This is a genomic window from Tabrizicola sp., assembly GCF_016793705.1.
In the GTDB taxonomy this organism is placed as follows: Bacteria; Pseudomonadota; Alphaproteobacteria; order Rhodobacterales; family Rhodobacteraceae; genus Tabrizicola.
On record NZ_JAEULO010000002.1, the window covers coordinates 1 to 43,583 of the forward strand.

Genomic DNA, 43,583 nt, shown 5'->3' on the forward strand with positions numbered 1-43,583 from the left:
CTCTGGGCGCTGATCGACCGGAAATCCTTCTACCGGCTGATCGATCTGGGTTGCCATGAAGACCACGACGGGCATAAGTGGTTCGGACTCTGGTCCTCGGGGCAGTTCTTCCCGGTGATCCCCTCGTCGGAATTGCCCTGATCCGAAATGCCCCGCTTCGCCGCCAACCTCACCTATCTCTTCACCGAGGTTCCGACGCTTGACCGCCCCGACTGGGCCGCGCGCTGCGGCTTCGACGGGGTCGAGGTGCTGTTTCCCTATGACCAGCCGATGGCGGACTGGGAACGCGCGCTGAACGGCCTGCCGCTCGCCCTGATCAACACGCCGCCCGGCGACTGGGCCAGTGGCGACCGGGGCTTTGCCGCCGTCCCCGGCATGGAACTCCGCTTCCGCGACAGCTTCCTGCGCGCCGCCGAATATGCCACCCGGCTGGGTGCTGCGCGGGTGCATGTGATGGCAGGGGTGGCCAAGGGGCCGCAGGCGGAACAATGCTATGCCGAGAACCTCGCCTGGGCGCTGGCCGAGGCGCCCGACCTGACGCTCACGGTCGAGCCGCTGAACCCCGACGACATGCCGGGCTATTTCCTGAACGACTACGACCAGGCCGCCCGCATCCTGGACGACCTCGCCAGCGCCCGGATCGGCCTGCAGTTCGACATCTGGCACGCCGCCCGCCTGCATGGCGACGCCGGTCTGGTGTGGCAGGACCACCGCCACCGGATCAACCACGTCCAGATCGCGGGCTTCCCGGCGCGGAACGAACCCGGCGGCGGCGGCTTCTCACTGCCCGACCTCTGCGACGCCATCGACGCCGAAGGGCCGGAGGTCTGGATTTCCGGCGAATACCGCCCGGCGAAGGGCACGGCGCAGGGGCTGGGCTGGCTGACCGCGCTCAAATCCCGCGGGGCGCTGATCGGGGGGTAGAGTGGGCAAGTCTCGCCCAGGCCACTGTCGTTGTCGCCAATTTGCCCACCCGGCTTCCGGCTGCGTGCAATCCCCTTGTGCCGCCTCGACCTCCCCCGTTAAATGGCGCTGAAGCCAGCACAGGACTCTCAGCCATGCCGATCGAAGCGCCGGAAACCCAGACCGTCACCCGCTGGAAAGTGGCTTGCGACGGCGGCGAGGGCGCGCTTGGCCACCCCCGCGTCTGGCTTTCGATCCCGCTGGAGACCGGCTGGGTCGAATGCGGCTATTGCGACAAGCGCTACGTGATCGACCGCGACCACGCCCACGACGACCACTAGTCTCGCGCCGTTCGATCACTCCGCCGCAAAGCGCGGCTCGCGGTCAGGCCCCAGCGCCCGCCAGACCAGCGCGGCACCGTCCGTCTCGGGCCGGGTGCTGATCGTCAACCCCTCGCAGCCCGCATCCGCCGCCGCTGCCCGCGCCGCCGCCAGAAGCGCCCGCCCGATGCCGCGCCCGCGGTCGGGTTCCTGCACGTAAAGCTCTTCGACCACGCCCCAGTCCGCCCCCGCGACCATATTGCGGCCGAGGATGAGCAGCACGAAGCCCACCGGATGCCGCTGCGGGCTGTCGGCGCGCAGCGCGACCAGCAGGCGCGCCGCGCGCCCCTCCAGCGCGATCCGCGCCAGCACGCGCGGCGTGATCGTTGCGGGCATCCCGTGCCGCGCGGCCAGCGCGATCAGCATGCGATGCACTTCGGGCAGGTCCCCGGCCGTGGCAGGCCGGGTCGTGACGGGGGAGGTCGGGATCATCTTCGGTTTCCTTCGCTTGGGGGGCCCGGCGAGGGGGAACCTGTTCAATCATCCGGCCTGACCCTCGCGGGGCGGCTTTCTGGGTTTGCTTTTCGGTGTGAAACGCTGCCCGGCCGCCTATGTGGCGTCGGTCCAATAAAACGAGACAGGGATCATCGGGTGCAGCATGGCCAGACCATGCGCCGGGCGGTGCGGGCCGTCAAGCCCCTCCGCACCCGGCCTTACGCCCCGGCGGATCGCCCCTGCGCGGCATCACGCCATTGTTGGCCATGGCGGGGAACATACTTCCCCTGATTCCGTTCTTCCCCCGAGACCCTTGGCCCCATCTGCCTTCCGGCATGCGGCGACCCGGGTCGTTTGAACGTGAACCCTCATACCGGAGATCCCAGATGAAACTCTACGCCCCCCTCTTCGCCGTCCTCCTGGCGACCCCTGCGCTGGCGCAGACCGAAGCCGACGGAAATGCCGGCAACGCGATCGACACCGAAGGCCTCTCCACCCGCTCGGGAGCGGCGTTCTACAGCGATGACGGCATGGTCACGCTGCGCACCGCCGAGGAAGCCAGGGTCGGGTGGTCTTCGCTGACCCCCGAGGACCAGCAGGCGCTGCGCGACCAATGCGCCAACCTGCCGACCGAGGGCGCCGAGACGGCCGAGAACACCGCCCCGGCGGATACCACATCGGCCCCGGCTCTGCCCGAAAGCGAAGGTGCGCAGACCGAGGACACCAGCGCTCCGGCCGACATCACCTCCGAACCCTCGCCGCAGCCGACCGAAGGCGCGGAGACCGCAGAGAACTCGACCCCGATGGCGACCAACTTCGTCGCCGACCCGGTCCGTCTGCGCGCCGTCTGCGACATGATCGGCGGGTTCTAGGCTCCGACCGTCCTGCCTGACAGCGGGCGGCATCGAAAGGTGCCGTCCGTTTTCCTTTGCGCAAACGCCGCGCCCCTGCCCCGTCGCATCGGGTTCCGCCCAGCTTGCAGGCCAGCCGCAGCGCGCGCCAGGATCGGGATCGACCTGACCTCGGGACCCCGCATGCGCCGCGCCCTTCGCCTTCTTGCCGCCGTCCTTGCCCTTCCCCTCTGCTATCTCGCCGCCTCGATCCTCCTGCCCCTGATCCCCGGCCCGGGACCCGACCTCTCCGGCCCGCCCGCCCGGACCATCGGCCTCCTGCAAGGCCCGATCCATACCGACATCCTCTTTCCCCTCAGCCCCGATATCCGCGCCCGCTTCGCCTTCGCCGAACCCGCCGGGGTGCCGCTGACCCACCCGGACGCGGAATGGCTGGTCTTCGGCTGGGGCTCCGCCGCCTTCTACACCACGGCGGGCACCTATGCCGACGTCAGCGCCGGGGCGATCCTGACCGCCGCCACCGGCGACGGGGCGGTGATCCGTCTCGACGTGCTCGGCCCGCTGCCGCCGCTGGAGAACCTGCGCTTCCTCCAGCTTTCCGAAGCGCAGTTCCAGGCGCTCCTCACCCGGGCCACCGCCGCCTTGGCGAGCGAGACGAAGCTCGATCACCCCGGCTTCACCGGACGCGACGCCTTCTTCCCCGCCCATGGCCATTTCAGCCTGTTCCGCACCTGCAACGTCTGGCTGGGCGAAACCTTCCGCGCCGTGGGCATCCCTTTCGGCCTCTGGACCCCGGCCAACTGGTCCGTAACCCTGTCGCTCGACCGGCACCTTGCGGCCCAAACCGGGTAGCCCCCGCCCGACCTTTCTGCCAATACTCCCCTGATGCGACGGGAGACGACCATGACCTTCGGCAAGGGCCACCACCTGCACCTCATCGACGGCTCGGCCTATATCTTCCGCGCCTACCATGCGCTGCCGCCGCTCACCCGCAAGTCCGACGGCCTGCCGGTCGGCGCCGTCGCCGGCTTCTGCAACATCCTGTGGAACGAGCTGTCGCGCGCCGCCTCGAACGGCAAGGCCGCGACGCACCTGGCCGTGGTCTTCGACCATTCCGCCACCACCTTCCGCAACGCGCTCTACCCCGCCTACAAGGCCAACCGCCCCGACCTGCCCGAGGATCTGGTCCCGCAGTTCCCCCTCACCCGCGAAGCGACCCGCGCCTTCAACGTCGCCTGCCTTGAAACCGAGGGTTATGAGGCGGACGACATCATCGCCGCCCTCTCCTGCCGCGCGGTCGAGGCGGGCGGGTCCTGCACGATCATCTCCTCGGACAAGGACCTGATGCAGCTGATCCGGCCGGGCGTCGACATGTTCGACCCGATGAAATCCCGCGCCATCGGCCCGGACGAGGTGATGGAGAAATTCGGCGTCGGCCCCGAACGGGTGATCGACGTGCAGTCGCTGGCGGGCGATTCTGTCGACAACGTCCCCGGCGCACCCGGCATCGGATTGAAGACCGCCGCGCTCCTGATCCAGGAATATGGTGACCTCGACACGCTTCTCGCCCGCGCGCACGAGATCAAGCAGCCCAAGCGCCGCGAGAGCCTGATCGACAACGCCGACCAGATCCGGATCTCGCGCCAGCTGGTGACGCTGGACTGCGACACCCCGCTGGACGTGACGCTGGACGATCTGGAAATCCGCCTGCCGGAGGCCCCGGCGATCATGGACTTCCTCACGAAGATGGAATTCCGGACGCTGACAAAACGTGTCGCCGACAAGCTGGGTATCGCCCCCCCTGCTCTGCCCGAGACATCGCAACTGCACGTCACCCCCCGCGCCGAGGAGAAACCGCAGGAGGAAGAGCGCCTGCCCTTCGACCCCTCCACCTACGTCTGCATCCGCGACCTTCCCACCCTCGCCCGCTGGCTCGACCGCGCGCGCGAAATGGGCCTGCTCGCCATCGACACCGAGACCACCAGCCTGGACGAGATGCGCGCCGAACTGGTGGGCATCTCGCTGGCGGTCGACCCCGGCAAGGCCGCCTACATCCCCTTGGGCCACACCACCGGCGGCGGCGACCTCTTCGGCGCGACCGCGCTGGCGGAAGACCAGCTGACCCTGCCCGAGACCCTCGCCGCGCTGAAACCCGTCCTCGAAGACCCGTCGATCCTCAAGATCGGCCAGAACATGAAATACGACTGGAAGATCTTCGCCCGCCTCGGGGTTCGCATCGCGCCTTTCGACGACACCATGCTCATGTCCTATGCCATGCACGCGGGCCTCCACAACCACGGCATGGACGAGCTTTCCGACCGCTACCTCGGCCATACGCCGATCCCGATCAAGTCGCTCCTCGGCTCCGGCAAGTCCCAGATCACCTTCGACAAGGTCGCCATCTCCGACGCCACCTGCTACGCCGCCGAGGATGCCGACGTAACCCTCCGCCTCTGGCAGCGATTCAAACCGCAGCTGCACCGGGCGAAGGTGACCACCGTCTACGAAACGCTGGAGCGCCCGCTGGTCCCGGTGCTCGCCGACATGGAAATGGCGGGCATCCAGGTCGACCGCGACACCCTCAACCGCATGTCCAACGCCTTCGCGCAGAAGCTGGTGCAGCTGGAAGAGGAAATCCAGTCCATCGCGGGCGAGAAGTTCAACGTCGGCTCGCCGAAGCAGCTGGGCGAAATCCTCTTCGACCGGCTGCAAATCCCCGGCGGCGAGAAGGGCAAGACCGGGGCCTACGGCACCGGCGCCGACATCCTGGAAGACATCACCACGCTCGAGGACAGCCACCCGCAGGGCGCGCGTCTCGCCGCCCGCATCCTGGACTGGCGGCAGATCGCCAAGTTGAAGAGTACCTACACCGACGCGCTGCAACTGGCGATCAACCCCGATACGGGGCGCGTCCACACCTCCTATTCCATCGCCGGGGCCAACACCGGGCGGCTCGCCTCCACCGACCCGAACCTGCAGAACATCCCCGTCCGCACCGAGGAAGGCCGCCGCATCCGCGAGGCCTTCGTCGCCCCGCCGGGCCGCATCCTCGTCTCGCTGGACTACAGCCAGATCGAGCTGCGTATCCTCGCCCATATGGCCGACATCCCCGAACTCAGGAAAGCCTTCGAGGACGGCATCGACATCCACGCCCTCACCGCGTCCGAGATGTTCAACGTCCCCCTCGACCAGATGACCCCCGACATCCGCCGCAAGGCCAAGGCGATCAACTTCGGCGTGATCTACGGCATCTCGGGCTTCGGCCTCGCCCGCAACCTGCGCATCCCCCGCGCCGAGGCGCAGGGCTTCATCGACCGCTATTTCGAGCGCTTCCCGGGCATCCGGGGCTACATGACCGACACGGTGAAGTTCGCGCAATCGAACGGCTTCGTGCAGACGCTCTTCGGCCGCCGGATCAACACGCCCGAGATCAACGCCAAGGGCCCCGGCGCAGGCTTCGCCAAACGCGCCGCGATCAACGCCCCGATCCAGGGCACCGCCGCCGACGTGATCCGCCGTGCGATGATCCGCATGCCCAAGGCCATCGCCGGGATCGACGCCAGGATGCTGCTGCAAGTCCACGACGAACTGCTGTTCGAGGTCGCCGAGGCCGACGCCGACCGGCTGGTCGCTGCTGCGAAAGAGATCATGGAAGGTGCCGCCCACCCCGCCATCAGCCTCAAAGTCCACCTCGCGGTCGATGCCGGGAAGGGCCGGAACTGGGCAGAAGCGCATTGATCCGCGACTGGCCCGAGCTCAAGGCCCTCGCCCTGTCCCTCAACCTCCCCGAGGTCAAGACCGCCCACCCCTGGGGCCACGAAGTCCTCAAGGCCCATGGCAGGATGTGGTGCTACTGGGCCGCGCTGGCCGACGGCGCCCCGTTCAAGGCCGGACCCGAGGAACGCGAGATGCTCATCGCCGCCGACCCCGACACTTTCTTCCTCCACCCCCACTACACCCCGCACGGACTGATCCTGGTCCGCGCGGGACGCATCGACACAGGCTGGGCCAAAGCCCGTCTGACCCGGCAATGGCGCGACGCCGCCGCGAAGCGCTGGCTGAAGGCCTGGGACGCCGCCCACCCGCAAGCCTGATCATTTTCTGTCTGCAAGTATCCCAGGGTTTGGGGCAGAGCCCCATCAGCCTTTTCTTCGCGCCCTTCCGCGCGAAGAAAAGAGAAAGACTCTGCGGCGACCAGCCGCTCGATTTGAAAACCGCCCCGACCTAGCGGTCGATCCGGCATTGATAGCAGTTGTTCCGCGCCGAGCGCACATGGACATAGGCCACCCGCGGATCGGCCAGAAGCGTCGCGGCCAGTGCCGGGATCAGGGGCGTGGGGGCGACCTCTCCGGTGCCATAGACGATGCGGTCATCCGGCCCGTAGCCCCGGACGATGTAGTCAGGCGAGGCCAGAATCTCCGGCAGAGCCTCGCCGCCCCCTGCCTTGCAGGGATCGGCACACAGGAAGATCGGCCCGGTTTCCGCATAGGGCTGAAGTGCGGGAAAGGGCCGATGCGCCAGCACCAGCATCCCCGCACCCTCCGGGATCATCTTCAGACAGTGCCGACAGGGATTGCCCGCGCCTTCCGCAATCTTCCGCTCCGGCAGCTGGCCGTTCGCGTCCCGCCCGCCCGCCTGCAAGGCCCGAACCACCGGGGTCGGGATCGCCACATATCGCATGTCATCCTCCACTTTTCCCGGAAGATGGCCCCCGACCGGCGTCAAGACGACCCGAAGCTTGCGGGATCACGCCCGCTCCAGCATCCGGCCCAGAACCCGGCCACCCAGGATATGCAGGTGGTAATGCGGCACTTCCTGCATCCCGTGCATGCCCGCATTGGTGATCGCGCGGAACCCCTCGTCCCCGGTCAGCCCCAGGATGGCGCAGACCTTCGCGACCGTGCGGTGGAAATCCACCAGCTCTTCCTCAGACGCCTCGGCGGCGAAATGGTCGAAGGACACATAGGCCCCCTTCGGCACCGCCAGCACATGCACCGGAGCCTGCGGATGGATGTCGTGGAACACCAGCGTATGCGGCGTCTCCATCACCGTCTTGTTCGGGATCTCGCCGCGCAGGATGCGGGCGAAGATGTTGGTCGGGTCATAGGTCCAGCTCATGATACTCAATCCACGAATAGATAATCGGTTGCGGCGATCTCGCGGGCCGTCGCCAGCGGGATCTCCAGGAACTCCGCCAGCGCCAGCGCATTCTCCTCCGGGCTCGCGCCCTCGCGCAGGCAGAAGTGCCCGGCAAGGTTCAGGTCGCGCAGGCGGTCGCTCTCGAACTTCACGTCATAACGGATCGTCGGCAACAGTTTTTCCATCGCCGCCACCGGCGTTTCCGCCCCCGCCAGACCCACCCGGCGGGCATGGCCGACCAGGTAGTCGTCGCTGAAGGCGCAGTCGATTTCCAGAAGCCGCATTCGCGCGCGGTCCTGCCGGAAATCCTGAATCAGCTCCACGCTGCCCGGATCGACGCAGAGCACCAGCCGGTCGGTGCCCCAGTGCTCGAACAGCATCCGCACCAGCGCTCGGCGATGTCGCATCCGCTTTGCGATAGAGCCCTGGATGCCGCCCAGGTCCGGCAGCGCCGTCGCCTCCTCGTTGAACAGATAGTCCACCGCCGGAATCTGCGCCAGGTTCCGCACCCGGTCGACCAGGCGCTTGGCGACATGCCATTTCTTGCAGGCCACCACCATCAGCGTCCGATCGCGGCCAAGGCTCGTCTCCGCCTCCCAGAAGCGCTGCGCGAAGCGCCGCCCCTCGCGCCCGCGCGCGGCGAGGTAGGCGAACTGCCGCCGCCCCTCGTCCGCGATCACGAACTCCCGTCCGGTCTCGGAATAAAGCGCGCCCAGCCGTTCCTTCAGTTGGCTGGCATCGGGGCTGATCTTGCGGGCAAAGAGGAAGCCCTGCGACAGGAGCAGGTCATAGTGATCGTCGTAGAAGGTCGCCGGCATCCCGTAGTCGGTGAACATCAGGAAGGTCAGCGTCCGCGACCGGATCTCGCGCTCGGGCACCAGATGGCCGACGAGGGTCTGGAAGAAGGTCTCGTCCGGGATCCAGGTCGTCGAGAAGAACCGCACCACATCCCGGCGGCGGGAAACGAAATCCAGCACCGCCTCGACCGTCCGCCGCCGCAGGCACCACCACTGGCTGCCTATGCGGATGGCCATGTCCTCGGGCACCTTCCGTGCCAGGCCCAGACGCTTTTGCAGTTCCATCGACCGGTAGAACAGCCCCTTGCGCTTGCGCTCGTTGAACCAGTGCCGGTAGATCAGCCGTTCCTCCTTGATCCCGGTCTTGATCCAGTCCGAGCCGAAGAAGTCGAAGCTTTCGATATAGTCGACGTCCTCGCGCTCCAGTCGGTCGCGGATGTACTCCGCTGTCTTGATCGGCATGCAGTCGCCCGACAGCATGTAGAAATGCGTCGCCCCCGGGAACGCCGCCACCGCCGCCTTCAACCCCTCCAGCGTTGCGGCGACCAGGCTCCACTCGCCCCAGCCGCATCTGACGCGGCGGCGCGCGAAGCTCACCTGCGGATTCGCCGCCAGCGCCGCACGGATGCGGGCAAAGTCGTCCCGATTCGAGCGCGCGTCGAAATGGATCGCCACGCAATCCCCCGCCGCCGTCAGCCGCAGGGTCTGGGCGATGACGCCGTCGGGGTCCTTGTGGCAGAGCAGGATGAAGGCGATCTGCGTCATTGGGTCGGCATCGGGCAATCCCAGGGGAACAGTGCTTCCCTAAACCGGGCCAAGGTTCCTTGAAAAGCCCGATTGTGTCTGCTTGACTGCCGCAATCCGAATTCACACATATCGTTCCAGTATTTGGTCACAGGAGGCTTTGCATAATGGGTTTTCCCGGAACCTGGATGACGGAAAGCGAAAGCGTCGTCTACCGGGTGGTGCCGAAATGTGCCTGCTCCACCATCGGGCAGATCATGTATTACTCCGACCACGGCCGGTTCTACGACGGCGACATCCACGACGCTACCAGCGGGCTGCACAAATGGGCGCTTGATGCCAGCCAGCCGGTGATCGACCGCACCGTCCGGGCGCGCAAGACCTATGCCTTCACCTGCGTGCGCAATCCCTACACCCGGATCCTGTCGTCCTTCTTCGACAAGATCTGCGGCATCCAGCGCAACGGCAAGCGCTACCGCGGCAACCTCGTCCCGCTTTTGATCCAGAAATACGGGATCGAGGTCGGGGGCGAGGACGGCAAGCAGGAGTTCGACCAGATCGCCAGCTTCCGCCGCTTCCTGCTCTTCACCCGCGACACCATCCGCTGGAAGAAGCCGATGGAGCCCGACATCCACTGGTCGGCGATGGCGGGCCATGTCTCGACCTTCATCGTCAACGGCGGGCGCTACAACCAGATCTTCTTCACCGAGGATTTCAATCCCGGGATGCAGGTGGTCCTGGACAATATCCAGGTGAAACACCCGGTCGACCTGACGCAGATTCCGCGTTTCAACGAAAGCGAAGGCCACGGGCCGAAGCGCGCCCATCCGGTCGAGGCCTATTTCGATGACCTGTCGATGCATCTGATGTGGGAAATCTACAAACGCGACTTCCAGCTCTTCCGCTATGATTTCGACAATCCGGCCAACAAGATGCCGAAGGGCCCGGTCGATCTTGACGAGGTTCACGCCAAGCTGGGGGATTAGCAGGGGAGACCATGATGGACACCGTAGCTGGCGGCTGTGTCTGCGGAGCTGTGCGGATTGCTGCTACGGGCAAGCCCTACAGGGTCGGGGTCTGCCACTGTCTTGACTGCCGAAAGCGGCACGGCGCTGTGTTCCACGCCTCGGCGATATTCCCCGAAACCGCTGTCACCGTGACCGGCGAAACCCGCACCTATCGGAGCAACCACTTCTGCGTGACCTGCGGCTCACAAGTATTTGCCCATTTCGACGACGAGATCGGCATCAACCTCGGCGCGCTTGACGAGCCCTCCCGGTTCCGACCGACATATGAGCTTTGGACCATCCGGCGCGAGGACTGGCTGCCCGACTTCCCAGGGATGCGGCGTTACGAAAAGGACCGCGGCGAGGGTCGTGAGGAGCCCCAAGATCCTTAAGCAAGGAATTTGACAAGTTTCTTACTTAAGAAACTTGGCCCCTCACACCGGGTCTTCTGCCCCCGCCCCCCGGAACCACTTCACGATCGCCGCCCGCTCCTCCGGCTCGATGAAGCTCAGGTTGCCCGGCGGCATGGCATGGGTCACGCCCGCCTGAAGATAGATGCGCCGCGCCTCATGCGCGATCTCGGCTTCCGTCTCCAGCACCACGCCCTTGGGTGGCCAGTGCAGCCCCTCCCAGCCCGGTTCCGCCGCATGGCACATGCTGCACCGGCCCTGCACGATCCCCACCACCTCCTCGAACCCGTCGGCCGAGGCATAGACCAGCGCTTCGCCCTTCAGCGCGGCCTCGCCTTGCACCATGCGCATCGGCGCCGTGGAAAGCCAGGCGATCGCCAGGAACAAGAGCACCGTCACCAGCCATGTCCAGTGCGGGTTGCCCGCCCGGGCGTGCTTGGTGTTGAACCAGTGCCGGATCGTCACCCCCATCAGGAAGACGAGGCTGGCGATCACCCAGTTCCACTCCGTCGCGAACACGAGCGGATAGTGGTTCGACAGCATCAGGAAGACGACTGGCAGCGTCAGGTAGTTGTTGTGCGTCGACCGCTGCTTGGCGATCTTGCCGTATTTCGGGTCCGGCTTCCGCCCCGCTTTCAGGTCAGCCACCACGACGCGCTGGTTCGGCATGATCACGAAGAACACGTTCCCCGACATGATGCTGGCGGTGAAGGCCCCCAGATGCAGCATCGCCGCCCGGCCGGAAAACACCTGGGCATAGAACCAGCTCATCGCCACCAGCACGCCGAAGAGCGCGACCATCAGCACCGTCTGGTTCGCGTTCACGAAGACCTTGCACAGCGTGTTGTAGGCGATCCAGCCGAAGGCCAGCGATGCCAGCGAAATCCCCACCGCCTGCCAGACCTGCAACTCCATCACCGTCGGGTCGATCAGGAACAGCTCGGCCCCGAGGTAATAGACCAGCACCAGCATGGCGAAGCCAGACAACCAGGTCGCATAGCTTTCCCATTTGAACCAGACCAGATGATCCGGCATCGAGGCCGGGGCAACCAGGTATTTCTGGATATGGTAGAACCCGCCGCCGTGGACCTGCCATTCCTCGCCATCCGCCCCGCTGGTCAGGTTGCGGTCGCGGTGCAGCCCAAGGTCCAGCGCGATGAAATAGAAGCTCGACCCGATCCAGGCGATTGCGGTGATCACATGCAGCCAGCGCACCGCGATCTCGACCCATTCCCCCAAGACGACCCAGTCATACATAGCCATCCCTCCCCGGCTTGTCGGCAAACGCTATCCTGCCGGGCACCTTTCTGTTAATCCATAGAAAGCCCGCATCACTTTCAAGCCCACGCGAAGAATGACCCTGCATGTCCTATGTGAACAACATCCGCATGTTCGTCCGCGTCTACGAACTGGGCAGCATGTCCGCCGCCGCCCGCGACCAGCGCACTTCGCCCGCCGTCGCCTCGGCCCGGATTTCCGAGCTGGAGAAGCATCTGGGCGTGCGCCTCTTCTCCCGCACCACCCGCAGCCTGCAACCGACCGAGAATGGCCGCATCTTCTATGACGGGGCCCGCCGCGTGCTGGAAGCCATCGACGACGCCGAAGCCGCCGTGATGGACGTGACACAGAACCCGCGCGGGACGATCTTCGTCGCCGCCCCCCTTGGCATCGGTCGCCGCCTGATCGCGCCCCGCGTTCCCGCCTTCAAGGACCTCTACCCCCAGATCGACGTGCGTCTGCGGCTGTCCGACCGGGGCATCGACGTGGTGGCCGAAGGCATCGACGTGGCCTTCCACCTCGGCCTTCTCGACGATTCCACCCTCAAGGTCCGCACCATCGCCGACTGCCCGCGCCTTCTCTGCGCCGCCCCCGGCTATGTCGCCCGGCGCGGGATGCCCGAGGATGGGGCCGCGCTGGTCAACGACCGGCACGACTGCCTGAACCTCCGCTTCCCCGGCGCCAAGGAGTTCCAGTGGACCTTGCAAACCCCCGAAGGTCCGCGCCGCTTCGAGATCTCCGGCCCGTTCGAAAGCGACGACGGCGACGTCCTGACCGGCTGGGCGCTCGACGGGCGCGGGATCGTGCTGAAACCGCTGTTCGAGGTCGCCGACCACCTGCGTGAAGGCCACCTCGTCCCCGTCGCCACCGCCACCCCACCCCTGCCGATCCAGCTTTCCGCGCTCAGCCAGCACCGCAGGCTGAAGGACCCTAAGGTCCAGCTCTTCACCGACTACATGGCTGCGCAAATCCGCGACGACCTGAGAAAAGCCGCCGTCCCGTAGGGTGCGCAATCGTGGCGCACCAATGAATAGGGCGGGACCGAAGCCCCGCCCCCTTGCAACCCGAAGGCCGGATTACATCGGCAGCGGCTGGCCGTTCACCAGAATCTGCATGCCTTCCTTGGCCTCGATCTTCGAGGTCAGTTCGTCGGCATTGGCGCCCGGCACGAAGAACATGCCCATCATCATCCGCGCGCCCATCGCGTCGTCTTCCGACAGGAGGCCGGTCTTGATCAGCCCGTCGATCAGCGCGTTGGCGCCGGTGATCGACACGTTCGCCTCGCCCAGCGGCATCGGAATGCCCATCGAGTTGTCGAAGGTGAAGGCCCCGGTCCCGGCCAGCGCCGCCCCAGCGACCTTCAGGCCCAGCTCGGTGATGTTCAGGCTTTCCGGCGCCGGGATCGGCGGCTGCATGCCGCTTTCCTCGGCGGTGATCAGGCCCGGCAGGTCGATCTTGGTCTTGCCCGAGATATCGATGGCGATCTGTGCCGCATCGCGCGGCAACGCCGCCTGCGGGTCGAACATGGCCCAGGCTTCCTCGTTCAGGCTGAAGTCGGTGAGCTTCAGCAGGAACGAGTAGTCTCCCGCCGTTTCCGTCGCGATCACCGGCGAGGTCATGTCGAACTCCATCGGTCCCGACGTCACCTTGACCGGAACCGGCAGCATGCCCGCGCCGGATTCGATGTTCAGCCCCGCCGCCATCGACTTGATCGAGAAGGTGTCCTTGTTGAACAGCGCCGAGCCTTCGCCGCCGCCCGCGCTCATCATCAGGTCCATCGGCATGAAGGCGCTTTCCTGCTTCATCGTGCCCTTCGACTCGCCCTGCTTGGTCGTCAGGCTGATGCTCAGCCCTTCATTCAGCGCCGTGGTGAAATCGGCGGGCGAGGCGATGGCGGTCAGCGCGATGGTCGAGGGCAGCGCGAAGTCCAACGACATCTCGACGCCAGCGGTCTCGCTGGTCGAGGTCTGCTTCATCTCCATCCCCGGATCGTCCGAGTTGGTGGTATAGGCCAGTGTATCGGCCTTGATGTCGAAGCCGAAGGTCCGGTTGGTGCCGGGTGTGTCGGAATAGGTGCCCGACAGGTTGGTGAAGCCGACATTGCCCGACGCCGTCACCTTCGGCGCTTCCGACCCGTCGAAGGACATGCCCGGATAGGTGGTGTCATAGACCACGTCCAGCTTGGCCGCCGCATAGTCATAAGCCATGCCGCCATCGGCTTCGCGCGCGGTGATCGTCAGCCTGTCATGCGTCAGCTTCACCGAACCTTCCGCGTCGCCCGACATCGCCACGCCGATATCGGCGCCCGGTGCGATCGCCACCGACCCGTCCGACTGTTCGGTCAGCGTCATGTCGGAAATCGTCACGCCGGGCATCCCTTCCGGCGCGATCGTGACGCCGTTCAGCGTCAGGACGCCGCCAGAGTTGTTCTCGGTCGCCGCCGACACGGTCAGCCCGACCAGCCCGCCTGCATCCTTCCACGATTGCCAGACCTGATCCGCGGTCAGCGCGGCATGGGCGGTGCCCGACATCAAAAGCGCGAGGGCCGGCGCGGCCAAATAGTTCTTCATCCGAAACATGCGGTTCTCCTTGAAGCCGAAAAAATTGCCCCGCCACATAAGACCTGTCGCGGCAAATGCGCAAGTGACGGTTTCACCACCTTTTCGGGGCCGGAACGCCGCCGCTTACGACCCCCGATAGGTCGAATAGGCGAAGGGCGAGATCAGCAGCGGCACATGATAGTGCTGGCCCGCATCCGGCACCCCGAAGCGGATCGGGATTTCGTCAAGGAAAAGAACGCCTTCACCTGCCTGGCCCGTGGCCCGAAGATAGTCGCCCGCGCAGAAGACCAGCTCATAGACCCCCTCGGTCAGTTTCGCGCCTTCCAGCAGCGGCGCATCGGTCCGCCCGTCGGCATTGGTGACAACTTCCGTCACCTTGCGATGGCTCTGCCCGGAAATCCGGTACAGCATGATCCTTACCCCCGCCGCGGGCTTGCCCTTCGCGGTGTCCAGTACATGCGTCGACAGCCGTCCCATCGTGATCCTCCCTTGCTTTCCACCATCAGACCACGAATTAACGCCCCAGGCGACCCGGCCTTGCCCGCATATGACTTTCCGTGAAATCCTGAAAATACTCTTCTGATTTCTGCCCTAGTCTTGCCCGTGAAGGAGACCTCCCGTGACCGAACCGGCAAACCGCTATCCCCGAGATTTCCGTGGCTACGGCCCCAATCCTCCCGATGCCCGCTGGCCGGGCGGCGCGAAGATCGCCGTCTCCATCGTCCTCAACTACGAAGAGGGCGGCGAGAACAACATCCTGCACGGCGACGCCCAGTGCGAGGCCTTCCTCTCCGACATCGCAGGGGCCGCCCCCTGGCCGGGGCAGCGCCACTGGAACATGGAATCGATCTACGACTACGGCGCGCGGGCGGGCTTCTGGCGGCTGCACCGGCTGTTCACCGGCATGAAGATCCCCGTCACCATCTACGGCGTGACCTCCGCGCTCGCCCGCAACCCCGAACAGGTTGCCGCGATGAAGGCCGCCGGGTGGGAAATCGCCTCGCACGGCCTCAAATGGGTCGACCACCGCGACATGCCCCCCGAGGAAGAGGCCCGCCAGATCGCGGAGAGCTTCCGCCTGCACGAGGAGGTGGTGGGCGAGGCCCCGCAGGGCTGGTACACTGGCCGCTGCTCGATCAACACAGTGCGACTGACCGCCGAGACCCGCCGCCTCGCCTGGATTTCCGACACCTACGACGACGACCTGCCCTATTGGCGCGAATATGGCGACCACGACCAGCTGGTGATCCCCTATACGCTGGAAGCCAATGACATGCGCTTCGCCACCGCGCCTGGCTACATCACCGGCGAGCAGTTCTATCAATATCTGAAGGACAGCTTCGACACGCTTTATGTCGAAGGGTCAGAGGGTTCGGCGAAGATGTTCTCGATCGGCCTGCACTGCCGCCTGATCGGTCGTCCCGGCAAGATCGCCGGACTGAAGCGCTTTCTCGACTATGCCAAATCGCACGACGGCGTCTGGTTTCCGCGTCGGATCGAGATTGCAGAACATTGGAAAAAGACCCATCCGCACAAGCGGTTCGAGCGCCCCTCGCAGATGCCGCGCGACCGCTTCGTGAACCGCTTCGGTGGCATTTTCGAACACTCGCCCTGGATCGCCGAACGCGCCTTCGACCTGGAGCTCGGCCCGGCGCATGACAGCGCCGCGGGTCTGCACAACGCGCTGACCCGGATCTTCCGCTCGGCCTCGCCCGAGGAACGGCTCGGCGTCCTCAAGGCCCACCCCGACCTCGCCGGGAAACTGGCGGCGGCGAAGCGCCTGACACCGGAGTCCACCGCCGAACAGGCCTCCGCCGCGCTGGATGCGCTCACCGACGAGGAGCGCGGCCGGTTCCAGCGGCTGAACGACGAGTATGTGCAGAAGCACGGCTTCCCCTTCATCATCGCCGTCCGCGACAATACCAAAGCCTCGATCCTCAAGGCCTTCCAGACCCGGCTGGCCAACGACACCGCGACCGAATTCGCCACCGCCTGCAAACAGGTGGAACGCATTGCCGAACTTCGCCTGAAGGACCAGCTGCCATGACCAGGACCCAATCCACCTACTACGCCCCGCCCGGCGGCCTGCCGCCGCAGACCGCGCTGATGACCCAGCGCGCGGTCTTCACCACGGCCTATGCCTTCATCCCGAAAGGCTGTTTCTCCGATATCGTGACCAGCTGCCTGCCCGGCTGGACGAAAACCCGCCTCTGGCTCATCGCCCGGCCCATGTCGGGCTTCGCCGAGACCTTCAGCCAGTATGTAATGGAGGTCGCCCCCGGCGGTGGGTCCGATGCGCCCGACCCGGACATGGGGGCCGAGCACTGGCTCTTCTTCACCGAGGGCCTCGCCACCCTGACCCTCGACGGCACCGGCACCGAGATGGAGGCAGGCTCCTACGCCTATATCCCCGCCGGGTCGCGCTGGACGCTTCTTGCCGAGGGCAAGTCCCCCGCGCGCTTCCACTGGCTGCGCAAGATCTACGAACCCGCCCCCGGCGTGCCCGCACCCGAGCCGCTGATCATCAATGAACGCGACGTCCCCGTCCGCTGGATGCCGGACACGCAAGACCGCTGGGGCACGACCCGCTTCGTCGAACCCGACGACATCCGCCACGACGCGCATGTCAACATCGTCACCTTCCAGCCCGGAGGCGTCATACCGTTCGAGGAGACGCATGTCATGGAGCACGGCCTCTATGTCCTGGAAGGCAAGGCCGTCTACAAGCTGAACCAGGACTGGGTCGAGGTCGAGGCGGGAGATTTCATGTGGCTCCGCGCCTACTGCCCGCAGGCCTGCTACGCCGCCGGACCGGGGCGCTTCCGCTATCTGCTCTACAAGGACGTGAACCGCCACGCCAGGCTGCGCGGCCCCGGCGCCTTCGGGCCCCTGCGCTGATGCTTTCATACTGGTCCAAATATCCCACGGAGATCGCGAGGGGTGTGAAACCCCTCGCTCCGACGCCAGCCACCGGAAGTCGCGCATGAGAACCCTGCACCCCGCCCCCCTCACGCCGGAAGCCTTCGCTCCGTTCGGCGATGTGCTGGATGCCACCGGCGACTTCCGCCTGATCAACGAAGGCATGTGCCAGCGCCACCACGATCGCGCGACGCTCGACTTCGGCCCCGAAGGCCGGGCGGGCATCTCCATCTTCCAAGCCAAGCCCCGCGCGTTGCCCTACAGCTTCGACCTGATCGAACGCCACCCCGAAGGGTCACAGGCCTTCCTGCCGATGAGCGAGCATCCCTTCCTCGTCATCGTCTCGACCGGCCCCGAGGCGACCCCGCTGGCTTTCCTCACCAACGGCGCCCAGGGCATCAACCTGCACCGCGGCACCTGGCATGGCGTGCTGGCACCCTTGTCCGCCCCGGGTCTCTTTGCGGTCGTGGACCGCATCGGTCCGACACCGAACCTTGAAGAATACCGCTACGCAACGCCGTGGACGGTCCTCGCGCCCTGACGGCGCGCCTCTAACCGGATCGCACCCATGGGGCAGTGCGAAGACGGCGCGAAGATAAACGCCCCAAGGGAAAAGGAAACCACCATGAGCACCACGCACCCCGTGGACGAGATACTGCCACCGCCGAACCTGTTCGCGCTTGGCCTGCAGCACGTCCTCGTCATGTATGCCGGCGCCGTGGCCGTTCCGCTGATCATCGGCCGCGCGCTGAAGCTGGAACCGGCGGATGTCGCCTTCCTGATCTCGGCCGACCTCTTCGTCTGCGGCCTGGCCACGCTGATCCAGTCCTTCGGCGCGACGCAATGGTTCGGCATCCGCCTGCCCGTCATGATGGGCGTCACCTTCGCCGCCGTCGGCCCGATGGTCGCGATGGCCAACGCCAATCCCGGCCCCGAGGGCGCGCGCGCCATCTTCGGCGCGATCATCGCCGCCGGGATCATCTCGATCCTCATCGCCCCCCTCGTCAGCCGGATGCTGCGCTTCTTCCCGCCGGTCGTCACCGGCACGATCATCCTCGTCATCGGCGTCTCGCTCATGCGGATCGGCATCAACTGGATCTTCGGCAACCCCGTCGGCCCGACCGCCCCGCAGATCGTCGACCCCGCCCATGCCGACTGGCTGAAGGCGGTCGGCGAGGGCACCTTTGCCGGCCTGCCCGCGATCCCCGAGAAATTCGCCCCCGCCGCCACCCTGAACAACCCGGCCTATGCCCCGCTCGGCAATATCGGCATCTCGGCCGTCGTGCTGATCGCCATTCTCCTGATCGCCCGCTTCGCCAGGGGTTTCGTCGCCAACATCTCCGTCCTCCTCGGCATAATCATCGGTGGCGTCCTCGCCACGCTCCTTGGCAAGATGACCTTCGCCAAGGTGGGCGAGGCCGCCTGGTTCGACATCATCACCCCCTTCCACTTCGGGATGCCCAGCTTCGACCTCGTGATGATCGTGACCATGACCCTCGTCATGATCGTGGTGATGATCGAATCCACCGGCATGTTCCTTGCCCTTGGCGACATGACCGGCAAGCCCGTCACCCAGCGGATGCTGTCCGCGGGCCTGCGCACCGATGGCCTCGGCACCCTGATCGGCGGCATCTTCAACACCTTCCCCTACACCTCCTTCTCGCAGAACGTCGGCCTCGTCGGCGTGACGGGCATCAAGAGCCGCTTCGTCTGCGTCGCCGGGGGGATCATCCTGATCGTCCTCGGCCTTGTCCCCAAGATGGGCGCGCTGGTGGAAAGCGTGCCCACCATGGTCCTCGGCGGCGCGGGCCTCGTGATGTTCGGCATGGTCGCCGCCACCGGCATCCGCATCCTGGCGGGCGTGGATTTCGCCAAGAACCGCAACAACCTCTTCATCGTCGCGGTCAGCCTTGGCATGGGGATGATCCCGCTGGTCGCGCCGAACTTCAAGCAGTGGATGCCGCATGAACTCCACCCGCTGATCGAAAGCGGCATCCTCCTCGCATCGGTGACGGCCGTGATCCTGAACGCCTTCTTCAACGGCGCCGCCGACGCGACCGAGGAGATCAAGGCCGCCGCCTCGAAGGCCGAACACTAGGCGAACGGGCGGGGAAATCCCCCCGCCCCTTTCCCCCCTGACAGTCCCCGCGCCGCCGTCTAAGCTCGGCCCGAAGGCAAGAGGGGCACCCCAGATGACCAAGGCCGCGATCCGCGCCCGCCTGCGCGCGCTCTACGAAGGCGCGGGTGAGACCGGCGACCGTTTCCGCTACCTGCTCCTCGCCTTCGACCTCCTGACCGTGACCTGGCTCGTTGCCTCGTCTTTCTTCGAACGCGGCGCGCAGCATGGCTGGATCGACCTTGCCATCGGCATCGTCTTCCTCGCCGACCTCCTCGCCCGCCTCCTCATCTCGCGCCGCCCGCTGCGCGATCTGTTCAGCTTCTGGGGCGTGGCCGATATCCTGGTGATCATCTCGCTCCTGTTCCCGATCTGGGGCGAGGGACTGGCCTTCCTCCGTGTCCTCCGGCTCTACCGCGTCTTCCACTCGCCCGAGACACTGGACCAGCTGCGCGAGGACATCCCCGGTTTCCGCCGCAACGAACAGACGGTCCGTGCCGCGCTCAACCTCGTGATCTTCATCTTCGCCATGACGGCCCTGGTCTACCAGACCCAGTCCGGCGTGAACGACAAGATCGGCAACTACGCCGACGCGCTCTATTTCACCGTCGCCACGCTGACCACCACCGGCTTCGGCGACGTGACGCTGGTCGGAACCTCGGGCAAACTCTTGTCGGTCGCCGTGATGATCTTCGGAATCAGCCTGTTCCTGCGGCTGATCCAGGTCATGCTGCGGCCCTCGAAGGCCTATTTCCCCTGCCCGACCTGCGGACTCCGCCGCCACGACCACGACGCCGTGCACTGCAAGGCCTGCGGCACCGTGCTGAACATCCCCGACGAAGGCCTGGACTGACCGCGCTCAGCCGGCAGTCTCGCCGCCCTCGTCCTTCTTCACTTCGTAATGATCGAAGCTCGAGGTGAACCAGGCCGTCCCCCGCGTCGCCGCCGCCAGCGCCACGAAGAGCGCATCCTCCTGCGCCATCGGCAGCAGCAGCTGGAACACATCCCAGCCCGCCGCGCTCTCATGCGCCTCGAAGCCCAGCACCTGCCCCTTCAGCCCCGACACCAGCGGCACCAGAGCGCCGGAGAAGACCGAGGGCACCTGGATCTCCACCTTCATCACCGGCTGCAACAGCACCGTGCCCACCTCGGCCAGCGCCTCACGGATCGCCGACTTGCCCGCGGTGCGGAAGGCGTGGTCCGAACTGTCAACCGCATGCGACTTGCCGTCCTTCAGCTCGACCGAAACATCCACGACCGGATGGCCCAGCGGCCCCTTCGCCAGCCCGTCGCGCGCGCCCTCCTCGACCGAGGGGATGTAGTTGCGCGGCACCGTCCCGCCCTTGACCGTCTCGGTGAAGGCAAAGCCCGCCCCCCGCGCCTCGGGGCGGATCGCCACCACCACATCGGCGAACTGGCCCGCGCCCCCGGTCTGCTTGCGGTGGCGGTGATGCACCTCCGTCCCGCGCAGGATCGTCTCGCGCAGCGCGGTCGGCACCGGGCTTTCGCCGACCGGAACCGCGAAATCGCCGCCGATCTTCGCCAGCACCCGGCGCAGGTGCAATGGCCCCTGCGTCGCCAGAACCGGCCGCCCCGACCCTTCGTCCGAGGCCAGCCCCAGCGCGGGGTCGATCTCGGCCAGCCGACCCAAAGCCGCCAGCAACCGGCTGTCGTCCTTGTCATGCCCCGGCGCGATGATCCGCCGGAAGGGCGAGGCCCCGGCCTCCCCAAGTCGTTCGCATCTGTCGCGGCTGAAGGCCTGCCCCGCCGCCAGATGGTCGGACTTCACCGCCAGCCCGATCTGTCCCGCCTGAAGCTCGCCGGCCGGCGACTTGGCATCCAGATCGGTGATCGACCCCACGTCCGCGCCCCCCAGCCGCCCCCCGCCGCCGACCGGCCCCTCCAGTGCGCGCAGCAGCACCACCTTGCCAAGATGCTTCAGCTGGTCGGCCAGCGCGCCCACCGCAAGCGTCCCGGACCCGAAGCGCGCGCGCGTCTCCTCGATCCCCGGCGCGTCATGGCGCAGCGATTTCATCAGCCGGGTGATGCCATGCCCCTTGCTGGCCGAGCCGATGAAGCATTCGATCACCGCATTCTCCCGCAAAGCCTTGGCCGCGATGGCATAGACCTCCTCCGCCAGCGGTGTCTGGTCCTCGATCAGCTCTTCCATCAGGTGATCGTCCAGATCGGCATAGCTTTCCAGCAGTTCCGCCCGCGCCGCCGCCTCGCGGTCCTTCACGCTGTCGGGCATTTCGATCAGCTTGGAATGCTTGCCCTCCTCGAATTTCCAGGCCCGCTCCGACACCAGGTCGACAAAGCCGGTGATCGTGGAACCCTCGCGGATCGGCACTTCGCGCAGCACGATGTGATGGCGCGAATAGGACTGAAGCGCGCTGACGATCTCGGCGATCCGGTGCTGGGCGCTGTCGATCCGGTTGATGAAGATGATCGCGGGCACCCCCATCTCCTCGACCCGCCGGAGGAAGGGGGCGGCCAGGACGGCGCTGTCGGCATCCGCGGGTACGCAGATCACCGCGATATCCGATGCCGCGAGCGCCGCCCCGACCGAGGCGAGGTTCTCCGCCCCGCCCGCCACATCCACCGCCGCCCAGTCCTCGCCCATGAAGCCGAAGGAGCTGACCGTAGCGACGCCGGGCACCGTCAGCGCCTTGCCGCGCTTGTCGTCCAGGCTGGCAAGCGCCTGGACCAGCGTCGTCTTTCCGGCCCCCGACGGCCCGAGGATGGTGAATAGGCGCATGTCTGTCCCCCCTGCACTGTGCTGATCCGGTGCCGCCTCCGGGCGGGCCGCCGGTCGCTGGTCTGGCCCAAGCATGGCCCGCCGGAAGCCCCCGCGTCAAATGCGGAACTGTGTCGCAGGAAGGTTCCTGTGGGGGCCGAAGGGGAATTGGCGGCGCGGATTTCCACCCGCGGGCAAAGCTTGCCAAATCCTTAACGCCTACAGGCAAACATCTGATTAAAAACGATATATCGGAAATGTCCACCGTGGACAGATCACCCCATCCGCAGTGCCATGTCCAGCATCCGGTTGGAGAAGCCCCATTCATTGTCATACCACCCGAAGACCCGCAGCATCCCGCCCTCGGAAAGCTTCGTCTCCGGGCAGGCCATCACCACCGACTCGGCCCGCGCCCGCAGGTCGCTGGAGACGAGCGGCCGGTCCGTCGCCCCGATCACCCCCCCGGCCGCCCGGAAGACCGCATTGACCTCCTCGACCGAGGGCCGCTTCTCCGTCACCAGATGGAAGTCCACACAGGACACCGAAGCGACCGGCACCCGGACCGCCTGCGCCACGACCCTTCCCTTGAGGTCCGGCAGCACCCCGTCCAGAAGCCGCGCGGCCGAGGTCGTGGTCGGCACCATCGACAACGCCGCCGCCCGGCTGCGGGGATAGTCGGCGGCGGGGGCATCCACCGTCGGCTGGCTGCCGGTATAACAGTGGACCGTCGTCATCGACCCGGTCACGATCCCCCAGTTCTGATGGATAAGCTTCGCCAGAGGGGCCAGCGCGTTCGTCGTGCAGGAGGCGTTCGAGACGATCTTCTGCTCGCGCAGAACCCCGTCATTCGCCCCCATGACCACCGTCACCTCCGCCGCCGAGGACGGCCCCGACACCAGCACCCGTGAGGCCCCCGCCCTCAGCCCCCGCTCCGCCACCTCCCGCGTCTCGGCCCGCCCGGTACATTCCATCACCAGGTCGACACCCGCCAGGTCCAGAGTGGAAAGGTCCGGGGTGCGAGCAAGCGGCACCCGCCGCCCGTCGATGACCAGCGCCCCGCCCTCCAGCGCGACGCTGCCCTTCCAGGGCCCGAAGACCGAGTCGTATTCAAAGAGATAGGCGCACATCTCCGGCGCGGCGATGTCGTTGATCCCGACGATCTCCAGCCCAGGCCAGCGCTCTGGCGCCAGCAGGAAGGCCCGCAGCACCGACCGCCCGATCCGCCCGAACCCGTTGATGAAGACCCGCATCCCGCTCTCCCGCGTCCCGTCAGGCGCAGTCTCACCACGGGCCGGGGATCGCTTCAACGCCCATCTTGTTCCCCGCACAATGCACCGGGCGCGCCGGAGTTTTCGAAAACTCCGGTCCGATTTCTTGGAAGAAATCGGCGCCTCAGACCCCGACCTCGATCCCAAGCCCCCGCTCGCGGGCCCGCTGCACCGCCACCGCCGCGACGGCAAGGTCCTGCAAGCCCACCCCGGTCCCGTCGAAGAGCGTGATCTCGCTGTCCGATCGCCGCCCCGGATGCGCGCCGGTCAGCACCTCGCCCAGCGGCACGATGGCGCTGGCATCCAGCAGCCCCGCCCCGACCGCGTGCTGCGCCTCGCCGATGCTGATCGACTGCGACACCTCGTCGGTGAAGACCGATGCCACCGCGACCAGCGCCGGGTCGACCTCCTGCTTGCCCACGGTGTCGGTGCCCATGCAGGACAGATGCGTGCCGGGCGAAACATGCTCGGCCAGAAGGCTCGCGGAAGGAGAAGAGGTGATGGTCACGATCACCTCCGCCTCGCGCATCCGGGGCAGGCCGACCGCCTCGAAGGGCAGGCCCAGTTCGGCGGCGACGGCCCCGAGTTTCGGCAACATCTCGGGGTGCAGGTTCCAGGCGATCACCCGCTCGAACCGCCGCACCCGCGCCGCCGCCCGCAGCTGGAAACCGGCCTGATGCCCCGCGCCGGCGATGCCCAGCACATGCGCTTGCGGCGCCGCGAGGCGGTCGATGGCGATGGCACTGGCCGCTGCCGTGCGCAGCGCGGTCAGGAGGTTGCCGCCCACCATCGCCACGGGCCGCCCGGTGTCGGGGTCGAACAGGAAGACCGAGGACTGGTGGTTGATCATCCCCTTCGCCGCGTTGCCGGGAAAGTAACCGCCCGCCTTCACGCCCAACTGGCCGCCCGCCCGGTCCAGCCCGGACTTGAAGCCGTATTGCCGACCTTCGCCCAGCGCCTCGCGGACCACGGGGAAGTTGTAGGCCTCGCCCCGGGCCATGGCGGCGAAACAGGATTCGACCGCGCGGAAGGCGTCTTCCGGGCTGACGAGCTGGGCGATCAGCGCCTCGGGGACGATGAGCATGGGGTGGTCCTTTGTGGCAGATGGTGGAGCGGGGGTTTCACACCCCCGCACCCCCGTGGGATACTTTCAGACAGAAAATGATCAGTAAGCCTTGCCGCGGGCCGAGACCGGCCAGACGACCTCGACCTTGCCGTTCCTCACGCCGACATACCAGTCGTGGACGTTGCAGGTCGGGTCGCAGTGGCCGGGGATCAGCTTCAGCTTGTCGCCGACCTTGAGGACGCCCGAGGGGTCGTCGATCACCCCATGTTCGTCGCTGCACTTGATGTACTTGACGTCATCACGCCCGAAGATCACCGGCAGGCCAGAATCCACCGACTGCGCCTTGAGCCCCGCGTCGCAGATCGCCTTGTCGGCCTTCACATGGCTCATCACCGAGGTCAGGATGAACAGCGCATTCTCCCATTCGCCGCGGTCGATGCGGTTGCCGTCCTTGTCGAGGATGCGGCCGTAATCGGCATCCATGAAGGCGTAGCTGCCGCATTGCAGCTCGTTGTAGACGCCGGACCCGCTTTCGAAATAATACGACCCGGTGCCGCCGCCCGAGACCAGGTCCGGCTTCAGCCCAGCCGCTTCCAGCGCCGCGACGCAAGCCTTCACCTGGGCGATGGCGGCATCCAGCTTGGCCTTGCGGTCCTCATAGAGATCCATGTGCTGCATCGCGCCCTGATAAGCCTGGATGCCGGTGAACTTGAGGCCCGGCGCGGCGGCCACCGCCTTGGCGATCACCACCACCTCCTCGGGCGTCTTCACCCCGCAGCGGCCCGCGCCGCAGTCGATCTCCACGAAGACCTCCAGCTGGGTGCCGTGCTTCACCGCCGCCGCCGAGAGGTCGGCCACGTTGGCCACGTCATCGACGCAGACGATGGTCCGCGCGCCCAGTTTCGGCAACCGCGCCAGCCGGTCGATCTTGGCCGGATCGCGCACCTGGTTCGACACCAGAATGTCCTTGATCCCGCCACGGGCGAAGACCTCCGCCTCGGACACCTTCTGGCAGCACACCCCGACCGATCCGCCCAGCCGCTCCTGCAGCTTCGCCACGTCGACCGACTTGTGCATCTTGCCATGCACCCGGTGCCGCATCCCGTGCGCCTTGGCATAGTCGCCCATCTTGACGATGTTGCGCTCCAAGGCGTCGAGGTCGAGGATCAGGCAGGGCGTCTGGATGTCCTTCTCGTCCATCCCCGGCAGGGCAGGAATGTCGTAGCCCACCTCGAACCCTTCGAAATTCGTCTGCTTGTTCATGGTCTTACCCTTTCATCCAGGGGAGTTTGTCCAGATCGACGTTGCCGCCGGTGATGATGATGCCCACGCGCTTGCCCCGGAAGGCGTCGCGGTTCTTCAGGACCACGGCCAGCGGCACCGCGCTGGAGGGTTCCATGACGACGCGCAAATGCTTCCAGGTCAGCTTCATCGCCTCGATGATCTCGTCCTCCGAGGCGGTGTAGATCTCGCTGACATGGGTCGACACGAAATGCCAGGTCAGGTCCTTCAGCGGCACCAGCAACCCGTCGGCAATGGTCTTCGGCGCGTCGTCGGCGATGATATGCCCGGCCTTGAAGCTGCGATAGGCGTCATCGGCCTGCTCGGGCTCGGCGGCGATCACTTTCGTCTCCGGGGCCAGCGTCGACAGCGTCAGGCAGGTGCCCGAGATCATGCCGCCACCGCCAATGGGGGCGACAACCATGTCAAGCCCGTCCACCTGTTCGATGAACTCGCGCGAAGAGGTGCCCTGCCCGGCGATGACGCGGGGATCGTTGTAGGGGTGGACGAAATCGCCGCCGGTCGCCGCCTGCACCTGCGCGAAGGTCGCCTCGCGCGAGGAGGTCGAGGGCTCGCATTCGGTGATCACGCCCCCGTAGCGGCGCACGGTGTCCTTCTTCGCCTGCGGCGCGGTGCGCGGCATGACCACGTTGCAGGGGATGCCCCGCAGCATGGCGGCGTAGCTCAGGCAGGAGGCATGGTTGCCGCTGGAATGCGTGGCAACACCCTTCTGCGCCTGCGCCTCGGACAGCCCGAAGACCGCGTTCGTCGCCCCACGCACCTTGAAAGCGCCCGGCTCCTGGAAGTTTTCGCATTTGAAGAACAGCTGCGCGCCGCTCAGCTCGTTCAGGTAGTCCGAGCTGCGGACCGGCGTGCGGCGGATATGCGGGCGGATACGGTCATGCGCGGCCAGCATGTCGTCAAAGGTCGGGATGTGCAGGGTCATGTCCTTCATTCCTCACTCCGCCGCCAGCGCCATGGCCGGGACCGTTCCTCGATAATACTCCTGCGCCGCGGCCACGCCCGAGCCGAGTTTCACCGGCCAACCGAGGTCCGCCATGCACATCTCGGCGACCGCAAGGCCCGACAGGACCATGGCGTCGGTCAGCATCCCCAGATGGCCAATGCGGAACACCTTGCCCGCGACCTGGCCCAGCCCGACGCCGAAGGCCATGCCGAATTTCGAGGCCGCCAGCTGCACCAGCGCCGTGCCGTCGCAGCCGGGCGGCACCTTCACCGCCGTCACGGTGTCGGAATACAGGTCCGCAGACGCCGCATAGGGCGTCATTCCCCAGGCAAAGACCGCGCGGCGCACGCCTTCGGCAAGCCGGTGGTGGCGGGCGTAGACATTGTCGAGGCCCTCGGTTTCCAAGAGGTCGATGGAATGCGCGAGGCCCGCGATCAGGCCCACGGCGGGCGTGTAGGGATAGCCGCCGCGGGCGTAGGCGGACAGCATGTCCTTGAAATCGAAGAAGGTTCGGGGCAACCGCGCCGTCTCCATCGCCGCAAGCGCTTTCGGTGAGACCCCGAGGATCGCCAGCCCGGCTGGCAGCATGAAGCCCTTCTGGCTGCCAGCCACGGCGATATCCACGCCCCAGCCCGCGAAGTCGAAGGGCATCGAGGCGATGGAGGACACCCCGTCGACGAACAGCATCGCCGGATGCCCCGCCGCGTCCAGCGCGCGGCGGATGCCCGCGATGTCGGACTTCACGCCCGTCGCCGTCTCGTTGTGGGTGGCGAGCACCGCCTTGATCTGCTGCGCCTTGTCCGCATTCAGCGCCTTCTCGATGGCCGCAAGCGGCGCGCCCTGCCCCCAGGGCGTCTCGATGATCTGCACGTTCAGCCCGTGACGCTGGCACAGGTCGATCCAGCGGTGGCTGAACATGCCGAACCGCGCCGCCAGCACGGTGTCGCCGGGGGAAAGCGTGTTGCTGATCGCCGCCTCCCAGCCGCCCGTGCCGGTCGAGGGGATCACGATGACCTCACCCTGATCCATCTTCAGCACCCGCTGCACCCCTGCCACCGCAGGTTTGAACAGCCGCGCGAAGGCCGGCGAGCGGTGATCCAACGTCGGCATGTCGCAGGCCTTGCGCACCGAATCGGGAATGTTGGTCGGGCCCGGAATGAAGACGGGGTTCTGCATGGACATCGGGCAACTCCCTGTAAGATCGCCCGGAAAAGCTACGCCCTGCGACCAATGCGCGCAATTTTTTCGAAAAGATTTTTCATTCCTTCATGCCCATGCTAATCCCCAATCCAGTCAATACCTTGCGCTTTTTCACCCCTTTGGAGGGCACGAACCATGGCACAGAAACCCCGCGGTCGGCCGAAGGCGTTCAACGACAAGACCGACCAGAACACGGTGCAGGCGCTGGACCGCGGCCTCGACATCCTGACCCATGTCGCGCTCAACCCCGGCCGCACCCTGTCGGAGATCGCGGAAGACACCGGCGAGGCGATCGCCACCGTCTTCCGCGCGCTCGTCACCCTGCAAGGGCACGGCATGGTCGAGGCCGACGAACCCGGCCAGTTCTGGCACATCGGCCCCGGCGCCTTCCGCGTGGGGTCCGCCTTCCTGCGCCGCACCAAGGTGGTCGAACGCGCCCGGCAGCCGATGGACCAGCTCATGCGCGAAACCGGGGAAACCGCGAACCTTGGCATCGAGGTCAAGGATGAGGTCTTCTTCGTGGCCCAGGTCGAGACCTACGAGGCGATCCGGGCCTTCTTCCCGCCCGGCACCCGCGCACCGATGCACTCCAGCGGCATCGGCAAGGCGCTTCTCGCCTGGTATCCCGAGGAGAAGACCCGCGGCATCATCGCCCGCAAGGGGCTGGAGAAGTTCACCTCTCTCACCCTCACCAGCGACAGCGCGCTGATGCGCGACCTCTCCCGCACTCGCGACCGCGGCTTTTCCATCGACGACCAGGAACGCGCCGAGGGGATGCGCTGCGTCGCCGCCCCCATCTTCAACGCGCATGGCGAGCCGGTCGCGGGCCTCTCCGTCTCCGGCCCCGCCTTCCGCATGGGGCTTTCCGACGCGACCCGCATCGGCGCGCTGGTCCGGGCGGCGGCGGACCAGGTGACAGAGGCCACCGGCGGCACCCAGCCCGCGTGACGCTTTCGACATGGGCCGGTCGGTCGGGGGCCAGACGGCGCGCCCCGGCCGGCTAGAGATCGGGCAAACGAACGGGGACCAAGATGCCGAAGCCCAACCTCCTGATCCTGATGGTCGACCAGTTGAACGGCACGCTCTTCCCCGATGGTCCGGCGGATTTCCTGCACACCCCGAACCTGCGTGCCCTCGCCGCCCGTTCCACCCGCTTCGCCAACTGCTACACCGCCTCGCCCCTCTGTGCCCCGGCCCGGGCGAGCTTCATGTCGGGCCAGCTCCCCTCCCGTACCCGAGTCTACGACAACGCCGCCGAATTCGCCTCGGACATCCCGACCTATGCCCACCACCTGCGCCGGGCGGGCTACCAGACCGCCCTTTCCGGCAAGATGCATTTCGTCGGTCCCGACCAGTTGCACGGCTTTGAGGAGCGGCTGACCACCGACATCTACCCCGCGGATTTCGGCTGGACCCCGGACTACCGCAAACCCGGTGAGCGGATCGACTGGTGGTATCACAACCTCGGCTCCGTCACCGGCGCGGGCGTGGCCGAGATCACCAACCAGTACGAATACGACGACGACGTCGCCTTCCAGGCCATCCAGAAAATCTACGACCTGTCGCGCGGCCAGGACCCCCGCCCCTGGGCGCTGACGGTCAGCTTCACCCATCCGCACGACCCCTTCGTCGCCCGCCGCAAATACTGGGACCTCTACGAAGGCGCCCCGGAATGCGAGCCGCCCGAGCCACTGGCCTACGAGGACATGGACCCCCATTCCAAGCGCCTGATGGATGCCTGCGACTGGCGCTCGCTAGAAATCACCCCCGACCACATCCGCCGCGCCAAACAGGCCTATTTCGCCAACATCTCCTACATCGACGACAAGATCGGCGAGATCCTCGCGGTGCTGGAGGCGACCCGGCAGGAGGCGCAGGTGGTCTTCCTCTCCGACCACGGAGAGATGCTGGGCGAACACGGCCTCTGGTTCAAGATGACCTTTTTCGAAGGCTCCTCCCGCGTGCCCCTGATGATCGCCGCGCCGGAAATGCCTGCGGGGCTGGTGGAAACCCCGGTCTCCTCCATCGACCTCGCCCCCACCCTCGCCGCACTGGCGGGCATCTCGATGGAGGAAGTCGCCCCCTGGACCGAGGGCGTCAACCTGATCCCGGTCGCGAACGGCGCGCCGCGCGGCCCCGTGGCGATGGAATATGCCGCCGAAGGCTCGATCACGCCAATGGTGAGCCTGCGCGAAGGCGCCTGGAAATACATCCGCTGCCCCGCCGACCCGGAACTGCTGTTCGACGTGGCGAACGACCCCGGCGAGAAGATCAATCTCGCCGCCGATCCGCGCGTGGCCGAAATCCTCGCCCATTTCCGGGCCCTTGCCGACGCCCGCTGGGACCTGGCCGCCTATGATGCCCAGGTCCGCGAAAGCCAGGCCCGGCGCTGGGTGGTGTACGAGGCGCTCAGGAACGGCGCCTATTTCCCCTGGGACCACCAGCCCCTGCGCGCCGCCAGCGAACGCTACATGCGCAACCACATGGACCTGAACGTGCTGGAGGAGAACAAGCGGTTTCCAAGGGGGGAGTAACTGCCGGCCGATCCTCCGGCCCACCTCCCCTCCAGGCTTTCATACTGGCCCAAATATCCCCGCCGGAGGCAACCCGTGCAGCCGCAGGCAGGCCGCCTTCCCTGCAAGCACGCCTTTCATCTGTGCCCCAAATATCCCCGCCGGAGGCTCCTCCCGTCACACCAGGCGACCGGCCCCATCCTTCCGCGGCAGCGCCGTCCGAGGGGCTCGATGCCCCAAGGACGGCTCCCCCGTTCACCGCGCGTCGGCCAGCACCGCCTCCGCCCCCTTCCACCCCATCAGCATCGCGGGCGCATTGGTGTTCCCCGCGATGATGTTCGGGAAGGCACTCGCGTCGATCACCCGCACGCCCCCCACCCCATGCACCCGAAGCCCCGCATCCACCACCGAGCCTGACGCGTCCCGCCCCATCCGGCAGGTGCAACTCGGGTGATAGACCGTCCCCGATCGCGCGCGGAAATCCTCGATCAGCTGATCGTCCGTCACCACCTCCGGCCCCGGCCGCAGCTCCTCCTTGATCAACCGGGCCATGGCGGGCTGGGCCGCGATGTGGCGCAGGTATTTCACCGCCGCCAGCATTTCCTCCACGTCATTGTCCGTCGAGAAAGCGTTGGCCGTGATCACCGGATGATCTTCAGCCCGCGCCGTGCGCAACCGGATATGCCCCCGGCTGGTCGGGCGGCAATTCGACAACCCGATCGACATCCCCGACCAGGGGTCGGGCGTCAGCAGCGGCCTTTCCCCTTCGCGCGGGATCAGGGTGGAAAATGCCTGGAAGTAGAGCTGCATGTTCGGCCGGTCGAGGTCTGCCCTCGTCCGGAAGAACCCGCCGCCATGGTTGATCGACTTCGCCAGCGGCCCGCCGCCGCCCAGGAAATACTGCACCCCGGCGCGGACCTTCCCCCACCAGGGCCGCAACTCGTCATTGTAGGTCGGCACATTCATCGACCAGGAGTAGTTGATCCCCTGATGGTCGCTCAGGTGATCGCCCACATTCGGGTTGTCCACGACCACCGGCAGACCCAGCCCCTGCAACAATCCTCCGGGCCCGATCCCCGACAGTTGCAACAGCTGCGGCGAGTTGATCGCGCCGCCCGCCAGGATGACCTCGGCCCTTGCCCGAAGCACCCGCGTCTCGCCTCCCCGCCGATACTCCACGCCAACGGCCCGGCCACCCTCGATGACCACCCGGCTGACCAGCGCCCCGGTCACGACCGCCAGGTTCCCCCGCTTCATCGCCGGCCGCAGGAAAGCCCGCGCCGCCGAGTTCCGCCGCGCCTCCTTGATCGTCATCTGGTAGACGCCAGCCCCCTCCTGCCTTTCGCCATTGAAATCGGGATTCTCCGCCAGCCCCGCCTCGCCACAGGCCGCGACATAGGACTTCACCAATGGATGCAGCCCCGAGCGGTTGGCCGAGATGTGGAGCGGCCCGCCCTGCCCCCGCCAGGCATCGCCGCCCGCCTCGTTATCCTCCATCGCCCGGTAGGCCGCGAGGCACTCCTCCCAGCCCCAGCCCGGATTCTCGCGACCCCAGTCCTCGTAGTCGGCCCGGTGCCCCCGGATCCAGACCATCGCGTTGATCGAGGACGACCCGCCCAGCAGCTTGCCCCTTGGCCAATGGTCCCGCGCGCCCGCCAACCCCGGATCAGGCTCGGTCCTGTACAGCCAGTTCACCGCCGGGTCGTAGAACAGTTTTCCATAGCCCAGCGGCAACTGGACATAGAACCGCCGGTCGGTCCCACCCGCTTCCAGCACCGTGACCTTGTGGCGGCCCGAGGCCGTCAGCCGTTCGGCCAGCACACAGCCCGCCGATCCTGCCCCCACGATGATGTAGTCCGTCTCGTCCATGTCGCCCCCGGCCTTCGAGCCGACCCTAGTCGCCCGCGCCCATCTCAACCGTCCGCTTTGCGACGCAGGATGTCGCAAGCGCCTCCCCTCCCCCGGGTGGGGATGGGGGTGGGTGGGCGCCCGCCGCTCAGCCCTCGATCAAAAAGCTCGGCTGATACTCCACCGGAAAATTCACCGACCGCGCGATGAAGCAGACCTCATGGATGCGGTGATGGATCGCCTCGGCCGCCGCAAGATCGGCCCCCGCCTTCACCACCACATGCGGTCGAAGGGTCGCCTTCACGAACCGCCCGGCCCCGCCACGACCCACCTCACCCACCCCCAACGGCGCGTCGGAGTAGGACGTCACCACGATCCCCGCGTCGGAGGCATAGTGCAGATACCACAGCATGTGGCAGGCCGAGAGCGCCGAGAGGAGCAAATCCTCCGGGTTCATCTTCCCCGGATCGCCACCCAGCAGCGGATCGTTGGAACAATGGACCACGGCCTTCCCCGGCACCGCAATGTCCCAGGTCCGGTCATAGGCCTTGTAATGCGCCGTCCCCTCGCCCCGGTTGCCGGTCCAGAGGATGCGGGTGGTGTAGTCATGGGTGGGCATGGGGATCTCCTCTCCCCGCAGGTTAGTCTGGACCGCCTCCGCAATCCACTCCGGAACGAAGGGGAAACATCCGCTTGGCAAACGCTGCGTTTCATGGCATCAGGCCTGCCCCACCCCGCAGGACAGGAGACGCACGATGCCCACCGGACATGTCTTCATTGCAACCAGCCTCGACGGGTTCATCGCCCGCAAGGATGGCGCCCTCGACTGGCTGATCCTGCCCGAACACGCGACCGAGGATCACGGCTACGCGCGTTTCATCAAGGACATCGACGCCATCGTCATGGGTCGTGGCAGCTTCGAGATCGTGAAGGCATTCGATCCATGGCCCTACGACAAGCCGGTCCTCGTCCTGTCGCATCGGCTTGCCCGGGCCGACATCCCCGACCGGCTGCAAGACAAGGTCACAGTCGCCAACCTGACGCCGCAGGCCGCGATGGCGCATCTGGGTCAGCAGGGCGCCAGGCGCGTCTATGTCGACGGCGGCCAGGTCGTGCAGTCCTTCCTGCGCGAGGGCCTGATCGCGGACATGGTGCTTTCGCGCATTCCTGTGCTGATTGGCGAAGGGATCAGCCTGTTCGGCGCGACGGGGCGGGACATCCACTTCGTCCACGAAGCCAGCGACAGCTTTCCGTCCGGGCTCGTCCAGTCGCGCTATCGGCTGAAGTCCTGACCCGTCACTTCCCCTTCCACACCGGATCGCGCTTCTCGGCGAAGGCCCTTGCCCCCTCCAACTGGTCCTCGCTGGAATAAAGCTTGTCCACCGTCGGCAAGAGCCGCTTCGACACCCGGTTCAGCGCGTCCTGGAAGCGCATGTTCTCGGCCTCGCGCACCACTTCCTTGATCGCGGCATAGACCAGCGGCGGGCCACTTTCCAGCAGCCGGGCCAGGGCCCAGGTCTTCTGCATCAGCTCCTCCGGCGCGCAGATCTCCTTGATCAGCCCCCAGCGCAGGGCCTCCTCGGCATCGAACCAGCGCCCGGTCAGCAACAGGTCCATGGCAACATGATAGGGGATGCGCTTCGGCAATTTGATGCTGGCCGCATCCGCAACCGTGCCCGAACGGATTTCCGGCAGGGCGAAGGTGGCGTTGGACGAAGCCATGATGATGTCGCCCGACAGAGCCAGCTCCAGCCCCCCGCCGCAGCAGATACCCTGCACCGCCATGATCACCGGCTTGTTCAGGTTCGGCAGTTCCTGGAGACCCCCGAAGCCGCCGACCCCATAGTCGCCGTCGACCGCATCGCCCTCGGCAGCGGCCTTCAGGTCCCAGCCGGGGCAGAAGAACTTCTCGCCCGCCGCCTTGACGATGCAGATCCGCAGGCTGTCGTCATCGCGAAAGTCGCGGAACACCAGCCCCATCACCCGGCTGGTCTTCAGGCTGATGGCATTGGCCTTCGGGGCGTCCAGCGTCACCTCCAGGATCGCGCCCTCGCGGCGGGTCTTCACCGGACCCTCGGTCCGCATCTGCATCTCGGCCATCTCACTCCCTCCTGATCAGCGCATCCACCGCCACTGCGCCGCTTTCGCGCACGAGGACGGGATTGATCTCGATTTCCTCAAGGCTTTCGTTGTCCAGCATCAGCGCCCCGAGCCTGACCGCCATGCCCGCCACCGCTGCCATGTCCGCCTTCGGACGCCCCCGATAGCCATCCAGCAGCGGCCACAGCCGCAGGCGCTTCATCGCCTCCAGCACCTCGGCCTCGGTCACCGGCAGCACCAGCGTCACCGTATCGGCCAGCACCTCCGCCGTGACCCCGCCCATGCCCAAAGTCAGCGTCACGCCATAGACCGGGTCGCGGCGCAGGCCCAACAGCACCTCGGCGACCGCGCCCGTCACCATCTCCTCGACCAGATAGCCCTTGGCCCCCGGCATCTCGGCCTGTCCCTCCAGCGAGGCCAGCCCCAGCCGCACTGCGCCCGCTTCGGTCTTGTGCGCGAAGCCGAGCCCCTTCAACGCGTAGGGTGGGTGCAAACCCACCACCCCCTTCGCTACCTCTGCCAGCGTCGCCCCCGTCACCGCCCGCGGCACCGCCACCCCGGCCTCGGCCAGCAGCGCCTTGCCCTCCGCCTCCGAGAGCATCCGCGTCTCGCGCGGGGCCAGCGCCGCCACCGGCCGCCATCCCGCCTCACCCGCCGGGGTCTGCGCCGCCTTAACCGCCGCCAGCGCCGTCTCGATCCCCAGAAGCGCGCAGACGCCCTCCGCCATCATCGCCTGCACCCGGCCCTCGCCGAAGTTCTCGACCATCGAGGCTACGGGGAAGGCCGGCTTCCCGGCCACCTTCTGCGCTGCAACCATCGCGTCGAGCGCAGGCTGGTACCAGGCATCCGAACAACGGTCGGTGCGCGGGGTGTCGACGATGTAAAGCCCCGCGTCATAGGCCTCCAGCATGGCCGCAAAGACCTCGGTCGTCTTCGGCCCATCGCCCCAGATGAAGGTGTGGTAGTCCAAGGGGTTGGAGATCGTCGGGATCTCCCCCAGCACCGCGAACAGCCGGTCATGCGTGGCCTTCGGGACCGGAGGGAAGTCGATCCCGAAAGGCGCCGCAAGGTCCGCGACCAGCCCCGCCTCGCCCCCGGAACAGGAGAGCGAGCAGATGCGGCTGCCGATCTGCGGACCGTGGACGTGGAAGATCTTCAGCGTCTCGATCAGCTCGCTCGGCGTGTTGACCTCCGCCACCCCGATCTGCCGCAGGAACGCAGACGACGCCGCCCCACCCCCGGCCAGCGAGGCGGTATGGCTGGCCGCCGCCGTGCGGGAAAGCTCGGTCTTCCCGGATTTGATCGCGACGACGCCCTTGCCCATCGCCCGCGCCTTCTCGGCCAGCGCAGCAAAGGCCGGGGCATCGTCGATCCCCTCGATGTAGAGCCCGACCGCCGTCACTCGCGGATCGTCCAGAAGCGCCCCGGTCAGCTCCGCCAGCCCCACCACCGCCGCATTGCCCAGACAGGCGACATAGGCGACCGGAAGGCCCCGCTGCTGCATCCCCATGTTGATCACGATGTTCGACGACTGGCTGACCAGCGCCACGCCCTTGTCCGTGCGGATGCCACCATGCTGGTCGGGCCACAGAAGCGCCCCGTCGAGGTAGTTGATCACCCCATAGCAGTTCGGCCCCAGGATCGGCATGTCGCCCGCGGCCGCGACCAGCTTGTCCTGCAACCCGGCCTCGCCCGCCTCGGTCCAGCCCGACGCAAAGCAGATCGCCCCACCCGCGCCCATCCGGCGCAACTCCTCCACCACTTCGATCGTCGCGAAACGGTTCACGCCGACGAAAACCGCATCCGGCGGCTCGGGCAGGTCGGCGAGGCTGGCATAGGCCTTCATGCCGCCGATTTCCGCCTTGGTCGGATGCACCGGCCAGACCGGCCCGGCAAAGCCCATCTTCCGGCATTGCTCGATCACGTTCAGCGCCCATCCGGCGCCCAGAACGGCGATGTGGCGCGGGCGGAGGAGACGGTCGAGGCGGCTCATGCGCAGCCTCGCTCTGCTGCATCAGCCCCGGGGCGCTGCCCCGGACCCCGGGATATTTGCGGACAGAAAATGGGAACACCCCGCCCCGAAACCCGAAGCGAGGTGCCATTTCCCGTCACGGTCATCGGCGTCCCCGCCTGTACCGCCCCGACAGAATCGCGCATTAACCTTAACGCGCGGTTACCGAAGTCCGATGTTGCCTGCATTTTCTGTCCAAAAATATCCCACGGGGGTCCGGGGGTGTGAAACCCCCGGTCCGACGGTTCAACCCCCGACCGCCCTCAGCAATTCTCGGCTGATGATGTGGCGCTGGATTTCGGAGGTGCCCTCCCAGATCCGCTCCACCCGGCTGTCCCGCCAGATGCGTTCCAGCGGCAACTCGTCCATCAGCCCCATTCCGCCGTGGATCTGGATCGCCTCGTCGGCGACATGCGCCAGCACCTCGGTCGCCTTCAGCTTGGCCATCGACATGTCGGCTTCGGTCACCGTGCCCTGGTCGTATTTCCACGCCGCCTCGCGGGTCAGCAGTTCCGCCGCCTTCAGTTCCATCGCCATGTCGGCGAGCTTGAAGCTGATCCCCTGGAACTTGCCGATCTGCTGGCCGAACTGCTTGCGCTCCGCCGCATAGGACACCGCATGGCCGAGCGCGCGCTCAGCGCGGCCCAGACAGGTCGATGCCACCTGCAACCGGGTCGCGCCCAGCCAGGAATTCGCCACCTCGAAGCCCTTGTGCGGCTCGCCCAGCACGTTCGCGACCGGCACCCGGCAGTCGTCGAACTCCAGGACCGCATTGGTATAGCCGCGATGCGAAACGTTTCGGTAACCCTCGCGCACGGTGAAGCCCGGCGTGCCCTTGTCGACGAAGAAGGCGGTGATCAGTTTCTTCGGCCCGCGCGGGGTCTGCTCCTCGCCGGAGGCCATGAAGCAGATCGCGAACCCGGCCAGGTCGGCGTGGCTGATGAAATGCTTGGTGCCGTTCAGCACCCAGTCGCCGCCGTCCAAGCGCGCCGAGGCCTTCATCCCGCGCAGGTCAGACCCCGCGCCGGGTTCGGTCATCGCCAGGCAATCCCAGGTCTCCCCCCTGATGCAGGGCATCAGATACCGCTCGCGCTGGTCGGCGTTCCCCGCCAAGAGGATGTTCGAAGGCCGCGCCACGGTCGTCCAGTGCAGCGCATAGTTCGCCTTGCCCAGCTCTTTCTCGTAAAGCAGCCAGGACAGGGTATCGAGCCCCGCCCCCCCCAGCTCCACCGGCATGTTGGCCGCATAAAGCCCCGCCGCCATGGCCTTCTGCTGGATCTCGCGGATCAGCTCCATCGGCAATTGGCCGGTGCGTTCCACCATCTGCTCATGCGGATAAAGCTCCGCTTCCACGAACGCCCGCGTCGTGTCGACGATCATCGCCTGTTCTTCGGTCAGCCCGAAATCCATCGCCTCACTCCTTCTTCTGGCCGACCGCGCGGCCCGCGCCTTCCGGCAGCGGCAGCCCGGCATGGGCCTTGGCCACGGCTTGCAGCCTGGCCCGGACCTCGGGCGCTGCCGCCACGGTCTTGCCCGCCTTCATGTCGACGTGCAGGCAGAGCTGCTCCACCGTCGCCACGCATTCTTCGCCCTTCATGATGCGGACGAAGCTGCGGAAGCGCTTCTCGTCCGCCGACAGGATCTGCAACTCGCCCCGGATATGATCGCCGAGCTTCGCCTCGCCCAGGTGGCGGATATGCGTCTCGGCGGAGTAGTAGGAATGTCCGGCGGCAACATAATCCATCCCCGCGCCGATCATCCGCAGGAAGTTGTCGACGGTTTCCGAGTTGCAGAAATAGTAGCGGCTTTCGGTCATGTGGCCGTTGTAGTCGATCCAGCCGGGCAGGACCTGGCCCTGGTACATGACCAGCGGCTCGGCCTTCGCCCCGGTGTCGAGGCCCTTGGCCACTTCGGCATGGAAGGCCGCAGCGCGGCGTTCGTCGTGTTCCTTGAGCACCTTGCCAGCACCCCAGTCACGTTCCTTGAGGCTGCGCAGGAAGCCCACAAGGTTGCGGTCGCGGATGCGCTCCAGTTCGCGGATGCCGTATTTGCCGGACTGCGCATCGGACTGGCTGGAGACCAGCTCCACCAGCTCGTCGTTGAACTCCGGCACATCCATCAGCTTGGTCCAGGGCCATTTCAGCGCCGGGCCGAATTGGGCCATGAAGTGGCGCATCCCGGCCTCGCCCCCCGCGATTCGATAGGTCTCGAACAGGCCCATCTGGCCCCAGCGCAAGCCAAAGCCCATGCGGATCGCCTCGTCGATCTCCTCGGTGGTGGCGATGCCGTCCTTCAGCATCCACAAGGCTTCGCGCCAGACCGCCTCCAGGAAGCGGTTGCCGATGAAGGCGTCGATCTCGTGCCGGATCACCAGCGGGAACATCCCGATGTCCTTCATGATCTCAACGGTCTTTTCGACCGTCGCCGCGGTGTTCTTGTCGGAGCCGGAGATTTCCGACAGGGGCAGCAGATAGACCGGGTTGAACGGATGCGCGACGATGATGTTTTCCGGCGCGGGCGAGCCCTTCTGCAGGTCGCTGGCCTTGAAGCCCGAGGTCGAGGACCCGATCAACACGCCCGGATTGGCCTGCTGCAACTGGGCGTAGACCTTGTGCTTCAGCTCGATCCGTTCGGAGACCGATTCCTGCACATATTCCGCCCCTTCGACGGCCTCGCCGATGGTGCCATGGAAGGTCAACTTGCCTTCCTTCGGCATCGGCACGTCCGACAGCGCGGGCAGCGCGGCCCGGGCGTTCGCCATCACCTCGGCGATCTTGCGTTCCGCCTGCGGATCGGGGTCGAACACACCCACGTCCCAGCCGTTCAGCAGGAACCGCGCGGCCCAGCCGCCGCCGATAACCCCGCCCCCGATGATTGCCGCCTTGCGCGCCATGGTCTTCCCCTCAGTCAATGCAGATGCCGACCTTCTGGCCGGTGTCGTCCAGGAATTCGAAACAGCCGAACATCGGCGTGACCGGAGAGCAGGTCCGGGTATCCGCCAGACACAGGCCCTCGCAGTCGGTCTTCTTCGTGCAGGACTTGCCCGCGTCCGGCTCCGGCAGGAAGCACACCTCGTCCGGCAGAAGCCCACCGCGCCCGACCTTGCCGCCCTTCATGAGGCACTCCGCCCGTTCGGTACTGGTCAGGGCCTTGCCCTGCGGCCCGGTCGATGGCTCCTCGACACAGGACGCGAGGAGAAGACCCGCGAAGACCAGAGCGAACCGGGCCATGACTATTTCCCCACCGGCGCCCGCTTCTCCAGCTTCAGCCGCGCCCGCACTTCCGCCGGCGTGATCACCCGTGCGCCCATGTTTTCGATGATGGTCGTGGCACGCTCCACCAGCTGGGCATTGGTGGCCAGCACGCCCTTGTCGAGCCACAGGTTGTCCTCCAGCCCAACGCGCACGTTCCCGCCCGCCAATGTGGCCGCAGCGACATAGGCCATCTCGTTCCGCCCCAGCCCGAAAGCCGAATAGTGCCAGCCCGCGGGCACGTTGTTCACCATCGCCATGAAGGTGTTCAGGTCATCCGGCGCGCCCCACGGGACGCCCATGCAGAGCTGCACCAGCACGGGTTCCGGGATCACGCCTTCCTTGACCAGTTCCTTCGCGAGCCACAGGTGGCCGGTATCGAAGGCCTCGATCTCGATCCGCACACCCGCCGCCGTCATCCGCCTGGCCATGTCCCGAAGCATCCCGGGCGTGTTGACCATCACATAGTCGGCCTCGTTGAAGTTCATCGTGCCGCAGTCCAGCGTGCAGATCTCCGGCCGGCACTCGACGATATGCGCCACCCGGTCGGTTGCGCCGCACATGTCGGACTTCGCGGCCATCGTGGTCATCGTCTCGGTGTCGTCGAAGTACATGTCGCCGCCCATCCCGGCGGTCAGGTTCAGGACCACATCGGTATCCGAATCGCGGATGCGGTCCGTCACCTCGCGATAATATTCCAGCTTGCGGCTGGGCTTGCCCGTCTCGGGGTCGCGGACGTGACAATGCACCACCGCCGCCCCGGCCTTGGCTGCCGCAATCGCGCTTTCGGCGATCTGTTTGGGCGAGCGCGGCAAATGGGGCGAACGGTCCTGGGTCCCGCCCGAGCCGGTCACCGCGCAGGTGATGAAGACTTCCTTGTTCATGTTGAGCGGCATCGCATCCTCCCCTTGGGCTTGGCCCCCACCATAGCCCGCTTGCCAGACGACGCTTTGCACATTACGCAATTTCCATGACGGAAAACGCCATCTTCCAGCCCTCGCGCGATCCCCTGACCATCGCGCTCCTCGTCCTGCCGCAGGCCTCGATCCTCGAAGTCGCCTCCGCCCTCGACCCCCTCAGGAACGCCAACCGCCAACTGGGGCATGAGGCCTACCGCTGGCGCGTCGTCTCGCCCGATGGTGCACCCGTGCCCCTGACCTGCGGCATCGAGCTTCCCTCCTCCGGCCCGCTCTCCCATGCCGTGGGCGCCGAGGCGCTGATCGTCGCCGCGGGCTACCGGCTGGCCGATGTCGCCACCCGGCCGCTGATCCACGACCTCCGCCGCATCGCCCCCCGCTTCGCGCTGGTCGGCGGCATCGACGCCGCGCCCTGGGTGCTGGCGCGTGCGGGCCTCCTCGACGGCTACCGCGCCACCGTGCATTGGGAAGACCTTGAGGACCTCGCCGCCAGCCACCCCCATATCGACGTCGTTCCCGACCGCTTCGTGATCGACCGCAACCGCGTGACCATCGCGGGCGCCGCCCCCGCTGCCGATTTCATGCTGCACCTGATCCGCACCCGTCACGGCGCCGCGCTGGCCCGGCAGGTCGCCTCCAGCTTCCTCGCCACCGTGCGGAAAGGCTCGGAACCCCAGATCGCCCCCGAGGCGCAGGAGCCCGCCCTCGACCCTCGCGTGGCGCAGGCGCTGGCCCGGATGGAGGCGCGGATCGACGCCCCCGAACCGGCCTCCGACACCGCGAAAGCCGTCGGCCTCTCCCCCCGCCGCCTGGAATCGCTCTTCCGCGCGGCACTTGGCACCACGCCCGCATCCCACGCCCTCGACCTGCGCCTGCAAGCCGCCCGCCGGATGCTGACCGACACGAGGCACCCGCTTGCCGAAGTCGCGCTGCGCACCGGCTTTTCCAGCCCCTCGACGCTTTCCCGCGCTTTCCGCGCAAGGTTCGGCCAGCCGCCGGGCGCGCTCCGCCGCTAGGTCTCAGGCCGCGTCATCGTCAAAGCTGCTGTGTTCCTGTACGACCTTGCGCAAGGGCGTCAGCACCACCAGCGTGAACACCGTCACCAGGCTCAGGATCACCGCGATGTCCAGCTGCCCATAGCCGACAGCCGCCCCCATCGCCCCCGTGGCCCAGAGGCTCGCCGCCGTCGCCGTGCCCCGCGCCCGGTCGCCCTGCTTCAGGATCGCCCCGCCGCCGACAAAGCCGATCCCGGTGATCAGCCCCTCCAGAATCCGCGAATGCTGCTCCGACCCCACGCTCAGCACCTCGATGGCGATCATCACGAAGCCGCAGGCCGCCATCGACACCAGGGGAAAGGTCCTGAGGCCTGCGCTCCGTTCCTCGCGCTCGCGGTTCCAGCCGATGGGCAGCGCCAGCAGATAGGCGACCACCAGGGAAATGAGGTGCGACAGCGCCTCTTCGGAATTCCATGTCTCGAACAGGTGCACTCACGCCTCCACTGGGGTCACGCCGGTTCCAGCAAACCCCGGCCCTTGAGCAGCGGTTCCACCCCGGGCATCCGGCCGCGGAACTTCAGGTACAGCGCCTCGGCATCCTCGGACCCGCCCGCCGACAGGATGAAGCGCTCCAGCCGCGCCGCCGTCGCCGGGTCGAACGGATCGCCCGCCTCCTCGAAGGCGGCAAAGGCATCGGCGTCCATCACCTCCGACCACATATAGCTGTAGTAGCCGCTGGAATAGCCGTCGCCGCTGAACACATGCGCGAAATGCGGCGTCGCATGCCGCATCCGGATCGCGCGGGGCATCCCCAGCCCTTCCAGCACCTCCGCCTGTTTCTGCATCGGGTCGGCAGGCGGCGCTCCGGTATGGAATTCCAGGTCGACCATCGCGCTCGACACGAATTCCACCGTGGCAAAGCCCTGGTCATAAGTGCCCGCATCCAGAAGCCGCGCCAGCATGTCCGGCGGCATCGGCTCCCCGGTCTGGTAGTGCTTCGCATGCGCTTCCAGGACCTGCGGCACTTCCAGCCAGTGTTCGTAAAGCTGGCTCGGAAGCTCCACGAAGTCGCGGGCCACCGATGTCCCGCTGATGAAGCCATAGGTCACGTCCGACAGCATCTGGTGCAGGGCATGGCCGAACTCGTGAAACAGCGTCCGCGCATCGTCATAGCTGAGGAGACAGGGATCACCCTTGGCAAAGTTGCAGACGTTCACGACTACCGGCCGCTGCTCGCCCCCAAGCTTGCGCTGGCTGCGGATCGCCGAACACCAGGCGCCTGACCGCTTGGAGCCCCTCGCGAAGTAATCGCCAAGGAACACCGCGATGTGCGCGCCCTGCCGCGTGACCTCCCAGCCCCGCACATCCGGGTGATAGAACGGCCCCTCGATTTCCCGGAATTCCAGATGGAACAGGCGGCTCGCACAGTCGAACATCGCCGCGAGCATCGCCTCCAGCCCAAGGTAGGGCTTCAAGACCGCTTCATCCAGATCGTGCTCGGCCTTGCGCCGCTTCTCGCTGTAGTACCGCCAGTCCCAAGGCTCCAGCGGCCCCGGGAACCCGTCGGCCTTCAGCATCGCCTCCAGCACCGCCCCATCCGCCAGCGCCTTGACCCGCGCCGGATGCCAGACCCGCATCAGCAGGTCGCGCACCGCTTGCGGGGTCTTCGCCATCTCCGGCTCCAGCTTGAAGGCGGCAAAATCCGGGTAGCCCAGCAGATGCGCCCGCTCCGCCCGCAGCGCCAGCGTCTCGGCGGCGATTGCCCGGTTGTCGGTCTCGCCCCCGTTCGCCCCCCGCGCGACCCAGGCCTCATAGGCCTTTTCCCGCAAGGCGCGGTTCGGCGAGAATTGCAGGAAGGGCACGATGAGCGAGCGGCTTAGCGTGACCAC

Annotated in this window: 41 protein-coding genes and 1 pseudogene; 19 read left to right on the forward strand and 23 right to left on the reverse strand. The window is 66.7% G+C overall.

Annotated features, from left to right (window positions below):
• The 3 genes and pseudogenes from JNJ68_RS00825 to JNJ68_RS00835 form a co-directional block, all read left to right on the forward strand.
• Positions 1–141, forward strand: a pseudogene (locus tag JNJ68_RS00825) (DUF1285 domain-containing protein); the annotation flags it as partial.
• A 6-nt stretch (positions 142–147) separates the two neighbouring features.
• Positions 148–924 (forward strand): TIM barrel protein, encoded by a 777-nt coding sequence (locus tag JNJ68_RS00830; protein ID WP_294977806.1) that lies wholly within the window; start codon positions 148–150, stop codon positions 922–924.
• Positions 925–1,058: 134 nt separating this feature from the next.
• Positions 1,059–1,244, forward strand: coding sequence for a zinc-finger domain-containing protein (locus tag JNJ68_RS00835; protein WP_294977807.1), 186 nt, complete (start codon positions 1,059–1,061; stop codon positions 1,242–1,244).
• 15 nt (positions 1,245–1,259) lie between these two features.
• Here JNJ68_RS00835 and JNJ68_RS00840 read toward each other — a convergent pair whose 3' ends face one another.
• On the reverse strand, positions 1,260–1,715 hold the full coding sequence (locus JNJ68_RS00840) for a GNAT family N-acetyltransferase (RefSeq protein WP_294977808.1): 456 nt from the start codon (positions 1,713–1,715) through the stop codon (positions 1,260–1,262).
• Between the two features lie 389 nt (positions 1,716–2,104).
• Here JNJ68_RS00840 and JNJ68_RS00845 point away from each other — a divergent pair, with 389 nt between their 5' ends.
• The 4 genes from JNJ68_RS00845 (at position 2,105) to JNJ68_RS00860 (ending at position 6,663) form a co-directional block, all read left to right on the forward strand.
• Entirely contained in the window at positions 2,105–2,590 is a 486-nt protein-coding gene (locus tag JNJ68_RS00845) for a hypothetical protein (RefSeq protein WP_294977810.1), read from the forward strand.
• A gap of 162 nt (positions 2,591–2,752) precedes the next feature.
• Entirely contained in the window at positions 2,753–3,421 is a 669-nt protein-coding gene (locus JNJ68_RS00850; protein WP_294977811.1) for a DUF2459 domain-containing protein, read from the forward strand.
• Positions 3,422–3,472: 51 nt separating this feature from the next.
• The gene (gene polA / locus JNJ68_RS00855; protein WP_294977812.1) at positions 3,473–6,307 is read left to right on the forward strand and encodes a DNA polymerase I; all 2,835 of its coding nucleotides are present in this window, start codon (positions 3,473–3,475) and stop codon (positions 6,305–6,307) included.
• Entirely contained in the window at positions 6,304–6,663 is a 360-nt protein-coding gene (locus tag JNJ68_RS00860; RefSeq protein WP_294977814.1) for an MmcQ/YjbR family DNA-binding protein, read from the forward strand. The genes polA and JNJ68_RS00860 overlap by 4 nt, the downstream gene beginning before the upstream one ends.
• A 130-nt stretch (positions 6,664–6,793) precedes the next feature.
• Here JNJ68_RS00860 and JNJ68_RS00865 read toward each other — a convergent pair whose 3' ends face one another.
• From JNJ68_RS00865 to JNJ68_RS00875, 3 genes are all read right to left on the reverse strand, one after another.
• A complete protein-coding gene (locus tag JNJ68_RS00865; RefSeq protein ID WP_294977815.1) occupies positions 6,794–7,249 on the reverse strand; it encodes a DUF1203 domain-containing protein in 456 nt (151 codons plus the stop codon).
• 66 nt (positions 7,250–7,315) lie between these two features.
• On the reverse strand, positions 7,316–7,687 hold the full coding sequence (locus tag JNJ68_RS00870) for an HIT domain-containing protein (protein WP_294977817.1): 372 nt from the start codon (positions 7,685–7,687) through the stop codon (positions 7,316–7,318).
• A 5-nt stretch (positions 7,688–7,692) separates the two neighbouring features.
• Positions 7,693–9,270 carry a DUF5928 domain-containing protein gene (locus JNJ68_RS00875; RefSeq protein ID WP_294977819.1) on the reverse strand — a complete coding sequence of 526 codons (1,578 nt, stop codon included), beginning with the start codon at positions 9,268–9,270 and terminating at the stop codon, positions 7,693–7,695.
• 146 nt (positions 9,271–9,416) lie between these two features.
• Here JNJ68_RS00875 and JNJ68_RS00880 point away from each other — a divergent pair, with 146 nt between their 5' ends.
• Entirely contained in the window at positions 9,417–10,235 is an 819-nt protein-coding gene (locus JNJ68_RS00880) for a sulfotransferase family protein (protein ID WP_294977821.1), read from the forward strand.
• Between the two features lie 14 nt (positions 10,236–10,249).
• Positions 10,250–10,648: a GFA family protein gene (locus tag JNJ68_RS00885; RefSeq protein WP_294977892.1), complete on the forward strand. Its 399-nt coding sequence runs from the start codon at positions 10,250–10,252 to the stop codon at positions 10,646–10,648.
• A gap of 42 nt (positions 10,649–10,690) precedes the next feature.
• Here JNJ68_RS00885 and JNJ68_RS00890 read toward each other — a convergent pair whose 3' ends face one another.
• Entirely contained in the window at positions 10,691–11,923 is a 1,233-nt protein-coding gene (locus tag JNJ68_RS00890) for a urate hydroxylase PuuD (protein ID WP_294977823.1), read from the reverse strand.
• Between the two features lie 107 nt (positions 11,924–12,030).
• Here JNJ68_RS00890 and JNJ68_RS00895 point away from each other — a divergent pair, with 107 nt between their 5' ends.
• On the forward strand, positions 12,031–12,948 hold the full coding sequence (locus JNJ68_RS00895; RefSeq protein WP_294977825.1) for a LysR family transcriptional regulator: 918 nt from the start codon (positions 12,031–12,033) through the stop codon (positions 12,946–12,948).
• 72 nt (positions 12,949–13,020) lie between these two features.
• Here the strand turns inward: JNJ68_RS00895 and JNJ68_RS00900 are convergent, their stop codons facing one another.
• A complete protein-coding gene (locus JNJ68_RS00900) occupies positions 13,021–14,523 on the reverse strand; it encodes a DUF2125 domain-containing protein (RefSeq protein WP_294977826.1) in 1,503 nt (500 codons plus the stop codon).
• 105 nt (positions 14,524–14,628) lie between these two features.
• On the reverse strand, positions 14,629–14,982 hold the full coding sequence (uraH, locus tag JNJ68_RS00905) for a hydroxyisourate hydrolase (RefSeq protein ID WP_294977827.1): 354 nt from the start codon (positions 14,980–14,982) through the stop codon (positions 14,629–14,631).
• A 142-nt stretch (positions 14,983–15,124) separates the two neighbouring features.
• Between uraH and puuE the strand changes: the two genes are divergently transcribed.
• The 5 genes from puuE to JNJ68_RS00930 all read left to right on the forward strand — a co-directional run bounded on the left by puuE (position 15,125) and on the right by JNJ68_RS00930 (position 20,393).
• A complete protein-coding gene (gene puuE, locus JNJ68_RS00910; protein WP_294977829.1) occupies positions 15,125–16,552 on the forward strand; it encodes an allantoinase PuuE in 1,428 nt (475 codons plus the stop codon).
• Positions 16,549–17,403 carry a bifunctional allantoicase/(S)-ureidoglycine aminohydrolase gene (locus tag JNJ68_RS00915; RefSeq protein WP_294977831.1) on the forward strand — a complete coding sequence of 285 codons (855 nt, stop codon included), beginning with the start codon at positions 16,549–16,551 and terminating at the stop codon, positions 17,401–17,403. Before puuE ends, JNJ68_RS00915 begins: the two co-directional genes overlap by 4 nt.
• 85 nt (positions 17,404–17,488) lie before the next feature.
• Entirely contained in the window at positions 17,489–17,965 is a 477-nt protein-coding gene (locus tag JNJ68_RS00920; protein WP_294977833.1) for an ureidoglycolate lyase, read from the forward strand.
• Between the two features lie 84 nt (positions 17,966–18,049).
• Positions 18,050–19,522 carry a nucleobase:cation symporter-2 family protein gene (locus JNJ68_RS00925; RefSeq protein ID WP_294977834.1) on the forward strand — a complete coding sequence of 491 codons (1,473 nt, stop codon included), beginning with the start codon at positions 18,050–18,052 and terminating at the stop codon, positions 19,520–19,522.
• 94 nt (positions 19,523–19,616) lie between these two features.
• Entirely contained in the window at positions 19,617–20,393 is a 777-nt protein-coding gene (locus JNJ68_RS00930; protein ID WP_294977836.1) for a potassium channel family protein, read from the forward strand.
• Positions 20,394–20,399: 6 nt separating this feature from the next.
• Here JNJ68_RS00930 and JNJ68_RS00935 read toward each other — a convergent pair whose 3' ends face one another.
• The 6 genes from JNJ68_RS00935 to bhcA form a co-directional block, all read right to left on the reverse strand.
• Positions 20,400–22,298: an elongation factor G gene (locus JNJ68_RS00935; protein ID WP_294977838.1), complete on the reverse strand. Its 1,899-nt coding sequence runs from the start codon at positions 22,296–22,298 to the stop codon at positions 20,400–20,402.
• A gap of 254 nt (positions 22,299–22,552) precedes the next feature.
• A complete protein-coding gene (locus JNJ68_RS00940) occupies positions 22,553–23,527 on the reverse strand; it encodes a glyceraldehyde 3-phosphate dehydrogenase NAD-binding domain-containing protein (RefSeq protein WP_294977840.1) in 975 nt (324 codons plus the stop codon).
• Positions 23,528–23,669: 142 nt separating this feature from the next.
• A complete protein-coding gene (gene bhcD / locus JNJ68_RS00945) occupies positions 23,670–24,629 on the reverse strand; it encodes an iminosuccinate reductase BhcD (RefSeq protein WP_294977841.1) in 960 nt (319 codons plus the stop codon).
• 81 nt (positions 24,630–24,710) lie between these two features.
• Positions 24,711–25,874: a 3-hydroxy-D-aspartate aldolase BhcC gene (bhcC, locus tag JNJ68_RS00950; protein ID WP_294977843.1), complete on the reverse strand. Its 1,164-nt coding sequence runs from the start codon at positions 25,872–25,874 to the stop codon at positions 24,711–24,713.
• A 4-nt stretch (positions 25,875–25,878) separates the two neighbouring features.
• Positions 25,879–26,847: a beta-hydroxyaspartate dehydratase BhcB gene (gene bhcB / locus JNJ68_RS00955; protein WP_294977845.1), complete on the reverse strand. Its 969-nt coding sequence runs from the start codon at positions 26,845–26,847 to the stop codon at positions 25,879–25,881.
• A 3-nt stretch (positions 26,848–26,850) separates the two neighbouring features.
• Positions 26,851–28,041 carry an L-aspartate--glyoxylate aminotransferase BhcA gene (bhcA, locus tag JNJ68_RS00960; RefSeq protein WP_294977847.1) on the reverse strand — a complete coding sequence of 397 codons (1,191 nt, stop codon included), beginning with the start codon at positions 28,039–28,041 and terminating at the stop codon, positions 26,851–26,853.
• A gap of 153 nt (positions 28,042–28,194) precedes the next feature.
• On the opposite strand from bhcA, the gene bhcR reads away from it, so the two are divergent.
• Together bhcR and betC are read left to right on the forward strand one after the other, a co-directional pair.
• Entirely contained in the window at positions 28,195–29,007 is an 813-nt protein-coding gene (gene bhcR, locus JNJ68_RS00965) for an HTH-type transcriptional regulator BhcR (RefSeq protein WP_294977850.1), read from the forward strand.
• Between the two features lie 83 nt (positions 29,008–29,090).
• Complete coding sequence (gene betC, locus JNJ68_RS00970; RefSeq protein WP_294977853.1) at positions 29,091–30,593, forward strand: choline-sulfatase; 1,503 nt, start codon at positions 29,091–29,093, stop codon at positions 30,591–30,593.
• Positions 30,594–30,827: 234 nt separating this feature from the next.
• Here betC and JNJ68_RS00975 read toward each other — a convergent pair whose 3' ends face one another.
• Positions 30,828–32,441, reverse strand: coding sequence for a GMC family oxidoreductase N-terminal domain-containing protein (locus tag JNJ68_RS00975; RefSeq protein ID WP_294977855.1), 1,614 nt, complete (start codon positions 32,439–32,441; stop codon positions 30,828–30,830).
• Positions 32,442–32,568: 127 nt separating this feature from the next.
• A complete protein-coding gene (locus JNJ68_RS00980) occupies positions 32,569–33,039 on the reverse strand; it encodes an OsmC family protein (protein ID WP_294977858.1) in 471 nt (156 codons plus the stop codon).
• Between the two features lie 136 nt (positions 33,040–33,175).
• Between JNJ68_RS00980 and JNJ68_RS00985 the strand changes: the two genes are divergently transcribed.
• Positions 33,176–33,712: a dihydrofolate reductase family protein gene (locus tag JNJ68_RS00985; protein ID WP_294977861.1), complete on the forward strand. Its 537-nt coding sequence runs from the start codon at positions 33,176–33,178 to the stop codon at positions 33,710–33,712.
• 4 nt (positions 33,713–33,716) lie between these two features.
• Here the strand turns inward: JNJ68_RS00985 and JNJ68_RS00990 are convergent, their stop codons facing one another.
• The 6 genes from JNJ68_RS00990 to JNJ68_RS01015 form a co-directional block, all read right to left on the reverse strand.
• Positions 33,717–34,520, reverse strand: coding sequence for a carnitinyl-CoA dehydratase (locus tag JNJ68_RS00990; RefSeq protein ID WP_294977864.1), 804 nt, complete (start codon positions 34,518–34,520; stop codon positions 33,717–33,719).
• 1 nt (position 34,521) lies between these two features.
• Positions 34,522–36,513, reverse strand: a complete 1,992-nt coding sequence (locus JNJ68_RS00995) for an acetate--CoA ligase family protein (RefSeq protein WP_294977867.1) — start codon at positions 36,511–36,513, stop codon at positions 34,522–34,524.
• A gap of 264 nt (positions 36,514–36,777) precedes the next feature.
• Complete coding sequence (locus JNJ68_RS01000) at positions 36,778–37,941, reverse strand: acyl-CoA dehydrogenase family protein (protein ID WP_294977870.1); 1,164 nt, start codon at positions 37,939–37,941, stop codon at positions 36,778–36,780.
• A gap of 4 nt (positions 37,942–37,945) precedes the next feature.
• The gene (locus JNJ68_RS01005; RefSeq protein ID WP_294977873.1) at positions 37,946–39,424 is read right to left on the reverse strand and encodes a carnitine 3-dehydrogenase; all 1,479 of its coding nucleotides are present in this window, start codon (positions 39,422–39,424) and stop codon (positions 37,946–37,948) included.
• Positions 39,425–39,434: 10 nt separating this feature from the next.
• Positions 39,435–39,761, reverse strand: a complete 327-nt coding sequence (locus JNJ68_RS01010) for a hypothetical protein (protein WP_294977875.1) — start codon at positions 39,759–39,761, stop codon at positions 39,435–39,437.
• A 2-nt stretch (positions 39,762–39,763) separates the two neighbouring features.
• Positions 39,764–40,678, reverse strand: coding sequence for a 3-keto-5-aminohexanoate cleavage protein (locus tag JNJ68_RS01015; RefSeq protein WP_294977878.1), 915 nt, complete (start codon positions 40,676–40,678; stop codon positions 39,764–39,766).
• A 74-nt stretch (positions 40,679–40,752) separates the two neighbouring features.
• On the opposite strand from JNJ68_RS01015, the gene JNJ68_RS01020 reads away from it, so the two are divergent.
• Positions 40,753–41,715 carry a GlxA family transcriptional regulator gene (locus tag JNJ68_RS01020; RefSeq protein ID WP_294977881.1) on the forward strand — a complete coding sequence of 321 codons (963 nt, stop codon included), beginning with the start codon at positions 40,753–40,755 and terminating at the stop codon, positions 41,713–41,715.
• Positions 41,716–41,718: 3 nt separating this feature from the next.
• On the opposite strand, the gene JNJ68_RS01025 is transcribed toward JNJ68_RS01020, so the two are convergent.
• Both JNJ68_RS01025 and JNJ68_RS01030 read right to left on the reverse strand, forming a co-directional pair.
• Entirely contained in the window at positions 41,719–42,186 is a 468-nt protein-coding gene (locus JNJ68_RS01025) for an MgtC/SapB family protein (protein WP_294977883.1), read from the reverse strand.
• A gap of 17 nt (positions 42,187–42,203) precedes the next feature.
• A partial coding sequence (locus JNJ68_RS01030) for a M3 family metallopeptidase (RefSeq protein ID WP_294977886.1) occupies positions 42,204–43,583 on the reverse strand: 1,380 nt, incomplete at its 5' end.

What these genes read in the sequence shown, in the direction of transcription:
- JNJ68_RS01020 (WP_294977881.1), top strand. Translation starts at nt 40,753, where the DNA reads ATGACGGAAAACGCCATCTTCCAGCCCTCGCGCGATCCCCTGACCATC.
- JNJ68_RS00845 (WP_294977810.1), top strand. Translation starts at nt 2,105, where the DNA reads ATGAAACTCTACGCCCCCCTCTTCGCCGTCCTCCTGGCGACCCCTGCG.
- JNJ68_RS00925 (WP_294977834.1), top strand. Translation starts at nt 18,050, where the DNA reads ATGAGCACCACGCACCCCGTGGACGAGATACTGCCACCGCCGAACCTG.
- bhcR (WP_294977850.1), top strand. Translation starts at nt 28,195, where the DNA reads ATGGCACAGAAACCCCGCGGTCGGCCGAAGGCGTTCAACGACAAGACC.
- JNJ68_RS00835 (WP_294977807.1), top strand. Translation starts at nt 1,059, where the DNA reads ATGCCGATCGAAGCGCCGGAAACCCAGACCGTCACCCGCTGGAAAGTG.
- JNJ68_RS01005 (WP_294977873.1), bottom strand. Translation starts at nt 39,424, where the DNA reads ATGGCGCGCAAGGCGGCAATCATCGGGGGCGGGGTTATCGGCGGCGGC.
- JNJ68_RS00920 (WP_294977833.1), top strand. Translation starts at nt 17,489, where the DNA reads ATGAGAACCCTGCACCCCGCCCCCCTCACGCCGGAAGCCTTCGCTCCG.
- JNJ68_RS00975 (WP_294977855.1), bottom strand. Translation starts at nt 32,441, where the DNA reads ATGGACGAGACGGACTACATCATCGTGGGGGCAGGATCGGCGGGCTGT.
- JNJ68_RS00990 (WP_294977864.1), bottom strand. Translation starts at nt 34,520, where the DNA reads ATGGCCGAGATGCAGATGCGGACCGAGGGTCCGGTGAAGACCCGCCGC.
- polA (WP_294977812.1), top strand. Translation starts at nt 3,473, where the DNA reads ATGACCTTCGGCAAGGGCCACCACCTGCACCTCATCGACGGCTCGGCC.
- JNJ68_RS00870 (WP_294977817.1), bottom strand. Translation starts at nt 7,687, where the DNA reads ATGAGCTGGACCTATGACCCGACCAACATCTTCGCCCGCATCCTGCGC.
- JNJ68_RS01015 (WP_294977878.1), bottom strand. Translation starts at nt 40,678, where the DNA reads ATGCCGCTCAACATGAACAAGGAAGTCTTCATCACCTGCGCGGTGACC.
- JNJ68_RS00985 (WP_294977861.1), top strand. Translation starts at nt 33,176, where the DNA reads ATGCCCACCGGACATGTCTTCATTGCAACCAGCCTCGACGGGTTCATC.
- JNJ68_RS00850 (WP_294977811.1), top strand. Translation starts at nt 2,753, where the DNA reads ATGCGCCGCGCCCTTCGCCTTCTTGCCGCCGTCCTTGCCCTTCCCCTC.
- JNJ68_RS00865 (WP_294977815.1), bottom strand. Translation starts at nt 7,249, where the DNA reads ATGCGATATGTGGCGATCCCGACCCCGGTGGTTCGGGCCTTGCAGGCG.
- JNJ68_RS00900 (WP_294977826.1), bottom strand. Translation starts at nt 14,523, where the DNA reads ATGTTTCGGATGAAGAACTATTTGGCCGCGCCGGCCCTCGCGCTTTTG.
- JNJ68_RS00995 (WP_294977867.1), bottom strand. Translation starts at nt 36,513, where the DNA reads ATGAGCCGCCTCGACCGTCTCCTCCGCCCGCGCCACATCGCCGTTCTG.
- JNJ68_RS00930 (WP_294977836.1), top strand. Translation starts at nt 19,617, where the DNA reads ATGACCAAGGCCGCGATCCGCGCCCGCCTGCGCGCGCTCTACGAAGGC.
- betC (WP_294977853.1), top strand. Translation starts at nt 29,091, where the DNA reads ATGCCGAAGCCCAACCTCCTGATCCTGATGGTCGACCAGTTGAACGGC.
- JNJ68_RS00885 (WP_294977892.1), top strand. Translation starts at nt 10,250, where the DNA reads ATGGACACCGTAGCTGGCGGCTGTGTCTGCGGAGCTGTGCGGATTGCT.
- JNJ68_RS00890 (WP_294977823.1), bottom strand. Translation starts at nt 11,923, where the DNA reads ATGTATGACTGGGTCGTCTTGGGGGAATGGGTCGAGATCGCGGTGCGC.
- JNJ68_RS00895 (WP_294977825.1), top strand. Translation starts at nt 12,031, where the DNA reads ATGTCCTATGTGAACAACATCCGCATGTTCGTCCGCGTCTACGAACTG.
- JNJ68_RS01010 (WP_294977875.1), bottom strand. Translation starts at nt 39,761, where the DNA reads ATGGCCCGGTTCGCTCTGGTCTTCGCGGGTCTTCTCCTCGCGTCCTGT.
- JNJ68_RS00915 (WP_294977831.1), top strand. Translation starts at nt 16,549, where the DNA reads ATGACCAGGACCCAATCCACCTACTACGCCCCGCCCGGCGGCCTGCCG.
- bhcA (WP_294977847.1), bottom strand. Translation starts at nt 28,041, where the DNA reads ATGTCCATGCAGAACCCCGTCTTCATTCCGGGCCCGACCAACATTCCC.
- uraH (WP_294977827.1), bottom strand. Translation starts at nt 14,982, where the DNA reads ATGGGACGGCTGTCGACGCATGTACTGGACACCGCGAAGGGCAAGCCC.
- JNJ68_RS00830 (WP_294977806.1), top strand. Translation starts at nt 148, where the DNA reads ATGCCCCGCTTCGCCGCCAACCTCACCTATCTCTTCACCGAGGTTCCG.
- JNJ68_RS00880 (WP_294977821.1), top strand. Translation starts at nt 9,417, where the DNA reads ATGGGTTTTCCCGGAACCTGGATGACGGAAAGCGAAAGCGTCGTCTAC.
- bhcB (WP_294977845.1), bottom strand. Translation starts at nt 26,847, where the DNA reads ATGAAGGACATGACCCTGCACATCCCGACCTTTGACGACATGCTGGCC.
- bhcD (WP_294977841.1), bottom strand. Translation starts at nt 24,629, where the DNA reads ATGCTCATCGTCCCCGAGGCGCTGATCGCCCAGCTCGTCAGCCCGGAA.
- JNJ68_RS00940 (WP_294977840.1), bottom strand. Translation starts at nt 23,527, where the DNA reads ATGCGGGTCTTCATCAACGGGTTCGGGCGGATCGGGCGGTCGGTGCTG.
- JNJ68_RS01000 (WP_294977870.1), bottom strand. Translation starts at nt 37,941, where the DNA reads ATGGATTTCGGGCTGACCGAAGAACAGGCGATGATCGTCGACACGACG.
- JNJ68_RS00840 (WP_294977808.1), bottom strand. Translation starts at nt 1,715, where the DNA reads ATGATCCCGACCTCCCCCGTCACGACCCGGCCTGCCACGGCCGGGGAC.
- JNJ68_RS00980 (WP_294977858.1), bottom strand. Translation starts at nt 33,039, where the DNA reads ATGCCCACCCATGACTACACCACCCGCATCCTCTGGACCGGCAACCGG.
- JNJ68_RS00875 (WP_294977819.1), bottom strand. Translation starts at nt 9,270, where the DNA reads ATGACGCAGATCGCCTTCATCCTGCTCTGCCACAAGGACCCCGACGGC.
- JNJ68_RS00935 (WP_294977838.1), bottom strand. Translation starts at nt 22,298, where the DNA reads ATGCGCCTATTCACCATCCTCGGGCCGTCGGGGGCCGGAAAGACGACG.
- bhcC (WP_294977843.1), bottom strand. Translation starts at nt 25,874, where the DNA reads ATGAACAAGCAGACGAATTTCGAAGGGTTCGAGGTGGGCTACGACATT.